General features: G+C 44.1%; 51 protein-coding genes, 1 other RNA gene and 1 pseudogene (1 of these 53 running past the window's edge). 32 read left to right on the forward strand and 21 right to left on the reverse strand.

Annotated elements, in window-relative coordinates; all coding sequences use genetic code 11:
- Positions 1-258 precede the first annotated feature (258 nt).
- The 5 genes from secG (at position 259) to BMW94_RS24480 (ending at position 6,554) form a co-directional block, all read left to right on the forward strand.
- Positions 259-492, forward strand: coding sequence for a preprotein translocase subunit SecG (gene secG / locus BMW94_RS24460; protein ID WP_024629498.1), 234 nt, complete (start codon positions 259-261; stop codon positions 490-492).
- Between the two features lie 449 nt (positions 493-941).
- On the forward strand, positions 942-3,707 hold the full coding sequence (gene rnr, locus BMW94_RS24465; protein ID WP_091001420.1) for a ribonuclease R: 2,766 nt from the start codon (positions 942-944) through the stop codon (positions 3,705-3,707).
- A gap of 178 nt (positions 3,708-3,885) precedes the next feature.
- Positions 3,886-4,368 (forward strand): SsrA-binding protein SmpB, encoded by a 483-nt coding sequence (gene smpB, locus BMW94_RS24470; RefSeq protein ID WP_024629496.1) that lies wholly within the window; start codon positions 3,886-3,888, stop codon positions 4,366-4,368.
- A 640-nt stretch (positions 4,369-5,008) separates the two neighbouring features.
- Positions 5,009-5,371: a transfer-messenger RNA gene (gene ssrA / locus BMW94_RS24475) on the forward strand.
- Positions 5,372-5,540: 169 nt separating this feature from the next.
- Positions 5,541-6,554: a hypothetical protein gene (locus tag BMW94_RS24480; RefSeq protein ID WP_175480837.1), complete on the forward strand. Its 1,014-nt coding sequence runs from the start codon at positions 5,541-5,543 to the stop codon at positions 6,552-6,554.
- Positions 6,555-6,608: 54 nt separating this feature from the next.
- Here BMW94_RS24480 and BMW94_RS24485 read toward each other — a convergent pair whose 3' ends face one another.
- From BMW94_RS24485 to BMW94_RS30660, 4 genes are all read right to left on the reverse strand, one after another.
- Positions 6,609-6,824: a hypothetical protein gene (locus BMW94_RS24485; protein ID WP_091001422.1), complete on the reverse strand. Its 216-nt coding sequence runs from the start codon at positions 6,822-6,824 to the stop codon at positions 6,609-6,611.
- A gap of 20 nt (positions 6,825-6,844) precedes the next feature.
- On the reverse strand, positions 6,845-7,222 hold the full coding sequence (locus BMW94_RS24490; RefSeq protein ID WP_175480838.1) for a recombinase zinc ribbon domain-containing protein: 378 nt from the start codon (positions 7,220-7,222) through the stop codon (positions 6,845-6,847).
- A gap of 38 nt (positions 7,223-7,260) precedes the next feature.
- Positions 7,261-8,034 carry a recombinase family protein gene (locus tag BMW94_RS24495; protein ID WP_091001424.1) on the reverse strand — a complete coding sequence of 258 codons (774 nt, stop codon included), beginning with the start codon at positions 8,032-8,034 and terminating at the stop codon, positions 7,261-7,263.
- 135 nt (positions 8,035-8,169) lie between these two features.
- Complete coding sequence (locus BMW94_RS30660) at positions 8,170-8,490, reverse strand: hypothetical protein (protein WP_175480839.1); 321 nt, start codon at positions 8,488-8,490, stop codon at positions 8,170-8,172.
- Positions 8,491-9,266: 776 nt separating this feature from the next.
- On the opposite strand from BMW94_RS30660, the gene BMW94_RS24505 reads away from it, so the two are divergent.
- The 3 genes from BMW94_RS24505 (at position 9,267) to BMW94_RS24515 (ending at position 11,254) form a co-directional block, all read left to right on the forward strand.
- Positions 9,267-9,527 (forward strand): hypothetical protein, encoded by a 261-nt coding sequence (locus BMW94_RS24505; protein ID WP_091001425.1) that lies wholly within the window; start codon positions 9,267-9,269, stop codon positions 9,525-9,527.
- Between the two features lie 453 nt (positions 9,528-9,980).
- Positions 9,981-10,394 carry a gas vesicle accessory protein GvpU gene (gene gvpU, locus BMW94_RS24510; RefSeq protein ID WP_091001426.1) on the forward strand — a complete coding sequence of 138 codons (414 nt, stop codon included), beginning with the start codon at positions 9,981-9,983 and terminating at the stop codon, positions 10,392-10,394.
- Positions 10,395-10,657: 263 nt separating this feature from the next.
- Positions 10,658-11,254: a hypothetical protein gene (locus tag BMW94_RS24515; RefSeq protein ID WP_091001427.1), complete on the forward strand. Its 597-nt coding sequence runs from the start codon at positions 10,658-10,660 to the stop codon at positions 11,252-11,254.
- 630 nt (positions 11,255-11,884) lie between these two features.
- On the opposite strand, the gene BMW94_RS30665 is transcribed toward BMW94_RS24515, so the two are convergent.
- On the reverse strand, positions 11,885-12,022 hold the full coding sequence (locus tag BMW94_RS30665) for a hypothetical protein (protein ID WP_175480840.1): 138 nt from the start codon (positions 12,020-12,022) through the stop codon (positions 11,885-11,887).
- A gap of 137 nt (positions 12,023-12,159) precedes the next feature.
- Between BMW94_RS30665 and BMW94_RS24530 the strand changes: the two genes are divergently transcribed.
- The 5 genes from BMW94_RS24530 to BMW94_RS24540 all read left to right on the forward strand — a co-directional run bounded on the left by BMW94_RS24530 (position 12,160) and on the right by BMW94_RS24540 (position 14,586).
- Complete coding sequence (locus BMW94_RS24530; RefSeq protein WP_254790357.1) at positions 12,160-12,552, forward strand: phage holin family protein; 393 nt, start codon at positions 12,160-12,162, stop codon at positions 12,550-12,552.
- Positions 12,545-12,943: an N-acetylmuramoyl-L-alanine amidase gene (locus BMW94_RS31385; RefSeq protein WP_368086943.1), complete on the forward strand. Its 399-nt coding sequence runs from the start codon at positions 12,545-12,547 to the stop codon at positions 12,941-12,943. The genes BMW94_RS24530 and BMW94_RS31385 overlap by 8 nt, the downstream gene beginning before the upstream one ends.
- Positions 12,944-12,949: 6 nt before the next feature.
- Positions 12,950-13,342: an N-acetylmuramoyl-L-alanine amidase CwlD gene (locus BMW94_RS31390; protein ID WP_368086944.1), complete on the forward strand. Its 393-nt coding sequence runs from the start codon at positions 12,950-12,952 to the stop codon at positions 13,340-13,342.
- A gap of 119 nt (positions 13,343-13,461) precedes the next feature.
- On the forward strand, positions 13,462-13,632 hold the full coding sequence (locus BMW94_RS30670; RefSeq protein WP_175480841.1) for a hypothetical protein: 171 nt from the start codon (positions 13,462-13,464) through the stop codon (positions 13,630-13,632).
- 78 nt (positions 13,633-13,710) lie between these two features.
- Entirely contained in the window at positions 13,711-14,586 is an 876-nt protein-coding gene (locus BMW94_RS24540) for a hypothetical protein (RefSeq protein ID WP_091001429.1), read from the forward strand.
- A gap of 51 nt (positions 14,587-14,637) precedes the next feature.
- On the opposite strand, the gene BMW94_RS31175 is transcribed toward BMW94_RS24540, so the two are convergent.
- The 3 genes from BMW94_RS31175 to BMW94_RS24555 all read right to left on the reverse strand — a co-directional run bounded on the left by BMW94_RS31175 (position 14,638) and on the right by BMW94_RS24555 (position 16,522).
- Entirely contained in the window at positions 14,638-14,811 is a 174-nt protein-coding gene (locus tag BMW94_RS31175) for a toxin-antitoxin system HicB family antitoxin (protein WP_091001498.1), read from the reverse strand.
- A gap of 128 nt (positions 14,812-14,939) precedes the next feature.
- A complete protein-coding gene (locus BMW94_RS24550; protein ID WP_175480842.1) occupies positions 14,940-15,383 on the reverse strand; it encodes a hypothetical protein in 444 nt (147 codons plus the stop codon).
- 23 nt (positions 15,384-15,406) lie between these two features.
- Complete coding sequence (locus BMW94_RS24555; protein ID WP_091001431.1) at positions 15,407-16,522, reverse strand: hypothetical protein; 1,116 nt, start codon at positions 16,520-16,522, stop codon at positions 15,407-15,409.
- Positions 16,523-17,074: 552 nt separating this feature from the next.
- On the opposite strand from BMW94_RS24555, the gene BMW94_RS24560 reads away from it, so the two are divergent.
- The 8 genes from BMW94_RS24560 to BMW94_RS24595 all read left to right on the forward strand — a co-directional run bounded on the left by BMW94_RS24560 (position 17,075) and on the right by BMW94_RS24595 (position 22,881).
- A complete protein-coding gene (locus tag BMW94_RS24560; protein ID WP_175480843.1) occupies positions 17,075-17,344 on the forward strand; it encodes a hypothetical protein in 270 nt (89 codons plus the stop codon).
- Positions 17,345-18,210: 866 nt separating this feature from the next.
- Positions 18,211-18,873, forward strand: a complete 663-nt coding sequence (locus BMW94_RS24570) for a hypothetical protein (protein WP_091001433.1) — start codon at positions 18,211-18,213, stop codon at positions 18,871-18,873.
- A gap of 26 nt (positions 18,874-18,899) precedes the next feature.
- Entirely contained in the window at positions 18,900-19,175 is a 276-nt protein-coding gene (locus tag BMW94_RS24575; RefSeq protein ID WP_091001434.1) for a hypothetical protein, read from the forward strand.
- Between the two features lie 234 nt (positions 19,176-19,409).
- The gene (locus BMW94_RS24580) at positions 19,410-19,607 is read left to right on the forward strand and encodes a hypothetical protein (protein ID WP_091001435.1); all 198 of its coding nucleotides are present in this window, start codon (positions 19,410-19,412) and stop codon (positions 19,605-19,607) included.
- A complete protein-coding gene (locus BMW94_RS31015; protein ID WP_254790351.1) occupies positions 19,600-19,914 on the forward strand; it encodes a hypothetical protein in 315 nt (104 codons plus the stop codon). Before BMW94_RS24580 ends, BMW94_RS31015 begins: the two co-directional genes overlap by 8 nt.
- Before the next feature lie 10 nt (positions 19,915-19,924).
- On the forward strand, positions 19,925-20,158 hold the full coding sequence (locus BMW94_RS31020) for a hypothetical protein (RefSeq protein WP_254790352.1): 234 nt from the start codon (positions 19,925-19,927) through the stop codon (positions 20,156-20,158).
- A 471-nt stretch (positions 20,159-20,629) separates the two neighbouring features.
- Positions 20,630-21,766, forward strand: a complete 1,137-nt coding sequence (locus BMW94_RS24590) for a potassium channel family protein (protein WP_091001436.1) — start codon at positions 20,630-20,632, stop codon at positions 21,764-21,766.
- Between the two features lie 494 nt (positions 21,767-22,260).
- Positions 22,261-22,881: a polysaccharide deacetylase family protein gene (locus BMW94_RS24595; RefSeq protein WP_091001437.1), complete on the forward strand. Its 621-nt coding sequence runs from the start codon at positions 22,261-22,263 to the stop codon at positions 22,879-22,881.
- An 89-nt stretch (positions 22,882-22,970) separates the two neighbouring features.
- Here the strand turns inward: BMW94_RS24595 and BMW94_RS24600 are convergent, their stop codons facing one another.
- Positions 22,971-23,693 (reverse strand): hypothetical protein, encoded by a 723-nt coding sequence (locus tag BMW94_RS24600; protein ID WP_091001438.1) that lies wholly within the window; start codon positions 23,691-23,693, stop codon positions 22,971-22,973.
- A gap of 391 nt (positions 23,694-24,084) precedes the next feature.
- Here BMW94_RS24600 and BMW94_RS24605 point away from each other — a divergent pair, with 391 nt between their 5' ends.
- The 3 genes from BMW94_RS24605 (at position 24,085) to BMW94_RS24615 (ending at position 27,839) form a co-directional block, all read left to right on the forward strand.
- Positions 24,085-25,338, forward strand: a complete 1,254-nt coding sequence (locus BMW94_RS24605) for a mechanosensitive ion channel family protein (RefSeq protein WP_091001439.1) — start codon at positions 24,085-24,087, stop codon at positions 25,336-25,338.
- 225 nt (positions 25,339-25,563) lie between these two features.
- On the forward strand, positions 25,564-26,814 hold the full coding sequence (locus BMW94_RS24610; protein ID WP_091001440.1) for a macrolide family glycosyltransferase: 1,251 nt from the start codon (positions 25,564-25,566) through the stop codon (positions 26,812-26,814).
- A gap of 170 nt (positions 26,815-26,984) precedes the next feature.
- Positions 26,985-27,839, forward strand: coding sequence for an aldo/keto reductase (locus BMW94_RS24615; RefSeq protein ID WP_091001441.1), 855 nt, complete (start codon positions 26,985-26,987; stop codon positions 27,837-27,839).
- A gap of 274 nt (positions 27,840-28,113) precedes the next feature.
- Here BMW94_RS24615 and BMW94_RS24620 read toward each other — a convergent pair whose 3' ends face one another.
- Together BMW94_RS24620 and BMW94_RS31025 are read right to left on the reverse strand one after the other, a co-directional pair.
- The gene (locus tag BMW94_RS24620) at positions 28,114-29,844 is read right to left on the reverse strand and encodes a sulfatase family protein (RefSeq protein ID WP_091001499.1); all 1,731 of its coding nucleotides are present in this window, start codon (positions 29,842-29,844) and stop codon (positions 28,114-28,116) included.
- Positions 29,845-29,889: 45 nt separating this feature from the next.
- A complete protein-coding gene (locus BMW94_RS31025) occupies positions 29,890-30,204 on the reverse strand; it encodes a four-carbon acid sugar kinase family protein (protein WP_091001442.1) in 315 nt (104 codons plus the stop codon).
- Between the two features lie 82 nt (positions 30,205-30,286).
- Between BMW94_RS31025 and BMW94_RS24630 the strand changes: the two genes are divergently transcribed.
- From BMW94_RS24630 to BMW94_RS24655, 6 genes are all read left to right on the forward strand, one after another.
- Complete coding sequence (locus BMW94_RS24630; protein ID WP_254790353.1) at positions 30,287-32,119, forward strand: cache domain-containing sensor histidine kinase; 1,833 nt, start codon at positions 30,287-30,289, stop codon at positions 32,117-32,119.
- Positions 32,107-33,693 carry a response regulator gene (locus BMW94_RS24635; protein WP_091001443.1) on the forward strand — a complete coding sequence of 529 codons (1,587 nt, stop codon included), beginning with the start codon at positions 32,107-32,109 and terminating at the stop codon, positions 33,691-33,693. The genes BMW94_RS24630 and BMW94_RS24635 overlap by 13 nt, the downstream gene beginning before the upstream one ends.
- 114 nt (positions 33,694-33,807) lie before the next feature.
- Positions 33,808-35,121, forward strand: a complete 1,314-nt coding sequence (locus BMW94_RS24640) for an extracellular solute-binding protein (protein WP_091001444.1) — start codon at positions 33,808-33,810, stop codon at positions 35,119-35,121.
- A gap of 141 nt (positions 35,122-35,262) precedes the next feature.
- Positions 35,263-36,132 carry a carbohydrate ABC transporter permease gene (locus tag BMW94_RS24645; protein ID WP_017691225.1) on the forward strand — a complete coding sequence of 290 codons (870 nt, stop codon included), beginning with the start codon at positions 35,263-35,265 and terminating at the stop codon, positions 36,130-36,132.
- Between the two features lie 15 nt (positions 36,133-36,147).
- A complete protein-coding gene (locus BMW94_RS24650) occupies positions 36,148-37,023 on the forward strand; it encodes a carbohydrate ABC transporter permease (RefSeq protein ID WP_175480844.1) in 876 nt (291 codons plus the stop codon).
- A gap of 180 nt (positions 37,024-37,203) precedes the next feature.
- Positions 37,204-37,824, forward strand: coding sequence for a polysaccharide deacetylase family protein (locus BMW94_RS24655; RefSeq protein WP_091001445.1), 621 nt, complete (start codon positions 37,204-37,206; stop codon positions 37,822-37,824).
- Positions 37,825-37,914: 90 nt separating this feature from the next.
- On the opposite strand, the gene BMW94_RS24660 is transcribed toward BMW94_RS24655, so the two are convergent.
- The 9 genes from BMW94_RS24660 to BMW94_RS24700 form a co-directional block, all read right to left on the reverse strand.
- Positions 37,915-39,213, reverse strand: a complete 1,299-nt coding sequence (locus BMW94_RS24660; protein WP_091001446.1) for an ABC transporter substrate-binding protein — start codon at positions 39,211-39,213, stop codon at positions 37,915-37,917.
- Positions 39,214-39,237: 24 nt separating this feature from the next.
- Entirely contained in the window at positions 39,238-40,734 is a 1,497-nt protein-coding gene (locus BMW94_RS24665) for a response regulator transcription factor (RefSeq protein WP_091001447.1), read from the reverse strand.
- On the reverse strand, positions 40,715-42,553 hold the full coding sequence (locus tag BMW94_RS24670) for a cache domain-containing sensor histidine kinase (RefSeq protein ID WP_175480845.1): 1,839 nt from the start codon (positions 42,551-42,553) through the stop codon (positions 40,715-40,717). The genes BMW94_RS24665 and BMW94_RS24670 overlap by 20 nt, the downstream gene beginning before the upstream one ends.
- 199 nt (positions 42,554-42,752) lie before the next feature.
- Positions 42,753-44,261 carry an RICIN domain-containing protein gene (locus tag BMW94_RS24675; RefSeq protein ID WP_175480846.1) on the reverse strand — a complete coding sequence of 503 codons (1,509 nt, stop codon included), beginning with the start codon at positions 44,259-44,261 and terminating at the stop codon, positions 42,753-42,755.
- A gap of 274 nt (positions 44,262-44,535) precedes the next feature.
- Complete coding sequence (locus tag BMW94_RS24680) at positions 44,536-46,452, reverse strand: right-handed parallel beta-helix repeat-containing protein (protein ID WP_091001450.1); 1,917 nt, start codon at positions 46,450-46,452, stop codon at positions 44,536-44,538.
- A gap of 126 nt (positions 46,453-46,578) precedes the next feature.
- Positions 46,579-49,242 (reverse strand): alpha-L-rhamnosidase, encoded by a 2,664-nt coding sequence (locus tag BMW94_RS24685; protein ID WP_091001451.1) that lies wholly within the window; start codon positions 49,240-49,242, stop codon positions 46,579-46,581.
- Between the two features lie 28 nt (positions 49,243-49,270).
- Positions 49,271-50,101, reverse strand: coding sequence for a carbohydrate ABC transporter permease (locus BMW94_RS24690; RefSeq protein ID WP_091001452.1), 831 nt, complete (start codon positions 50,099-50,101; stop codon positions 49,271-49,273).
- Positions 50,098-50,964, reverse strand: coding sequence for a carbohydrate ABC transporter permease (locus BMW94_RS24695; RefSeq protein ID WP_091001453.1), 867 nt, complete (start codon positions 50,962-50,964; stop codon positions 50,098-50,100). Before BMW94_RS24695 ends, BMW94_RS24690 begins: the two co-directional genes overlap by 4 nt.
- A gap of 82 nt (positions 50,965-51,046) precedes the next feature.
- Positions 51,047-52,399 carry an ABC transporter substrate-binding protein gene (locus tag BMW94_RS24700; protein ID WP_091001454.1) on the reverse strand — a complete coding sequence of 451 codons (1,353 nt, stop codon included), beginning with the start codon at positions 52,397-52,399 and terminating at the stop codon, positions 51,047-51,049.
- A gap of 377 nt (positions 52,400-52,776) precedes the next feature.
- Here BMW94_RS24700 and BMW94_RS24705 point away from each other — a divergent pair.
- Positions 52,777-53,812 (forward strand): annotated as a pseudogene (locus tag BMW94_RS24705) (mechanosensitive ion channel family protein).
- Positions 53,813-53,982: 170 nt separating this feature from the next.
- A complete protein-coding gene (locus tag BMW94_RS24710; protein ID WP_091001455.1) occupies positions 53,983-54,837 on the forward strand; it encodes an aldo/keto reductase in 855 nt (284 codons plus the stop codon).
- A 109-nt stretch (positions 54,838-54,946) separates the two neighbouring features.
- Here the strand turns inward: BMW94_RS24710 and BMW94_RS24715 are convergent, their stop codons facing one another.
- Positions 54,947-57,671: the 3' portion of an alpha-mannosidase gene (locus BMW94_RS24715; protein ID WP_091001456.1), read on the reverse strand. The gene runs 449 nt beyond the window's last position; only the last 2,725 of its 3,174 coding nucleotides appear in the window; its start codon lies beyond the right edge, outside the window; its stop codon occupies positions 54,947-54,949.

Genomic DNA, 57,671 nt, shown 5'->3' on the forward strand with positions numbered 1-57,671 from the left:
CAGCCCTGCTGTCAGGCTAGCGTCTTTAGGCGCAGTTTGGCAACAGGGGGTTATACCCCAAGAGCAAACCACCCGTTGGACGGGTGGTCCTGATTAAGTTCACTATAATTGCTTAAGATTAAAAGGGTTGAAAATATTGGCTGTATCTCAGTAATTGAGGAAATGCCACTACTTGTATCACGTTAATAGCTGTGTTACAATTAAAGTAACTGTTTTTATGGTGAGATGTTATGCCCACATGGGTAGGAGGTGGAAAGAATGGATATTGCTTTGAAATTGCTGCTCGTGGTGTTTTCGATCGGTCTAATCACTGTAGTATTGCTGCAGCACGGGAAAAGCGCTGGTTTGGCGGGTGCCATCTCCGGTGGTGCGGAACATCTTTTCGGTAAAACGAAAGCGCGCGGACTGGATCTTTTCCTGCAACGTGCAACAGTTGTACTGGGTGCAGGATTCTTCATTTTGTCTATCATCGTTACGGTTGTCTCCAAGTAAGCTGGGGTGCCTTATGTAACGCGATAGTTTAAAGCAGAAACGCTTGAATGATTAACCTTCGTTTCGAGAAGAAACGGAGGTTTTTTAATAAATTCATCCATGACCAGTCTTTTCCAATGAACCACATGATTCTGATCTTCGATTTCTTCTCACTTCCGTTCGGTTACCTTCCTACATATTCGCCCTGTTCTGGGCCGATTCTTTTCTGTCTTTTCGAGAGCAAAACACATGTAGCATAAATGCTGTTATGATGCATGAAAGCGCGGTTATGCAAGGGGCCATGTATGCTTGGTTTATTTTGCAGGGTACGGATGCGCCGGATTGAATTCGTGTATACTAGGGTATGAGATAGTGAGGCCTGATTTAATTGGTTTTTCTATTTGTAAGGTTTCCGATACATAGAGAGATGAGACAAGATTACACTTTTATGTTTCCCGAGGTGAATATTAATGATAACAGAACAACAATTGCTCGACTTTATGCGGGATACCGCTTATAAACCGATGACTTATCAGGAGCTGGAACAGCACTTCGAGATTGAAGACGCGGCTGATTTCAAAGCCTTTTTAATTATGCTTAATACGTTGGAGGAATCCGGCAAAGTCCTGCTGACTCGCAATAACCGCTACGGCATGCCAGAACGTATGGATTTGGTGCGCGGACGTTTGCAGGCTCATGCAAAGGGGTTTGCTTTCCTCATCCCTGAGGATCGGGAACACCCGGATGTGTACATCCACGCCAATGATATGAAAAGCGCGATGAACGGAGATACGGTATTTGTTAAAGTGACTTCTCAAGGTCCTTCCGGTGGGCGCTTGGAGGGTGAGATTGTCCGTATTGTTACCCGTGCGGTCACGCAGGTGGTCGGTGTGTTCCAAAGCCACGAGGTATATGGCTTCGTTATTCCAGACGACAAGCGAATTAACCGGGATATCTTCATCCCGCGTACGAACTTTAATGGAGCTGTTGATGGGCAAAAAGTTGTTGCAAAAATCGTCAGCTATCCAGAGGGCCGGGCAGCAGCAGAAGGTGAAGTGATCGAGATTCTCGGTCATAAGGATGAGCCGGGTATTGATATTTTGTCCGTGATCCGTAAACATCAGCTGCCTGAAGCCTTCCCCGATGAAGTGGTGGAAGAAGCGGAAAAAGCACCGGATGCCATTACGGAAGAAGAAATTATTCAGCAAGGTCGCCGTGATCTGCGTGGACTTAATATCGTTACGATTGATGGCGAGGACGCGAAGGATCTCGATGACGCTGTCAATGTGGAGAAACTGCCTAACGGTAACTACCGTCTGGGCGTTCATATTGCCGATGTAGGCTATTATGTGCAGGAGAACTCCAAGCTGGACCAGGAAGCGTACAACCGCGGATGCAGCGTGTATCTGGTGGACCGTGTTATTCCGATGCTTCCGCAACGGTTGTCCAACGGGATCTGTAGTTTGAACCCGCAGGTAGACCGCTTGACCCTGTCTTGTGAGATGGAGTTCAACGACCAGATGAAGGTTGTGAAACACGACATTTTCACAAGTGTGATCAAGACCAAAGAGCGGATGACGTATTCCAACGTTCGTAAAATTCTTGAAGGTGAAGAGCCTGAATTGCTCGAGCGTTACAAGGATCTGGTGGATGATTTCCACTTGATGAAAGAGATTGCCTTGAAGCTTCGTGCGATGCGTATGCGCCGCGGTGCGGTTGACTTTGATTTTGAAGAATCCAAAATCATTGTGGATGAAGAATGCAAACCAGTCGATATCGTGAAACGGGAGCGTTCGATTGCGGAGCAAATCATTGAGGAATTCATGCTGGCAGCCAATGAAACGGTAGCAGAGCATTTCCACTGGTTGAAGGTTCCGTTCATTTATCGTGTGCATGAAGATCCAGATCAGGAAAAACTGCAAAATTTTCTTGCCTTTGCGGCGAATTTCGGACACCACGTCAAGGGACGTGGCAACGCGATTCATCCACGGGCGCTTCAATCCCTTCTTGAGGATATCAAAGAAACGAAAGAACAAACCGTTATTAGTACAATGATGCTGCGTTCCATGAAACAGGCGAAGTATGATTCTGAGATGTCTGGTCACTTTGGTCTGGCGGCAGAGTTCTACAGTCACTTCACATCACCGATCCGTCGTTATCCCGACCTCGTCATTCACCGTGTTATTCGGGAAGTGATTGAGAACAATGGGGCTTTGCCTGAGAACCGTCAGGAGTATTTGGCTGGACGTATGGCCGATATTGCGCAACAGTCTTCGGAACGTGAGCGTGTGGCGGTTGAAGCTGAGCGGGATACAGAGAAAATGAAGAAAGCCGAGTATATGCTTGATAAGGTCGGCGAAGAGTTCGAAGGCATGATCAGCAGTGTTACCAGCTTCGGTATGTTCATTGAACTGGAAAATACGGTAGAAGGCCTGATTCGCCTGAGTGCGCTCACAGATGACTATTACCATTTTGACGATCAACATATGGCTTTGATTGGCGAACGTACCTCTAAAGTCTTCCGCATCGGTGATGAGGTGAAGATTCGTGTAGCGCGTGTGAGCATGGAAGAGTACACGATTGACTTTGAAATGGTTGACATGAAACCTCGCGGCGAACGTCCAGGTGGCTTCAGTGGTGGACGTGGCGGTAAAGGTGGACGTCCTGCTGGTGGCGGAGGACGCGGCGGCGCGAAGAGTGGTTCCGGTGGATTCAGTGGCTCGCGTGGTAGTAAAGGCGCCCCAACGGGTGCTGGAGGCAGCCGTGGTGGCAGATCTGCCGATGAGAGCAGCAAAGGCGGACGTGGCGGTCGTAGCGGAGCTTCGAACACAGTAGGAAGCGCGGGTGGCAAAGGTGGCGGCAAACCGAGAGGTGAGCGTCGTGCTGGAGATGCCGGCGGATCAGCAGGCCGGAGCAAGGGAGGGGTAAGCTTTGGCTTTGGCTCGGGCAAAGGCGGTTATAGCTCTACAGCGGGTGGCCAGGAAGGCACTTCAGCTAGTGGACAAGGGAATGCTCTGAACAGCGGCAGCAGTCGTGGTGAAGGTAGCTTCAAATCCGGTAAAGGTGGCAAAGGCGGTAGTGGACGCAAAAACACCTCACCTAGCGGTGTGTTTATCGGAGAAGGAGCTACACCGGGCGGTGTTCAGGAAGGCGGAGCACCACGCCGTAAGCGGAAGAAGAGTAAAGGCGCACCTGCCAACGGAACGGCGGCTTTTGTACGGAAGAAGAAAAAGTAATCGCGTTTCGCTGAGCATGAAATGAGTGTAATGGGAAGGGGCGGCGCAGACCGCCTCTTTCTTGATTTTAACAGCGGTCCTTGCTACAATTAAGGTCTGGCATGTGGTACCTAGGAAATGTGTGGTGCGCTGCTGTAGAGCATGGTACCGGCTTATTTTACGGAGAAGGAGTGAGGACATGGGCAAGAATGATGGACAGAGTAAAGTGCTTGCACAGAATAAAAAGGCTTCCCATGACTACTTCATTGAAGATACGTATGAAGCGGGCATGGTGCTTACCGGAACGGAGATTAAATCTCTTCGTAACGGCCGTGCGAATATTGGAGATGCATTTGCCACGATTCGGAACGGTGAGATTCATATTCACAATATGCATATTAGTCCTTTTGAACAAGGGAATCGTCATAATCCAATTGATCCAACACGTACACGCAAACTGCTGATGCATAAAGTGCAGATTCACAAGCTGCTTGGGCTGTCGAAGCAGGATGGATACAGCATTGTACCACTGAAGATCTATATTCGTAACGGGTATGCGAAGCTATTGCTCGGACTGGGTAAAGGTAAGAAGCAGTATGATAAACGGGAGTCTGCTGCAAAACGCGATGCACAACGTGATATTCAACGGGTACTGCGCGAGAAGCAGAAAGTTGCTCGTTGATTGGGATTTGCGGATTGCTATGTGTTGATTTGCACATAGTATTTTAGTTAGTGATAAGAGGTTATGTTAGAAATTAGGATCTCAGGTTTTACCCGTAGTTGGGTGGAGCTTGGGATTTTTTGTTTTGATTAGAGGTCCCTTTTTAAGAGGCTGTCAGATTTTTGTGCCAGTTCTGATATGAGATACACCAGTTGTTGCCGCGTTCCCTATTTAATAAGATGTTAGTAGTGGCACCGGTGTAAACTTGTGAGGATTGCTGGAAAGAATCGTTGTTGTAGTAAGTTTGCTGATGGCTGCGTAGTTTGTTGGGATGGTGGGTAAAATAGTTAAGAAAAGCTGTTCATGCTCATGAATTGTCTGCACTTCGGTACTCAACTTTACTTCCCTTGAGGGACGCGGTATAATATGTAGACGCTTGAGCCTCATATGTGTGTTGGTTTTAATCATGCACAGTTGCTCAGCCTGTTGGAACGTCTTCCAGCAATCTATACTATATCGGTGATTGTTCCTGTGTTATTATGTTCTTGTAGCAGACAGGAATGCCGAGTTTGAAAGAAGCATCTTTTTACCTTGGAGGAAAAAGATGTGCAGCACCTTTGCTCCGTATTCACGGATTAATCCTGGAGCCCTTCTTATATGAGGGGGCGTTTATGGATTCGACGGGGATAGTTCGAGCATGGGTAGCGGGTAGTGGGGACGCGTCCACTTCATCAACGCTAAAGCCTATTAAACGGCAAACAACAAACAAACTACGCTTTCGCAGCCTAAGAAACTGTGTGCGTGCTTCTAACCTGCATCGCCCATGTGACAGGATTAGGGGCTAACAAGTAGTGGGATACGCTGTCACATCTCCGCCTGGGGTGTGCTGAAGAAGACAATCAGGCTGACCCAACGTATAGCCGGTTACGGGGCGATACTCGGGTGACATCAAAACTGTAACTACACCCGTAGAAGCTTATGTGTCGTTATCTTCGGACAGGGGTTCGACTCCCCTCGCCTCCAAGATGGTACTTAGCGACTAAGTACTATGTTGAAGGCGTTTAGAGAAAATCTCCAAGAAAAAAAGAATCAGACGATGATCATCTTAATGATGCTTCAGAGCCTGATTCTTTTTTTGCAATGAACGCCTACTCCTTTCGAAACTAGGGAGGAGAATAATTGTTGGGAGGAAGATGATGAAGAAAGAATTTGGGGAATACCTCTTTAAGGAGTTTCTACTTGAGTTAAATCTGTATCAGAAGTTATCTGTTGATGTTGAGTCATTTACTTCAATAACAACTAAAGATTTTCACGATTATGATGAGGAAAGCTATCTTGACGTTTATAAGACAATTTATTCCGGTAACTTTCAACATTTGATAGGCTTTTTCGAATGGAACGAAAAATTCTTCGAATACTGTCCTTATTGTGAGAGAGAAGTTTCCTTAGAGCCATCTCCAATAGAATTAGATCAAAAGCTTTCGGACAGAGTTTTGTATTCTATACGTGAGGATCAAATTGATTATTATGATGAAGATAACAAATACGCCCTTATTTCTATGTTAAATAGAATTGATGTTCTTATGAAAAAAAGTCAAAATCAAATCTTTATAAAAATTGTGAGATGTACTCACAATTTGGAGCATGAGTTTATGTTCTTTTACCAAATCAAACTAAAAGTAAAACAAGATAAATATAAGCTTGAATTTCAGAAGATCGGCCAAACCCCCTCAATGAGTGATTTTGCTGAGAGAAATATAAACGAGTACGAGAAAATAATGAAAGATTATAATTGTTTCGATGATTTTGTTATGGCTACTCACATGAATGGGAGTGGGGCTGGTGTTGCCGCGTATACATATTTAAGAAGGGTATTTGAAAAAGTAATATACCAGGTTTTTGCTGATAAGCAAGCTGTCTTGGAAATGTCGGATAAAGAATTCCGAGATAAGCACATGAATGAAAAAATTAATTTGCTTAAAGATAAACTTCCTGAGTTCTTGACCGATAATAACTCAAAAATTTATAAATTACTCAGCACAGGGATTCACGGACTGAGCGAAAAGCAAGCATCAGCAATGTTTCCGGTGTTACAATCAGCTATTTTAATTATTTTTAGACAAAAAAAAGCTAAAATTGATGAAGATATCGAGGAAAAAGAAACAAAGAATGCTCTTAGTAATTTCATGACTAAAATAAAGTCGTAGTTTGTACAAGTCTCTTTAGACGAGAGTGTGAATTGAAAAATTAAGAAAAAAGAATCAGACGGTGAGCATTTGAAGGATGCTCCACTTGTCTGATTCTTTTTTTATTACAATCTGACGGAACATGGATTGCACACGCAGCTTTTGCGTCTCAGGCTCGATCAGTACCCAGTTATCTTTCAAGTTGGCCATCATGTCTTTTATTTCCTCGGTTGACAGCTCGTTGATGTAATAATCTTCTTTTTCTTCGTACTGAGAAGTGATGGTCTTCATTCTGTCTTCTTCTTTATCGATCAGGTTTGCATAATCGCAGGCGACAGCTTCCCATCACCGAGGGCAAGCATCCAGTTCTTCCGACGTCGATTGGAAACCTCAATTTCTTTTTGCAGCATACGTTGATCACTCTTAGCCTGAGCGATCATTTTTTTGTCCTGAAGTTTTTTGTTGGTGATCTGCAGTCGCTCGAAGACGAGCTGCTGAAGGTGATGTTCTGAAATCCCTGGAGCATCACAAGTTTTATTTGAATACTGATTCCGGCAACGGTAACTCCTATATACGCGTTCAGTTCCATCTACGAGTGTCTGTCTTGACGCATTTCCAATGTAAGTTGCCCCACATGCCCCGCATTTAACAATTCCTCCATACGGATAATCATAACTATGTTTGCTCATGTGATTCTCTCCACGCCGCTCCATCATCTTACGTACCTTCAGGAAATCCTCCATAGAAATAATTGCATGATCCTTTTGGATTCTTCCCACAGTACCGGCTTGAAGTGATTATGACCGGTGTAAGTATGGTTCTGCAATACGATCCTTACATACTTGCTGTCCCATACCCCACCTTCTTTTCCACGACTGTGCCCATTCATATGTTTCGCTATGGACACAACCCCTTTGCCAGCAAGGTACAGCTGGAATACTTCTTTAATCAGTTTAGCTTCGTATTCATTTACTATCAGCTTACGCTCTCCATTAATCACTTCGATATCGTACCCGAGAGGAGCCTTGGACATATGCAGCCCGCCGTTTTCCATCTTCTTGGTGAGACCCTTTAAAGTTTCCTCTCGAAGGTTGTCCGAATAGATTTCAGCGAAAATTCCGTTAAAGTAAAGAAAAGCCTTTCCCATTGGGGATTGTGTATCGATTTCCTCGCTTCCCAGAGACGCTACAACGAACCGCTTATTAAGCTTGTTGATCAAGGCGATGAATTCGTACAGATCGCCCAGGTTCCGACTTAAACGATCGAGCTTATGCACCAAGACAGCTTCAAATTTACCAGCTTTCATATCCTCAATCAGTCTTTGAATACCTGGCCGTTTTTTAATTGTTCTACCACTGATTCCTGGATCGGAATAGACACGGTATAGCTCCATTCCTTTCTTCTCCAGCAGCTCCATAAGTAAATCATGCTGTGCTTCCATAGAGAAGCCTTCTTCATTCTGTCTGTCTGTACTTACTCGGATGTATAGTGCTGCTTTCATCTAACTCACTCCTTTTGGGAGTATATGTTCGGTTGTTGGCGGTATTGAATTGATCCAATAAAAGAACGGGCACAACGTCTAATTAAAGACGAAGAAGCCCGCAAAGCAGTCGAATACAGATACATCCAAGGCTACTCACGCAAGGAAACGATACTCTTCTTCAGGCGTTCCTTCAGTGATAGTACCATCAAACGTAAGATCGATGAGGGTATTGAGAGTGTTGGCAATACTTTGAAGCTTATCGGCTTTTTTGAGCAAGATGATGCAGAATTTTAAACACGAAAGGAGCGGGGATTTCCCTCGCTCCTTCTTCCATACTCTATATCCGAATGTGACCAAAGAAATAGCCAGCGTCAAAGGTTCGCACCCTGACCTGGCTATATCAATTCCTAACTTCATTAATGCCACCTTATGAAACAATGTCTTTCTCCAAACCCATGACAATTTTTTCTTCATTTAAATCTCTCCTTATATTGTTGTTTTTTCGGGAGCTTGTCTGTTCCCTATACATAGGGCAGTCGACAGACCCTTTAACAAGCTCCTACAACAAGGAAAGTGATTACGGGCGCTGTATTTATGCTATTTTGGCAACAAGTGAATTAAATGGACTTAATTCTTGTTTTTGTTAGTAAAACGTAGTATCAGAAAATTTGAACCTATAATGACCCGAAAGTGGAGAATTTTGAGACCATGTTGAACCCCACATGACCATTTTTCCGTGATACATTAGGAGCATAGAAAAAGGCGCGAATGAAACGCACGGCTGCACAATGCGGCACATGACCGGGGCGTTCCTCTTCTCGCCTTTTCATTTTTAAAGGAAAACTGAGTAATTTAAAGATACACTATGGAGTTATGTAGTTTTTTATCTTAGAACTTCATATGCTAGTTCTAGTCTTAAGGAGAGCTAACGAAGTAAGTTCGTCTGTCGCTGTATAGTTGATTTAAACTTAATGTATAACCTGTTAGAGTGGAGGTGAACATTATGAATCAATTTAAATGCGATAAATGCGGAGGTAATACAACTCTGGTATCGTTAAAAACGACGGTGGTTTCTGGTATTAGCCAAAGACATGAATTAAGAGAATGTACTGATTGTTTACGAAGAAAAGTAGTTAGGTTTTGATCTTAATTCGTAAGTCATGATTCATTGAAGAGTATCCCTGAGATGCTCTTTTTTGTTGTGCTCTTCTTCTAAACTCAGCTATGATTATTCAGAAGGAGATGGTCACATGACATTAGTGAGTTGGATAATTAATATGTTGGGAATAATTATTTCAGGAATAGGTTCTTGGTATGCGTATAGGGGAGCACCGAGAGATACAATTGGTTTTGAAAATAATTATTCTTTCCCATATACCCGAGAAGAATCAAATGAAATGTTCGAAAAGTACAAAGATCGTCAGCAGTCCTCTCAATTTGGATTTAAACTTTTGATTATCGGATTTGCATTACTGGCAGTTGCACAGCTATTTGTTTTTCCATCTAATTGAAATTAACGAGTAAAACAGAGGATGAGGAAGAAAATGATAAAGATTGGCGCAGTGAGTTGGAGTTTTGAAGTTGACGGCTCTTTCACATGATCAGTAAAATTGTCTTGTCCTTTCTCTCTTGTAACTTAGAACGTATGCATTTAAAGCAAAGAGCGTAGCGTTTTTGCGGCGACCGTTTCGGGCGCATGTTTTTAGGACGTAACACTAACATCATACATATCACATTAAAGTCGTTCCTTCACTAGATCGGCTTTTTTTATTGGAGGCATTGAAGTGATCAGCAGAAGACGGAAGAAGATACACATTCGTCCCAATAAGCAGCCTGAGAAATGCAAAGGATGTGTATGGGGCAGATGGGATGGAGTTATGCAGTTCTGTAGTAGACCTGTTTGTTCCAAAGAGGTAAAATATCCCTAGCACGTTGTCATAGTGTTAGGGGAGGTGTAGAAGGGAATGAGCGAGTCAATTGAAACGGCTGTAGAGACTATATTGACACCGTTAGACAAGGATATGACTCTGGAGACTTTAGTAAGAATCGCTAATATAGGGTTGTCCATAGGAATAATATTAACCGTTGGTGGTAGTCTTGTTACAGGAATCTTGGCTTCAGGCAAGGAATACATGGAAGCAACAGCGGAGATGTTCCAAGGGAAAGGTGAAGGAAGCGAACATTTTGTTGGGTTATTTGGTGACTTTGCCAAAACGTATTCAAAAGAAGAGCTAGATGATTATTCAGTTGAGTTTATTCATCTTAAAGAGGCTATCCTTATTCAAGGAAATAGTGAATATAAGGTAGGTCTCTGGCGAGGGAAAATTAATTCTGTCGATGGATATTCAATAGGTCGTTTGGAGAAGTCGGAGAAATAGGAAGTCGCCTTTCGGGCGGCTTTTTCTTTTGCTCTCGTTAGACAAAATGAGAGCCAAGCTAAGCCCGTTTCAGTGAGAACGTCGTTTGCAGGGATCAGTCCATTCAAGAGCGGAGAACAGCATCTGAGTGAGCATACGCGTGCATATGAAGCTGACCCAATCATTGAAACCAACTCAACACAAAGAAAGGGTAAGGAATTGATCCACAACATCACTTTTCAAGCTCTTATGCCGACATAATAGTATGAAGGGAGATGTCCAAAATGATTGAACAAGATGCTGAAAAATATTTGCAATGCATGGAAGAAATCAAAGCTCGAATCGGAGTTATAGAAACGCTTGGAATCCAAAATAGGGTCACGATTTATGAAATTGAATTCATTTACCTGCAGTTTAGAAAGATAGTCGAGCTCATAATGTTTTCTTCAATATCAGCAAATAAAGTTGAGTATAAGAAACAACATCGAAGATTCAAAACTCATTGGAATGCTAAAAGGATTTTAGAGAGTATGCATGAAATTAATCCAAACTTCTATCCCCAACCAAGTAGACAGGGATATGACAGTGAAAATCAAAGGACGGTAGATCCGATTTTAGATGGTTATCTCACGAAAGTTGATTTAGTTAGGTTAAATGATCAGTGTGGAGAAATATTACACGCTACGAATCCTTACAGTAGAGAAAAGAATTATAGAGCGTACTACGATGAAGTACGTTCATGGGTACATAAAATAGTGAATCTACTAACTCATCACCAAGTACAGTTAATAGATAGTGATTATCAGCTGTGGGTGGGTATGCAAGAAGAAATGTCTGGAAGAGCGTTTTATTCAATAAAGAGATTAGAAGGAACTACTTAATTAAGTGCCTGTTCCCATTTCTTATCTTACAGAACACAAATAAGGGCAAACCGTAATGGTCTGCCCTCTTTGCTTTAATTAGATTTCATTGCTTGGACTACTGCAGTCTTATACTTGTATCGTTCAGCCAAGACCCAGCAAATCCACGGTGTAACGGTCAACAGTGCCGTCATCATATGCGTTCACTCCTTACGTAATTTGATCACACTAATCATCGTTCTATGGGTGGAAATAGTTGTTAAAATAATTGGAGGTAGAGACATGAACATCAGAATCGTGCCAATCGATCAGATTAATGCAGCAGCCTACAACCCTCGCGTTGACCTTCAGCCAGGGAATGTTGAATATGAGAAGCTTCCCCGCTCGTGATCCCTTCATCGCCCGCCGGCAGTCGGTACAGCACGGCGGGTTTCTTGTATTCTCTTGAGTTCAGTTTCACTATCCCGTTTCAGCGATTTGAACTCACATTTCGATATAAGATGCGGATTCTTACATTGACGTTCTAGTGACAACGTATGATCGATAGCCTGATCCATTGTCATTTTGCCAACATTAACTCGGGTGACTACAGCGGCAATGAAACATGCTCGTGGTGTGGATTTGATCCAATAAAAGCGCATTTGCTTCACCTCACTTGACTGATTTCTTGGAGCCGAGCTTTTCTTTATTAGCCTTGATTTCACGACACGCTCTTTCGACTAATTCGCGGTCAAACACGCCTGTATCAATAGTGACCTTAGTCGTTATTGGCTGTTTAGGTGTGTTCATTAAATCGCTCCTTTCTCAGAATTGTTGAGACATAGCGGAGCGTGTGTTTTTTTGTTGTGCCTGAAGTGGTCAGAGGATCTTATTTGAAAGAGATGGGGGATAGGAAATTGGAGAACGTGGGGAAATGGGCTTTGGCCATGGGTAGCTGGTTAGTGTCTTATTTATTTGGGGGTTGGTCTGGAGTGTTGGGAGTACTGCTGGTGTTCGTGGTGCTTGATTATCTTACAGGTGTCGTGGCAGCCGGTTCTAATGGAGGATTGAAAAGTAAAATTGGCCTTATCGGGATTGCCCGTAAGGTCTTTATTTTTGCCATGGTCGCGGTTGGCCACTTGGTGGATGGCATCCTTGGTGATGGCCACTTATTCAGGGATACGGTGGCGTTTTTCTATATAGCGAATGAATTACTGTCCATTACCGAAAATGGCGGGAAAATGGGTGCGCCTATCCCGTCTGTGATCAAGCAAGCTATTGAAGTCCTGAAAGGCAAAGGCGGCAACGATAATGACAAAGGAGCTGGTAAAAATGTTTAAAGTGTGGATCGACGCAGGGCACGGAGGTAAGGACCCAGGAGCAGTAGCAAATGGCATCCAGGAGAAAGACGTTGTTCTGAAGGTGTCGCTTGGTATCAAGAACCGATTGGAAGAGGATTATGAGAACGTGCATGTGCTACTCTCCCGATCCACGGACGTATTCTTGGAGCTGAAAGAACGGACAAACAAGGCTAACGCTGCCGGTGCTGACATCCTGGTATCCATTCATTGCAACGCTGGCGGTGGTAAAGGTGGCTTTGAGTCTTTCAGGTATACCTCTGCTTCTGGAAACAGCATCAAGCTGCAGGACAAGCTACACAAGGCTATTATGGGCAAGCTTGGCGGCATAGATCGTGGACAGAAGGCACAGAACTTGCACATGGTTCGCTAATCCAAAATGCCGGCAGTGCTGACGGAAAATTTGTTTATTGATGTTGCTTCCGATGCGGGTCGTCTGAAGCAGGACAATGTGATTGATGCAATCATTGACGGCCACGTGCAGGGTATTGCTACATACCTGGGGTTGAAGATTAAAACGGTGAAGGAGGACAAGCCAGTGACACAGGAGAGAGACGTTAACGTGCCCAGCAAGTGGGCAGAAGCAGCATGGACAGAGGTTACAGCCAATGGTTATTTTGACGGAACACGTCCAGGGGCGCAGATCACGAGGGAAGAAACAGCGGTAGTCCTTAATCGGCTCAGGAAAAATTTCCTTGCCTTGAATGGAACGGCAAATGGCAATGTCATCGACCTGGACAAGCGTTTAAAACAGATCGAAGCAGAGGGATAAAATAAGAATTAAAATGGAATAATTGTGTTTAATTACAAATAAATATGAGTACAAAGAAGGAGTTGGTCAAGCTTATGAAGAATAAGACCCATACAAACCATTTAGGAGGTAGTATGCAAATGGCAGTTAACGATAAAATTGAAATTATTTCTAACAGCAATCCCGAAATTTATGGCGCAGTTGGTACAATTGTAGATATTAAGGATACTGATGATAGAAGAGATATCCGAGTGAAAACTGAGAGCGGATTGGATATCTGGATTGACGCCGATGATGCTGTTATTTACTAAAAAAGATAAAATGTGACAAATGATGCAGTGTGATGATACAATAGGCCTATCTACCGATGAGAGGAGATAGGCCTATTAATGCATATGGATTTCAGAGTTTATCAAGTCATTTTTTCTGGTGATTTAATTGGTAATGGAGAGCTTTTATTCGAATATCTGAAGGGGTTGTCAAAAATCCCAGGAGAATTTGGGTTTGAGTACTGCATTACTAGCGAGATTGACTACCAATCTAACATTATTTGTGGTTGTTTGTCTGAGGAGTATTCGCCAGATATTAATTCTGTAGACGATGAAAAAAACGTCTATGTCCCTGATGTTGCCCCTTATCTTAACACCTACTTTGCACTGGATCTGCAAGAACAAAGATTACTTGTTCAACATAGAGAATATCCTGCAACCAATCTTAACTGGGAGCAGTCTATGGCGAGACTCGCTTTTATGATTAGAGGCGGATTTGAGCAATTCTATGGTGTGGATTTTGATTACGTTATAACTAACAGAGATGTAAGTGATGACGAATTCATTGACGTGTTCAATGAAAACAGAATTACTTCACTTAGAGTTAAAATATTCGATCAAGGAAGAATGCTCAGTAGGGATGCGGAAATTTTTAATGACAGCGCTCTAAATGATGCTTGGATTCAAGGGTGGAACTCTGATGAGAGTGAAACTTATGAAATTGTTCTCAAGGCTCCCGGAAGAGGTGGCACGGGAGATTTGAGAGAATCTCCTATTGCTATCAGTTTAATTAATCTTCCCGTAAAGGAGATTTTAGAATTGAACTATTGGACTGAGGATGATGGGGCGGGTACTATGTCAAGGACTGACCTGAAGAAACTTAGAGTTCAGGGGCTTGACAGAAGGACTCAACCTATCACTGGTGTCGATCGTCTTTTAAGCGATTTACGTAACCGAAGACTTGAAATTAGAAACTTCATTGCATTCAGACTTTAATTTAATTCATTGGTAGAGCCCCTCACAAGCATTCACTTGTGAGGGTTTTTCTTATCTACTCAATTTGTACAGGCAATACTGATTTAATGACACATCTTCCGCAGCGGCCCTCTCCACCAATTGCCGGTGCAGACTCCGGGGTACCCTAAGATTAAACTTCCCGCTGTACTTATCTTCTCCGATCGGTTCAGGAATGTCGTCACCGTATTCCAGCTTTACTTCCAGGTATCACATATGAAAATGTAAAAATTTATTAATGGTTTCTGAGCAAAATGTGAAAATCATAAAACAACACCCCGTTTAAAAAACGGAGTGTTGTTATTACTAACGAGATACACACCTACTCGAATTATCTAAAGTATAGGGGTGAATACCGAAATGGATTCGAAATATAAGTGTTTCATCTCATCTTGTTGGATTTCTGGTGACATTTCCAAAAACCAACTTTCTTTCATAGATGCTTCTGTTAAAACTACTGAACGCCACAAGGATAATCCTATTTCAGAAAATTTATAAGCATAACCTAACTCTGAATCTTCATCACGGTCGTACGGAGAAATAGAATCGAGTCTTTCAACCAGTGCATCAGCTTTAGTATTGAACAGATTAATTTCTCCGATTAGACAGTTAAAATTATCTGCAACATCATAACCGATTTCGATAAAGTTAACTCTCCCTTCGGTGTCATATTCTGCTCGATAATCAAACATGTGCGGGGTGTTCTCCAATTCATTAGGTGTCATCCCAATTTTTATACTACCGATAGATTCTCCAGGTACGATTGCTAGCTTATCCATGTGACGTATATCCCCTTAATAAATTAATTAATTCCAAAGTATTTCTCTGAAAGATCAAGAACGACCAAAACTTCTTGATAATACTTACGCTGCAAATTAGCAAAATACCCATCAGGATCTTTAATTTTTGCGAACTCATCAAGCTCAAATTGTAACAATTCTTTGAATTTCTTGGCTTTCATTAGTGCAACTTCTTTATCTCTGAAAACAACAGACTCAGCGCGACTTCCCCAGTTTGGAGTTAAATAGTGATCATCGTACATCATTCGAATAGCTGGGAAATTTGTCGATAGGAAACCTGCTTTAGTCAGGGAGTTTGCAGCCACGAAATGATGTCTTTCTCCACCAAGTGCTGCTATGGAGTTGTATGGACCAGCTGTAAACAAGAAACGTTGATATTTAGGTTTTGCATCACTTTTATTAGTATACTTGTAAGTCTTAGAACCTTCAACTACCGTAATGTCATAAACAAAGTAGTCTGAGACGGCAGTTTGTGGGCTAGCAAATGTATATACTACTCCAGCTTTAACTTGTTGTCTTCCAAATCCAGAAGAACCAGCAGGACTAAAAGTTTTCTTACTCAAGTTATATTTAGTTATGGTTCCATTGATAGAATCTAGAGGGTTATTTCCAACATTCACTGCGGTAACAGTGAATGAAGCACTTGTTGTAATATAGTTAAGCATCCACACATTTGTCTCAACATTTGCTTGAAGTTGTGGCTGTGCCGACTTCTCTACAAGAATATGCTGTTCATATTCTTTGATTTGAGGAGTGGGTTTCTCCAGATTGTATTTACTTACAAGCTCGTTTATCCTAGCTTCGTCTAATACAATTGGTTCACCATTCATGTCTTCGCTATAAATTATGTTTGTGGTTTCTTCTTCAATACCGTTAAGTTTAAGAATCTCTTCATCAGACTGGTCATCATTCTTTATGTAATCAGTCATACCTTTCTCTTCAATAAGCGCTTGAATATCCGGGTGTTGATCGAGTTCGTCTGAAGTAAATGATTCAAGAACCGTGTCAGATTGGGGAACTATTTCAAGATCATTAGCGAATACGTTGGTACTGAAGATTGATGAAGCAATTAATATTGTTGCAAAAATAGATGCTAAGAATTTTTTCTGGAATTTCATGTTGTCCTCCTGAATGTTGGTTATTAATTAATACTATGAAAAAGCGTTTTAATTACTTTTATTAATCACTCCTTCCGATATTATGGAAATGCAGATAAATAACGCCTTTAATATGCTACATCATTAGGAATTACATGGAAATAGTTCTTTTTTCTTATATTTACTCATAAAAAATAAAAAAAATGTCGAATTAGATATATTAATTATTAACTAACTATTAATATTTTGATTTTTTATAAGCAAATTTTTCTATTGTATAAAGAACATGCGTTCAAATATAATACAAACAAACGTTCTTATTCGAAGGGGTGAGCATGTGAAATATTTAGGTTGTTTGGTTGAGATTATCTATGAGGACCAAAATAGGAAGATCACGAAACGCCGAATCCAGGTCAAGAGCATACGGTCGGGAATGATTAAAGCTGATGATCTATTGTCGGGGCAGCCGCGGACATTTCGCGAATCCGGTTTACTGGCATGCTATCCGATCAGAACGACAGCGTAGGGGGCTATCAAATGTTATCTGATTACGAACGTAAGATATTGAGGATCTTGTACAACTATAGTAGTGGTCGGCGGCGGTTGCCCACGATTCACGAGTTGACGGTTAAAACAGGTAAGGATGAGCCGGACGTGATGGCTGCCCTTGACGCTCTCATAACGTCCGACTACATACATTGGGAAGGTAAGCCAGATACAGCTAACATAGTGATCCTAGAGGGCTGGGAGCGGGAAGGTGAACATCCAAAGGTCGAACATGTCCCAACATCAACCAACAATACGCCTAACAAAACAAACTTGGACTATTGGACTCAATATTAAGGAGGGTTTACCCTGAGCAAGGGTAGAGTTTATGAAGGTTCAATTAGAAGGTACTATTACAGATTTCGGATTGGTAATGAAATTCTCCGATAAAATGGTTAAATTCAAAAGAATTTTAAACCAAAAAAAGGGATTTTTATCAGGCTAAAGAATATCATATTAAGAGACACAACTTAGACTAAAGGAGAAGATTTATGATCAAAGACAGAATTCCAATTTGGTTTTGGTGTATCTGGATAGTTGCTGCCATTATGTTAGTAATAAATCTGTTCGACACAAGCTCTAGTATAAACATGCTTGCACTAACTATCCTTAACGTTGCTAATGCGATCAGGATATGGAAGAAATATCGAAATTCGGCTATTTTATTTTTAATCATAGGTGTTCTTTGTGCAGTATTATTTATCAACTATCAATTTTAAATATTATGTTGAAGCGTGACCGTCATTTTTATATGGCGGTCTTTTTCTTTTAGAAACCAAAAGTACTGGAAGGATTATGAGCTCAGGATATGTTATTAATGATAGTGTAAGCTCTTATTGTTGGTGTGCAAACATTATGCATATAAGCGACCTCTTGGGTAGCCATATGTAAGGCAGTTGTCATTTTATAAATCCGATAGAATCGGTAAAGACCTCACTGGGGTAGATCTGGTGAATTTGAATAAATAATGTTTAACGTACCTAATCTTTTAGTTGAATTATGATAAGCATACGTTATTTTGGTGTGGGGTTATATAATATTTCCAAATACTATTATTTTTGTTAACAAATCATTCACAAAATTTAACAAAAATCTATTTAAAAATTGATATTTATATTTTAAAATACAAAATGTAACATAAATTAACTTTAGGAGGAATAATCTTGAATAAAAAGGTAAAGGTGTTGTCCGCCGCTTTATGTACTGCTATTGCTATTACTTCTTTAGCTCCAGCTGCATCAGCTTCAGCAGTAACTTCATCGCCGTCGATTGAACTTCCACAAGGAGATTTTAGTGTTAACAAAAGAGTTCTTACCTTAGGAAAAGATGAGTTATCAAAAAAAGTTTTTGATTCTGTCGAAGCAATCTCGCCTTACATAAACAAAGGCTCAGATAACTTATATCACTTGGATCCAGCTGCAAAAGATGTTGTTGGTGACGAAGTCTACAATCAGTTCGTAATTGGTGTAAATAATTTAAATGCTGCTATAAATGGGGAAGTTACGAGTAATAGTGGTCAAATCGTAACACCCAATGCTTTTAGTAACTCTTACTGGTGGGGCGTCGCAATTACCTTTGATAATGCAGAGACCAAAAGATTTGCTGAATCTCTTCAGACTACTTCATCTGTAGGCTCTTTTCTAGCTGCGATTGCTATTTTTATACCTGTAGCTAGAGTTGGTGCTCTTGTTGCAGAGCTTGAATCAATTGGGGCGAATTATTTAGCGAATCAATTTTTCAGTAAAAATGCTGGTAAAGGGGTTACATTAAATATCCACTGGGCACCCGTACCTTTGTATACTACAGTAACAACAAATGGCGGTTAAAATTATTAAATGAAGGGGGGACTTACATGGATATAGGCATAGGAACGGCTCTGACGACGACCTTACTCTTCATCTTAATAGCTATAATTGTTCTGATGTTAGTGTTGAAATTTGTTTTTAAATTAAATTCTAAAGGAATTATTAATGTAGGTGCAGTTATTGCGCTTATTATCGTCCTTTTTGATTTAATTCGAGGTGCTGTTATTGGTGTTATGAATCCAAATAGTGCATTAATTTATACAGCATCTTTTATTGTAGTTACTGGTTTACTAGTAACCAATAACAAGAAAGCAAAAAACTAAAAAGTAGAAAAAGACACTGCTGGCAGTGTCTTTTTTTGTTTGTATCTGAAAATCCAGTCCGAATCTTGTTTACTTGCAATTTAAGCGTGAAATATAAGTTGAAATTTAAGTACCAAATGGGGGGCGACGCCCCTCGCCTCCATTAGAGTAAGCAAAAGCCACCACCCAGTGATCTGGATGGTGGCTTTTCAGTTTATGATATAATAAACATAAATTTAGATTGGGGGACTCAAGATGTTTGAAAATCGTGAACAGCTCCAAGAAATTTTAAAAAAGGCGAATCAACATGCACGGAAACAAGCTAAAGAATCAGGTGCCTCTATTTATTATATAAAGAATAACAAACGCGTTCGTGAGGACGCTGAAGGCAATAAATTCGAAATTATATTTGATGCTACTGGGAAACGCCGGGAGTTTGAATATCATGAGTGAAATCAGACCAGTCATGACTGTGTTTGCTGGGACCAATGGAGCAGGGAAAAGTACTCTCAGCATGCAAATGAGAGAGTGGCTTGGTGAACTGGTTGATCCGGATCAAATTGCAAGAGAGTTGAAGCCAGAGAACCCGCGCAGTGCTGACCTGTCTGCTGGCAGGGAAGCTGTGAAAAGAATCCGATCTCTCATTAAAAGTGGTATAAAGTTTGCTATTGAAACGACATTGTCCGGATCATTTGTTTTAAAACATATGGAAATTGCAAAAGAACAGTTACGAAATTGTCGTATACTATATCGGCCTTGAGGATGTTCAAATGCATATAGATCGTGTTGAGCAAGGTGGACATTGGATTGCAGAAGAAGACATTCGTTATCGATATGGTCAGTCATTGAAGAACCTTAAACCGGCTCTAGCCATCGCAGATCAGGTCATCATCATTGATAATACATACGAACCTTTAATTGTTGCGGAAATCATGCAGGGTAATTTGATCTATTGTGTTGAGTCCATACCTGCGTGGACTAATCCTGTTCTTGTGGGTTACTGATACTCGGGTGACATCAAAACTGTGACTACACCCGTAGAAGCTTATGTGTCGTTATATTCGGACAGGGGTTCGACTCCCCTCAGAAAATTGAACCCTTCTCCATTCAAAACCACAACGGTTAAGGAGGGACAGGGTTCAGCTAGGTTGATTTAACCACTATAAGAGTACCGTCAGTTGCGTATAGATGACGCAACTGACAGTACTTTCGCTTTTTTGTAGTTGGTTGTAAGAGGGGAAAGTAGCGGAAAGTCAAATGGCATGTTAGAAGTGAGGCGACCTTCCCGCACATAACAGCATCACGAGATGATGAATCGTTGCTTCCTTAGCAGAGAGTTCTACTGCTAGAACCTTTGTTAGTTCTTGACGAATATTTGACGAAAATCCATATAATATTCTTGAAAGACTATTTCTAAACTACTTTAGGTTTGGGGCATAGTCCCTACATAATTATAATAATAGGATGGGGAACGTATGGAGGATCAATTTCACTTTACACCACAACTTTTAAATTACTTGCAATTGAAAAAGCTAGAAACAAATAGGGAGTTCTTTTCATTTTTAGCTGGGGCTAATGAGGAGGAATTGCTTCCTTTTATAAAACTAACTAAAGATAATCTTCATCCAAGATATACGTTCGAATTGGGTGAAAATCGCTTCTTTGATGAAAAGGTCATTATTGAAAATAGTATAGTAGATTGCGATACGCTCCATTTTTCTAATAATAGAGAAGTTACTCTCGTTAATTGTATATTTACTGGGAATGTATTTTTTTCAGAAAGAGCAAGAGGTTTCCTTAATTCTGTTTATATAGATAACTGCATATTCATGGGGAAACTTCAAGTCAATGGATGTAACGACTTGGAGAAATTTATTATATGCAAAACAAATGTCTATCAATTGAATTGCATTAATTCTAAAATAAAAACCATTGATATAACTTTTAGTAGAGTTTTCTTTACAAATATAGAAGAAAATCGAATAAATGAATTTTATACGAATGTAAATGAATTTAGTTATATGGGGATATTAGGGAATAATTTCACTAAAGTTGACTTTGATTTTGAACAATTTCAAGTTGAAAATCTAAATCGCTCAAAACAAAAGTTAAAAGAACATGTAGATGACTACAACCTCTTTCAATTAAATAATAAAACATCCAGAGATATACTCAACAGTAATAATAACGAGGAGGTCGTAGGTACAATTAATTTTCTGAGAAATCATACTAAGATATCTTCGAATAGATTTCGTTATAATGTTTTATTGTATTTAGAATCTGTAATCTACCAACCTAATTCAATATCAAAAATACTTATGAGAATTTTTGGGGGATTTATTAAGCCGAGTAGGTTTATTTGGTTAGCATTAGGAACATATTTATTTTTTGCTTTGATTTATACTCTTCCTTTTATGCAATTTACTAATTATGAAGGAGGACTAGATTTTTCTGAGGCGTTGTATTTTTCTGGCGTCACCTTCACTACCATAGGTTATGGGGATATTACTCCTAAAAGTTTTACAAGAGTTGCAGTAATAATTGAAGGGATTTGTGGGATCATTACATTAAGTGCCTATGTTGTATCATTGGTAAGAAGGTATATTGATTAGTTAGTTTATTTCACTTTTGTATTGCCGTTCTACAAGTTATTGTCGAAGTCAGGATTCCAAAGCCACCTCTCCAAACATCCTAAGCATAGCATCACGCGGCGTCGAATTGTGGTTTTGAACAGCCACGGTTCGCCTCCATTAGAGTAAGCAAAAGTCACCACCCAGTGATCTGGATGGTGACTTTTCATTTTATGATATAATCACTTAAAAAAAGGAGTAAGGCGTTGTATGGTTCGCAGAACTGACAGCATCCATCGTATGGGGCAAAGTACTATCCAGTTCAAGGTGAAAGCCAACGGACTTCATATTTTGGAATAACTATCCCCTGCATCCTTCTCAATCTTCTGAAAACATGATGACGAATTGAAGCCGACTTTGGCGGTCGCATCCTATTCCAATTGCATAATCTGATCTCTGGACTAGACCGGAGCATATAGTCATGGAATAATAGGGGAGAATGTAGACAGGCAGTTGCAGAGAGGGGTCATTGCTTTATGGTTAGTATCGCGTTGGTAGAGCAGGTATCTGTTAGGGAAAAGGTTGTGGCGTTCACGTTTGATGATGGGCCCCATCCGGTGTATACACATCAAGTGCTTGAGATATTCCGCCGTGCGAGTGGGCGGGCGACGTTTTTTATGATTGGCAAAGAGATGGAGGCTCACCCGGAGATTGCGGCGGAGGTGCACCGTGAAGGACATGAGATCGGAAACCATACGTACACGCATCCGGACCTGACAAAGCTGACGCTGAAGGCAGCCGGAGAGGAACTGCAACGTGCAGAAAGGCTTGTTCAAGAAATTACGGGGCAACCTACCCGCTGCTTCCGCCCGCCGTATTTTGGCGTAAACGATGACATTCTGTCTCTGGCGGCGGAGCGCGGATATCAAACGATTGGTGCGGTAAACGGTGATGCGAAGGATTGGGACAATCCCGGCGTTGAGCACATTCTAGAGCATACCCGGTCTGCGGTGAAACCCGGGAGCGTGTTAATATTCCATGACGGGTACGGGGATCGTTCCGAGACAGTGGAGGCGGTTCGAGTGCTGGTGGATGAACTCGTCGCGGAAGGGTACCGATTGGTCACGGTAAGTGAATTGTTGAGATTTTCTTTGTAATCGTTAAACAGAGTATTGTAGATTGGGCCCATCATTCATTGGAATGATAGGGTCCTCTTTCTTGTCCAGTATCCACCAGCCCCAGAAGTTTAATTATTGAACAATGGCTCCGTGCGAAGCAAATAGTTACCCCTTACCTCTGCGGCCCAATAAGCAAATACTTCTCTCCATTGAACACTGTTAAAGAAATCGTCTACGGATTGATTGTCGGAATCCCAGTCTACAAATATGTTGAGAGGTGTGATTCCTCCAGCCCAAATTCCATTACTGACGTCCGTTCCCTTCTCCCTCACTAATAAGATTGGAATGCCGAATTGAAAGGCCATGGCAGGCTCGATTTGAGAAAAGGTCGATCCTTCCCAGAACGGAGTGGTCGTTGGTGGCTCCCCTACATTGGATTCAAGAATTTGAACATAAAATCTGCGGAAGTTGATCGCGAGTAATCCATAGCTTGAAAAAACCAGGCGTCGTATATTCGTTAGAATGTTTTCCGGGTATTGTTCACTAACGGGCAATGTGCGGGGAAAGAGCAATGCATCCTCAATTTCCCTAATCAGACGGTTCAGAAATTGCTCTTGCAGGTCATTTACCGTGTTGGTTGTACTCAAAAATATAGGAATACGAAAAGCGCGGTCTACACATGCATCGATAGCGGATGTTGTGTCCTTTTCATTATGAATGGCCTTAGTTGGATTTAAGGAAGAGGTTCTTAAATTACCGCGGACGGGAGGAAGCTCCGTTACCATGCTTACGGGGGAAAGCTTTTTCATGGCAATAGGCTGAGTCTTAACTTTATTTTTTGGATTACTCAAGGTTCACATCTCCAATGCATGAGTCTGGTTTATATTTAGCCCAGTCTATGCGCATTAGCCCATTTGTGTGACGTGATACTCATGAGGGGGCAAGCACCCTTTACCCCATCAACCGATTACTGTATTATTTTTTATTTTTACTTCGTACTATATAAATTGAACTAAACATTTACACGATAACGGAGAGGACAGAAATAACCTGAAGAAGCGGAGCGTTCGCCTTTATAATCGGATTTTCCCCTTTAAATAAGGGATTCATAAAATCTGGGGATAACAGCGATCGGAAGGTTGTTCTGTCATCGGAGTGGCAAGTGTAAATATTCTTTAGTTCAAATTATATAGAATGTAATTTATAATAATAAGTTAATATAAACCGCGTCAGGAGGATACAATGGACTTTATCAAAAATCAACTAGACGGAACTGGCATGAGTGAACAAACCATTGGATATCTTTCGAATTTGATCATGGTGGTATTTATAGCTGTGGTCTCCATACTGGCCAATTATATAGCCAAAAAAATCGTACTGAAGATTATTATCCAAATCATCAACAACAATCGGTACACGTGGGATAAAATCATTGTGGAGAAAAAAGTGTTCCACAAGCTCTCGCATCTCGTACCGGCCATTATCATCTATTATTCAGCGTATATCTTCCCGTCCTATCAGGCTTTGATTGAAAAAGCAGCTTTAACTTATATGATCGTCATAACCATCACGGTATTAAATGCGCTGCTTAATGCTTTTGATACCATATATCGTTCCTATGAAGTCTCCAAGATCAGACCCATTAAGGGATACATTCAGGTCGCCAAAATCATTCTTTTCATCATTGGAGGCATTATCGTCATCTCGAGCCTGATTGGTCAGAATCCGTTGATTATTCTCAGTGGACTTGGCGCTTTATCAGCCGTTCTGATGCTTGTCTTCAAGGATTCCATATTGGGACTGGTGGCAGGTGTGCAATTATCATCGAATGATATGGTGCGTGTTGGTGACTGGATTGAAATGCCCAAATATAATGCTGACGGCGACGTCATAGATATTACATTAAACACGGTAAAGGTTATGAATTTCGATAAAACGATCACCATGATTCCAAGCTACGCGCTCATCTCGGATTCTTTCAAAAATTGGAGAGGCATGCAGGTATCCGGTGGCAGAAGGATTAAGCGAAGCGTCTATATCGATACAAGCAGCATCAGCTTTTGCACCAAGGAAATGATTGGGGAATTTCAGAAGATCCACTATCTTACGGACTATCTCGAGACAAAATTAAATGAAATTAACGAATACAATATAGAACATCATATTAATACGGAAAGTATTGTGAATGGTAGACAGCTTACGAATGTGGGTGTATTCCGAGAATATATCCATCAATATCTGAGGAATCATCCGAAAATTCATAAGGACATGACGTTGATTGTGAGACAGTTGGCGCCTGGAGATAACGGACTACCTCTTGAAATCTATGCATTCAGCAATGATATCACCTGGGGTGTGTATGAATCCGTTCAAGCGGATATTTTTGACCACATCTTCGCCGTTGCGCCGACCTTTGGCCTTCGTGCTTTCCAAAATCCAACGGGTCATGATATCGTGCAACTAAAAGAAAGCCCCCAATATTCGAGAGGATATTGAGATATGTTATTTAGCTGATTCAAAATGAATATGAACAGAGGAAGCACCGTAAAGGTGCTTTTTTTTGTTCAAAAAGTGACATATACACTATTTACAAAATTGGAAATAATTAATAGTATATTCATATGGGTATGATTTCCAGATTTTATTTTACACGTATTATCTTGAAGCTAGAAATAAAATGTCCCGCTTTGAAGATTGGAAAATTTAATGGAGGTGAATTTCGTGGCACGTGTATTAGTTGTAATGATGCCTGCAGAAGGGCATATCAATCCGACGCTCGGAATAATCAAGGAACTGATCGAGAACGGAGATGAAGTCGTCTACTGTTGTACGGAAAAATATCGGACGAAGATTGAAGCGTTAGGTGCACAATTTAAAGCATACTCCTTCAACGAGGCAAGCCTGCTCAACAACCCAGATATGAAGCCATTTGAAATCAAGCATCCTTATCAATTTTTATATATGGTTTTGAAAAAAATTATTCAACGCTTTATTCCGGATGTTCTGAATCTGATCGAAAATGAAACCTACGATTATTTAATTTTTGACTCCATAATAGGCTGGGGAGGACAAATTTTAGGTGAAAAGCTGGGTATACCAGCGGTATGCTCAACCACCACTTTTGTTTTTGTGGAGCCTCTCGGATCAGGTAATCAAAATCAACTGAAGGATGACGATGAGGAGGTCAAGGAGCTGTATAACGGCATCATTGAGATGTCCCAGCAACTAGCTTCTCAGTTCAATGTAGCTGTTCCTTCTCTAGCGGATCTTTCAGGGCACCCAGGACAACTGAAAATTGTTTATACAAGCCGTTATTTTCAACCCATGGGGGACAAGCTGGATGACAGCTTTGTGTTCACTGGCCCATCAATTACACCCCGCAAGGATGCACCATCCTTTGCAAAGGAATCTCTGCATGCCGTTTATAAACAGGCGGTTTATATTTCGATGGGAACCATTTTAAATAAGGATCTTGATTTTTATAAGCTGTGCTTTACGGCTTTTCGTGATTTGCCTGTGCAGTTTATATTGTCTTCAGGGAAGGATACTGATTTGGAGCCCATTGCGGATCTCATTCCTGAAAATTTCATCATCAGCCCCTATCTCCCACAATTGGAAGTGCTGCAGGGTGTAGATGCTTTTCTGACACATGCGGGCATGAACAGTACAAGCGAAGCTTTGTATTATAATGTACCCCTGGTCATGCTCCCGTTAACCTCGGATCAGCCGCGTGTAGCAGGCCGGGTGCAGGAGCTCGGAGCAGGGGTCATCGTGGATAAAAATAACCTTACACCCGACGTACTGAGAAACGCGGTATTAGAAGTGCTCGGCAATGCCTCCTACAAGGAACATGCTGAGGTTATTGGGAAAACGTTACGTGACGCTGGCGGGTACAAGCAGGCTGCTATCGCCATTCAGAACTTTATGGGCGAACGGTCGTTATCCGCCACACCCATCTCTTCGCTTGAATAAAGAGACGACTTTCCTCTATTAATATTAGACGAGAAAGCCACTACTCCATAAAACGGATTAGTGGCTCTTTCATTTGATTCATCCGCGTATGGAGGGGGAGAATAAACGGAGAGGGCATATCACCTTTTCCATATCGTTTTAGTATATCTTTCGCAAAGGAGAGTTTACAGATGAATCATACAATCCCGGAATATACGTTAAATGATGGCTTAAAAGTACCTGCCATTGGCTGTGGTACCTATAGCTTAAAAGGAGAAAAAGGTGTTAAATCCATAGCGTCCGCGATGGATGCAGGTTACCGACTAATTGATACAGCGTATAACTATGAGAACGAGGCGACTGTTGGGAAGGCCATTAAACAGAGCTCCGTTTCCAGAGAAGACCTACTCATTTCATCTAAACTGCCAGGGCGTTACCATGCCTTTGAAAAGGCGATCGTAGCCATCCAAGAATCTCTATACAGAGCAGATCTTGATTATTATGATCTATATCTGATTCACTGGCCGAATCCCAAGCAGGATATGTATGTGGAAGCGTGGCAAGCACTCATTGAGGCGAAGAAACGCGGATATATCCGTTCCATAGGAGTTAGCAATTTCCTGCCGGAACACAATGAACGCCTGATTAAGGAGACCGGAGTAGCGCCAAGTCTGAATCAGATTGAGCTGCATCCATTCTTTGATCAAGCCGATCAGCGGGAGAAGGATTCGCAGCATGGCATTGTTAACGAATCGTGGAGTCCCATTGGGCGTGGCAATGATGCGGTACAGGATATCGTAAAAGATGAGCAGATCCTTCGTATTGCCGAGGCTCATGGCAAAACGGGTACGCAGGTTATTTTGCGCTGGCATACCCAGCTTGGATCAATTCCGATCCCTAAAGCAGGTTCTCTTCAACACCAGCAAGAGAATATCGATATTTTCGATTTCGAGCTGAGCGAGAAGGAGATGGAAGTTATTTCTTCTTATAATCGTAAAGATGGACGGTTGTGGAATCAGGACCCGAGTGAGTACGAAGAATTTTAAAAGGCTTATCATAAAAAAGTTCGGTTCACCTTACGGTGAGTTGAATTGATTGGTTATAAAATAAATATGGCCTCCTAACCTACAGGGATATACTTCATTTCAATATACAAAAAGAGGATGTCCCATAAGTCATGAACATGACGAGGACATCCTTTTTTAGCTTATTACTTAATTTTTAAAGAACCGAGCACATGTTATTGGCTGCATTTTCCATACGTCCACGATTTGGTTTAAAGAAATTGTTTAACGAATGATAGAGATGTGATTTCCCCGATCATCTTATCGTAGGTTGATGAGGATACAAACGTTTTTGATTCCGTTGTTCCTCCAGAAGTTGCATCATCCAGTGCTGAATGTTCATCGTCTGCGGAGTGGCATAGGCAGAATGGGCCAGATTGCAGGTCTCCAGTGGGTCGTCCGTTAAGTTGTACAATTCATATTCATCCTGTACCGGCTCTGTTTTCGTCAATGTTACACATTGTCCTGAAGCTGAAGCGGGATTCCCAACGGGCAGTGTGATGACATCTTTTACCCCAGGCTGACTCCAAAATTGAGCATTGTCAAAGTACCGGGAAAACTTCCAGATTTCCGGTTTGTTGTTTTTATAAAGGGTGGTAATTACGGTTTCGATGTGGTTGGGTTGTACAACAGACGAATAGGGTACGCCCAATGGATTGGTTTGGTGCTGACCACGTGTGACATCATCGTCCGTCATAAAATAGACCGGTTGCTGGGTCAGCGCCGGATTATTGTTTCCATAAACAAGAGGCGTGAGATCACGTCCTACCAAATGGCGGGCTTCACTGAAATTCTTTTGCAATCGTCCATGGATTTCGGAAACATTAATATTGGCCAGGCCTAGCATGGTTGGCAGCAGATCGACATGACTTGTCAGGCTGTGCACATGTTGTTGCTCGGGAAACAGATGTTTATTGTGAATCAGAAAAGGAACATGAAGGTATTCCTCATAGGCACAGTACCATTTTTGATGAAGATTGCCGTGAGCGCCCAACAGATCGCCATGATCCGATGTGAAAATAACAATGGTATTGTCATAGAAGGAGGAGCGCGTAAGAGCTTCATACACTTTGAACATTTGGCGATCCGCATTTTTTTGCAATTGGTAATATAGCTGGCGGTAGAAGCTCTGATCGGTGATCGGCTGTAAAGCTCTTGGATACAAGTCTCGGTAACTTGCCTGACAACGTGGTTTGGTACCCAGCCACTCGTGTATTGTCGGGGGAGCGTGGACTGCGGGCATCGGATCTACCTCGAATTTGAAATTGGGGAGGCGCGCGGCGAGATCACCATATAACGTAATATCATGCGGGTTCACAAAGGAAGAGACAATGAGCCAGGGCTCAACTTGTTGATTTTCGTTCTTTCTGCGATCAAGGGATTCAATGAGATGAACCGTTTCGGCGGCGTATACCTCATCCCGTCCACTTAAGCCAAAAGCGGCGGAGGAAGCCGAGTTTCGAGGGTTTCTGCCAATGGGATCAGGGCCGATCCAATCGGAGAATCCGAAGTCCTCCAAACGACTCGCGTGAAGGTACAGGCTTTCCAACTGGGGCTCCGGAACCCCGGTCAAGGGGTGATAACTGGGAACACTTTGGTGGGTGCCGGGAGAGATGATATCCGCATTGGATATATGCCATTTTCCCTTATAGTACGTCTGGTATCCTGCTGCTCGAAAGTAATTGCCCATGGTAGGCACTGTATTGGGATTCAACCAGAACATGTCAGAGTCATACGATTCTTTGGCAATGCCGACAGTCTGACTGACACCGTGCAGTGATGGATACTGACCTGTGAACATGGTAGCCCGGCTGGGACAGCAGGCGGTTGTTCCGATATAATGCCGATGGAATTCCATACTATGAGACTTTAAACGTTCCTGGGTAATCAGATTTTCTCTACGCCATGCCTGTATTTCTTTGCTCTCATATACAGCAGGATAACGCTCTTCATCTACAAGGATGACGAGAAAGTTGGGTTTCTCCATAGTAAAAGATGGCAGGGAAGTATTGTTCACGGAGTTCACACACCCTCAATCGTTTTTTACTTTAAGGTATGTGATGATGATTACGAAAAGTCCATATCCATTAACCACGCTTGTACGCAAAACGACCGTTTCCCAGTAGAAGAATGGGAAACGGTCGTTACCCGATTCAAGATCACTCACCGTAATCTGTCCCACTTCATACTTGGTCTGGAGCTTGAGCAAATCCGGAAGATATGAAAGGGTCACAGGTGTCTTCGGATCATTCGCAATCTCGGTATCGGCCAGTGGAACGCCGTTCAGATAATGAGTGCCATTAAGAATGGTGCGATTGTTCTTGGGATAGCCCGTGGCGATCGTTATAAGTTCATTGAGATAAAAACAGAGCTGCGGCTATAATGCATATGTGAGGAAAGAACATAGAGAAATAAGGCGGAGGTCTAAAGTGATCATAAATTGGATTGATGAATTGAAAGCATTCATTCGCAGCAAGCCGAAAAAACTAGCTTTTAAAATACCATTTGCTTATTTTCTAGTCATATTGCTCACAGTTGCGTTCAGTTATTTGGTACTGAACCAAATATCAGCGAGCTCTGCGCAGAAAAAAATCAATGAGACATCTTTGCAAACGATTACTTCCATCCAAACCAATGTGGAGCTGATGATTGAGAATGTAAACAACTATTCCAAAATGATTTTCTCGGATCATAATTTGCAAAACTTGTTAAGGCAAGGCGACGTGTATGCTAACCTGCAAACCCAGGCAAAGGTCAGTACATATTTGTACAATCTGATGCAAGCGGTTCCAATTATTGATTCTGTATATATTTATGACAATTCGGGTCACCGTTTTTCGGTCGGGACAGAAGAGTTGCCTTCGTTCATGGAAGCGAACGTTGAAGAAACCTCGTGGTATGAACAAGCCCTGCGTAACAAGGGAAGGTATATGCTGCTACGTAATGCCAGCGAGTCAGTTTCTCCGGGTTCGGAAAATAAACAGTTTATCTCCTTCATTCGGATGATTCGGGATCTCGACAACACCTCCCCCTTAGGGATGCTGGTCATCAATATCAAAGGAGAATCCTTTGCGCAGGCGTATGCCAACCTGTTAAACCAGGATTCGTTTCAGATTGCCGTCTTGGATGAACATAATCAGATCATTGTCGATAATTCGACCGTTGATCCAGGCAATATCGCTTTTCAAGAAATGCTGACTACTCACATCGATGAGCTGGAACAGCATTTTCAGCAGAGCAATTCGGGGTCTTTTACGCTGAATGGCGAATCGGAAAAATATGCGGTCACTTACAGATCGGATGGGAAGGAGCAATGGAAATTCATCAGTGTGAATTCATACGATAGCGTCGATACGAGAAATAAATCACTTGTCCTACTGGCACTCGCTCTGCTGAGCATCAACGGAACGGTCTTTTTTGTAAGCTCATTCATCATTTCGAACAGTATTATCAAACCCATTCATAAGCTTCTGCGATCCATGAACAAAGCACCGAGCGGCAACTTCAGAAAAGTGAATATGGAACTGAACAGTTATGAATTTAAACAGCTATTCAGAGGTTACAACCAGATGATTGAACAAATGGACCAGATGCTCAAACGCAAGTTGGAAGAACAGAAGACGATTCGAAGAGCTGAACTGAATACACTCCAGGCCCAGATCAAGCCGCATTTTTTGTATAACACACTGGATTCGATTACTTCGTTGGCGCTGTCCGGGCGCAATCATCAGGTATGCGAGCTGTTGGAAGCGCTGGGCACGTATTATCGCATGAGTGTCAGCAAAGGCCGCGACGTGATCACCCTTGGGGAGGAAATCGAGATTGTAAGAAACTATATGAAAATTCAGAAAACGCGTTATCAGGATACGTTCGAGATGGAATTCCGCGTGGATAAGGGCTGCTTGCAGACGCCTATACCTAAGCTTGTGCTGCAACCGTTGGCTGAAAATTCACTTTACCATGGTATTCGTCCCAAAGGATCAAAGGGCACCATCCGAATTCATGCGAGCAAAACAAAAGGCGGAGTGGAACTATCCATCTCCGATGATGGTGTTGGCATGTCCGAGCATGAGATCGATCAGATTCTTCATCAAACGGAGCAGAAAGGCGAAATTAGAAGCTTTGGCCTATGGGGCACGCTGGAACGTTTGCGAATGTTCTATGGAATAGAGGACGGCATCACGATCCACAGTGGAGCAGGAAAAGGAACGACTATTTTGATCAAAATACCGAATGGAGCAGATGCGTTATGGAACAATTGAACGTGCTGATTGTAGACGATGAGTATTTGATACGGAACTTGCTTCGTATGCGCATTGACTGGGAGGAGCAAGGCATGAGCATCATGGGAGAAGCCTCGAACGCGCAGGAAGCCCTGGACTTGGTGGACAAACAGCAGCCGGATATTATGTTTACGGATATTTATATGCCTAACATGGATGGGATTGAATTAAGCCGATTAATTCTGAAGAAGTACCCGGATATTAAAATCGTGGTCGTCACAGGTCATGACGAATTTGAGTATGCACGCCAGAGCATCCAAATAGGCATCGTGGATTATATATTAAAGCCTATTCGTGCTGCCGAGCTGCTTACAGTGACGGACAAGCTGAGGGTCATGATTGATGAGGAGCGAAAACGTGAACAGGAAATCCAGAGGCTCAGGGCAGATCTGGAACGTAATTTCCCTTACCTACGTGAAAAATTTGTGCTGCAATGGTTGAATGGCGTACTCACCACGCAGGCAGAAATTCGAGAGAAGGCGGCCTATTTTAACATTCCGATGCTTCTGACGACCCGTGAAATCCAGATCGCCGTCATCGAAGTTTCGACTGCATCGGCCAAGGAGACGGAGGAGCAGTTGATTTTGCTCAGCATGGAGTGCAGCAACGAAATAGACGCATTTTATGAAAAAGAACCGGGTGTAGTGCATTTGATGGATACTCGAAACCGGATTGTGATCATCAGCTTCAATTCCGGTGTGGATTTTATTGAAGATGGCGAAGCGCTCATTCCCCTTCTTACCACTTCCTATCCCTGTGCCGTAAGCATAGGCATCGGACGCAAGCATGGCCATGTAGAGGAGGGCCCAGCAGCTTATCAGGAAGCCTGCCGCGCTCTGGAATACCAAGCCTTTGTCGGAAAAAATCAAGTGGTCTGTTTCGAGGATATCGTGGATAACCGGGAGCAGTCATATCGGTCGAACACCGATCTTCTTCAGCGATTGCAATTTTATATTAGCGTTGGTTCTGCTGCGCGTGCGATTGAAGTGCTGCATCATATCTTTGATGTGTCCTTTTCGAGTGTGTCACAGTTTCGCCTTGCAGCTATGGACGTGATCACAGAATGCCAGCGAACGGCAATGGAGCAGCAGATCGAGAGTGATCAGGTGTTGAATACCGAAGCACTGGTGTCCATTCTTACAGCCGACCATCTGTCTGAACTGATAACCCGATTGGAAGACTACGTTCAATATGTTTCCGAAACGGTATATTCCAAAAACCAGACCAAGGAAGACAACCTGATCGGTCAGGTCAAGATGTACCTGGAAGATCATATGAGCGATCCGAATATCGGCCTGGCGAATACCGCTGCGGCTTTCTTTGTCAGTCCAGGTCATTTGGGAAGGCTGATGAAGAAGGAAACGGGGAAAACCTTTGTCGAGTATCTTACGAATTTGCGTATGAAAAGGGCAGAGGTATTGTTGAAGCAGACCCAAATGAAGGGGTATGAGATTGGCGAGCAGGTCGGCATCACGGACCCGCAGTATTTTAGTGTTTTATTCAAAAAAAGCACAGGCAGATCCATGAATGAGTACAGACAACGCAAATCGTGACCTGGAACATGTTTGAATTTTAAAAGCGAATGTGCGTTTTCTAAATGGTGATATTGGAAAGGACTCCCTAAAATAGTACGAGTAGAACAAAACCTGATTAGGGGAGGTCACAAGATGAAAGCGCTATTAAAAAGATCGCTGGGTATGGTGTTGGCGTTGGGTATTGCAGGCAGCCTGGTCGCCTGTTCTTCCGAGTCATCGGAGGGCAAAGGTTCAGGCGGAGATGGAAGCGTTACCTTGAAGCTGTGGGATCAGTCCGTAGGTAATACAGACCCCTCGGCGAAATTATTGCCGCAAATCATCGAGAAATGGAACAATGAACATCCAGACATCCAGATTGTACGGACAGGCACGACGGGCGAGCAGTACAAAACCAAAGTCAAAACATCCATTGCAGCAGGCGAGGCGCCTGATTTGTTTTACGGTATGGGTGGGGGAAGTTTTATGGAGCCTTATATCCAGTCAGGAAACGTGCTGGAAATCACCAAGTATATTACGGATGACCTGAAAAAACGTATGGCTCCAGGCATGGCAGAGGCGATTGAAAAGGATGGGAAAATCTACACCCTTCCGGTCTACACCCATATCGCTAACCTGTATGTGAATACTGAGCTGTTCGAGCAGGCTGGAGCCAAGCTGCCGACCACTTATACGGAATTGCTTGATGCGGTAGAGAAATTGAAGGCCGCTGGAATTACTCCGGCGCTGATGGGGGAAAAGGATCGCTGGCCGGGCATGTACTGGTATGACATCATTGCGATGCGTCAGGCAGGGAATGAAGCGGTCATTGAAGCGTTTAAAGATCCGGCAAAATGGAATTCGCCCGACTTTGTCGCAGCGGCAACCAAAATGCAGGAGCTGACCAAAGCAGGGGCATTTAACAGCAGCATGTTCAGCATGGGCTATGATGAAATGCTGGGTGCATTCAACGCAGGCAATGGAGCCATGATGTTTCAGGCCAACTGGGTGAATGCAGGAATTGAGGACCCGTCCTCGGCCACCAAGGGCAAGGTGAAGGTCATTCCCTTCCCTGTATTTGAAGACGGCAAAGGAAATAATACGGAAATATTCGGCGGAGCCGTGGATGGCTTTTATATTAGCAATAACACTAAGCATCCCGATGAAGCGGTTGAATTCCTCAAGTATCTGAGTGAGCAGCTTGGTACACAAGGTTTCCTGGCTGGAGCCGGCCTGCCAAGCTGGAAAACAGATGCACTCGACACATCCAGCCTGTCCTCCCTTGATCTGTCTGCGGCAGATATTATGAAAACGGCGACCTCATTCATCGCGTGGTGGGATAACATTCTGCCAGCGGAGTCTGCCGAAGCGCACAAAAACCTGATTGCCCAACTGCTTGCCGGAGATGTAACACCGGAGGAGTTCTGCAAACAGATGGCACAGCTCAAACCAACAGAGCTGAGTCTGTAATTCGCGCAGGCTAATATGCACGCAATCCTTACACGTGTATGCTCGTGAGCTTGCCAAGTTGAAGCCTGCTTACAATGAAGATGAACCCAAACAAGGCGTGGTCCGGTGTATCCCGGTCACGCCTTTGAGAGGAGAACAACAATGAACTCTGTATTTTCCAATAAAGGCACGATAGCCGTCTTTGTACTGCCGACCCTGCTTCTGTTCTGCGGAATTGTGCTTATTCCGATCTTTGTCTCCAGTTATTACAGTCTGCTGGACTGGAACGGCGTAGGCAGGGGTACATTTATCGGTCTGGACAACTATGTGGAGATGTTTAAGGATACCCGGGTGCTGAATTCGATCAAAAACTCCCTGTTATTCGCGGGTGCTTCGGTGTTCATTCAACTGCCGATCTCGCTGGTGCTCGCACTGATTCTGGCGTCCAACGTCAAGGGGGAAGGATTCTACCGGACCGTGTATTTCATCCCGGTATTGATCTCGACTGTGGTTATTGCCCAGTTGTGGTCAAAAATCTACAATGCCGATTATGGCCTGCTGAACGTGCTGCTGCAAAGTATCGGCTTATCCAGCCTGGCACAGGATTGGCTGGGGCAGAAGGACACCGCGCTGGCGGCATCGTTTATTCCGACCTTGTGGCAGTACGTGGGGTATCACATGCTGCTGATGTATGCAGGTGCGAAGTCCGTGTCTCAGGATGTGCTCGAAGCTGCTCGAATGGATGGTGCTTCCCGTATTCGCACGGCGTGGTCCATCATGATCCCGCTGATGAAGCCAATTCTGAAGGTAAGCCTTGTTTTTTCGGTCATCGGTGCGTTCAAGGTGTTTGACCTGATCTATGTGCTGACGGGTGGAGGGCCGTTCTACACCACTGAAGTGCCAAGCACGCTGATGTACGCTACCATTTTTGATACGTTCCGGTATGGATATGGCAGTGCAATCTCGGTCTTTATCATTGTGGAGTGTCTGGTGTGTACGATCCTCATTAATTCATTGTTCAAAACGGAGTAGAGGGAGGCAAAAGGCATGAGTACCGTAGAAGTCATGTTGCAAAAAAAGCCCAAGCCGAGGTCCATCTCCGGACCGATCGGGAAAGTGTTCCTGCAAGCGTTTCTGATCCTCGTTGCGATTGTGCAGATCTACCCGCTCATCTGGCTGGCGCTGTTTTCCCTGAAGGATAACAGTGAAATCTTCAGCGGTGATGTGGCCGGGTTGCCCAAAGCGTTTCTGTGGAGCAACTACACCAAAGCCATGTCCGACGGCCATGTGCTGACCTATTTTATGAATAGTGTGTTGGTTACTGCGGCCTCCATTGTCTTGGTACTGATCCTGTCCTCCATGACGGGATACGCAATCACAAGGATGAACTGGAAGCTCAGCGGGTTGACGATGACGCTCATTTTGTTGGGCATGATGGTACCGATTCATGCGGCGCTGCTGCCATTGTTTATTATTTTGAAGAATCTGAGCCTGCTCAACAGTTACTGGTCTCTGATCATTCCCTATGTGGCATTTGGCATTCCGATGGCGGTATTCATTCTGGGCAGTTTTTTCAAAGGTATCCCAAGAGAGATGGAGGAGTCGGCGGTTATCGACGGCTGTGGCATATACCGGACGTTTTTCTCCATTATCCTGCCGCTTGTGCGTCCGGCCATATCAACTGTAGCGATCTTCACATTTCTGTCCTGCTGGAATGAGCTGATGTTTGCGGTCACGTTTATCAATAACACGGCTTACCAGACATTGACGGTGGGCATGATGTCGATGGTGGGAACGTACATTACGCAATGGGGTATCATTGGTGCGGGACTTATGATTACGACGGTGCCAACGGTGGTCATCTATCTGCTGCTGAACAAACAGGTGCAGAAGAGTATGATCGCAGGTGCGATCAAGGGTTAGCTGGAGGCTGGACTGGAGGGCGTGGCGGTAGTAGGGGATTGCTGCTTGCTCTCTTTCTGGTAGATATCGGCTTGATTCGGGATTTCGCAAGGTGTGATCTCTGGACTGGACCGCGGCCTATGGACATGGAATAATAAGGGAGTGTGTAGCCAGATAGTTGCAGAGAAGGGTCATTATAGTATGGTCAATATTGCGATGGTAGAGCAGGAGTCTGTTCGGGAAAAGGTTGTGGCGTTCACGTTTGATGATGGGCCGCATCCGGTGTATACACCTCAATTGCTTGAGATATTCCGCCGTGCGGGTGGGCAGGCAACGTTTTTCATGATTGGCCAAGAGATGGAGACTCACCCGGAGATTGCGGCGGAGGTGCACCGGGAAGGGCATGAGATCGCAAATCATACGTATACGCATCCGGACCTGACCAAGTTGACACTGGAGGAAGCCGAGGAGGAGCTGCAACGCGCAGAACGTCTTGTTCAAAAAGTTACGGGGCAACCTGCCCGCAGCTTCCGACCACCATACTTTGGCGTAAACGATGATATACTGTCTCTGGCAGCTGAGCGTGGATATCGTACGATTGGTGCGGTCAACGGGGATGCGAAGGATTGGGACAATCCGGGTGTTGAGCACATTCTGGAGCATACCCGGTCTGCGGTGAAACCTGGCAGCGTGCTCATATTCCATGATGGGTACGGGGATCGTTCCCAGACGGTGGAGGCGGTTCGTGTGCTGGTGGATGAACTGGCCACGGAAGGGTACCGTTTGGTGACTGTAAGTGAGTTGTTGAAGTTATCTTGTTGATTTATCAACACAAAATAATAGAGCGGGCCCATCATTCATTGGAACGACTGGGCCCGTTTCTTTGTCCAGAGTCCACCAACCCAGGTTTCATTAGTTCTTCTTTTCTTTAAATACTTGATCCATTTCCTTCAGCATTTTCTCAATCGGATAGGTTTGTCCACCGTCGACCAACACACTTCGAATACCTGCAAACATCGTATCCTGAACGCCTTGAGGCCATCTTTGATCCAGAAAATGATATGTTCCTATGTTCATATAAGGCGTGAGTTCTTTCAACGTTGAGTTAAGCTCGGGGTGGACGTCCGTAAACACAGGGAATGCCTGTGCTTGTTTAAGCAGCATCTCATTGTTTTCGGGCTCTGCCCAAAAGTCGATGTATTTCTTGACCTCTTCGGGATGTTCCGTTGTCGCCGAAGCGCCTAACCCGAGAGAAAGTCCCACGGCGACGTATGTTTTTTCTCCAGGCTTGACATAAGGAAGCGGAAACATTCCCATATCCGCTTCAGGATTAAATGCAGATATGGTTGGTAAAGCCCAGTTTCCCATGACCATCATTCCAGCCTTGCCTGTCGCTAGTAATTGAACCATCTGATCAAAACTTGTGCTCAACACACCGTCGTTGAAGTATCCTCTCTCTACCAGATCCACATAATCGGTCATCATTTGGTTCCATGGAGATTTTGCAAAGGTAACTTTGCCATCATACATATCCTGATCAAATGACGGATAATCGCGGTATATAGCCGACGGGGCCATTGCAAAAGGAATAATTTGCGTTACCCAAAGATCTCTGTTGCCAATTGCAAGAGGCGTGATATGAGCAGCTTTCATTGTTTCACATACGGCTAAAAATTCGTTCCAGTCCTTCGGAATCGTTAGTCCAAGGTCTGAAAAAATTTTTCGGTTATAGATCACGCCTATAGCGTTCTGATTAATGGGCAGCCCGTACACTTTACCATTGATGCTTTCCATATCCTTTGCCCCGGCTTGAAGACGGGAAACCCAGGGGCGGTCAGAGAGGTCCATCAAATATCCCGCTTTGACAAAAGGATCTTTCCATGTGCCTGGAAAAACGTGAAATAAATCCGGTGCATCACCTGATGCAATTCGCGTCTTGATTAAAGACTGATATTGGTCAACCGGAGCATATTCATAATCAATCTTGATGTTAGGATATTTTTTTTGGAAACGTTGATTCATTTCATCAAGAACAGGCCCGACTTCTGCTTCCCAATAGGCCAGCATTTTAAGCGTCACTGGTTTTTCATTAATGATTGCTTCTGATGTACCTTTGTTAACGTTTTTCGACCACCACCATCCAGCCAATGTACATGTTAGTAGCAAGGCAATCGTCGTGGTTCTCATCACTCTCTGTTTTCTGGACATCATCAGCCTTCCTTCTGAGAAAAAAATTTATTTTTCCTTTCGTTTATATTCTTGTGGTGTTACGCCCGTAAACCGTTTGAACGTTTGACTGAAGAATTTCGGATCTTCATAACCTACAAGTCTGCTTATTTCCGTAATTCTCTTATAACCGCTGTCCAGCAATTCGATTGCTTTGTTCAATCGCATATGAATGAGGTAATCTGAGAAATTATAGCCTGTTTCCGCTTTAAATAATTTGGACAAATAACTAATGCTGACATGGTAACGCAAAGCAAAGTCCTGGAGATGCACCGTTTCAGCGTAATGTTTGTTTAGATAATCCAATATTGCAGGGATGATCTGTTTGGGCTGTGGTGTGGCATGGTGGACACCAGCCATCAATCGGGTCAGTCTATCTTTTAACCACTCAAGCAGCGCATCGTCCGTTCGGCATGTTATCAGGAAATCATATATCAAATCTTCGCTTATGGCTTCCCAATCCGGCTCCGTGATTTTATACTTCAGAGCATATAAAAAATCGGAGAGCAACACAGACGTTTGTTTTAATGTGATTCCGTCCCGGCGCAAGTCGTCCAGCATTCTTCGCAACTCAGTGAAAAGTTTACCTGATTCCCCATCTCGAATATACGCCTCGATTCGCCGTGCACTGTCCCAGAACATCTGTCCAGAGACATGATGATTAACAAACATAAAGGTTGAAACGCCTAGGCGAATTTGATTTTCCAATCGTTGCAGACTACGCCGGTAGACTTCTTCCATCGTTTCGCATTCTTTTTTCAATTCATAAACGGTGTGAATGACAGCCACCTGTTCTACCTGTTCAAGGAGAAACGTGTTAATACGGCTAGACATGCGCCGCAAGCTTTCTTCCCGTGCGTTTTCTTGTACAGGAAGCAGCATGATCCTCGAATGACCATCCATGTCCACACATGTGGCGGAGGGATGAATATTTAGGCGAAGCCACTCCAGGAGTGGGCCTATATCTACTCCACTGTTTGACCAGGTAAATGAGCTTTTCCAATTTTCAAGTAGAACGGTAGTCATAAGCCAATGCCCGGTAAATGCTTTTTCGCCATTACGGTCAGCTGGTAATGTGATCCCTCTGAACATTTGAGAAAGCGACCACTGTAACTCATGCTGATTCCTGGCTTCCAGCTTGAAAATGGCTTCCCGTGCACGTTTCATGGCCAGGTCCAATTCTCCTGCCATTACCGGCTTTAGCAGGTATTCCTTCGCACCTAGCTTCAGGGCAGCTCGTACGTATTCAAAATCATTATATCCGCTTAACAGGATAATTTGAGATTGCGGGTGGAATGAAAGAATGTCATGAACGACTTCCAGCCCGTTCCTGCCAGGCATACGTATATCTGAAATTACAATATCCGGAGCGAACTTTCTGGCATAAGCAATGGCATCTTCGCCGTTGTCAAAGCCGACCACGGTATGGTCCGATTCATACGGTTTCATTAGATGACGGAGTTCGTCCATCGCCAGCATTTCATCTTCAATCAGCATGATGATCATGTTGTCTTTCCCTTCCTTCGTATACCAAAGGTAAAGTGAGTATAAATGTGATCCCTTCTTCACAGGTCTGCTCGAAGGTTAAACCGGAACAGTCCCCGTAGACTAGACGCATACGGCTCTGAAGGTTAATCAGAGCAATGCCCATATGTTCTGATTGTTCCGATTGTGAGGTAATCGAATCAGCCATTTCCAGTTTTTGTTTTAATGTGGCTTGCTTGTCCTCATCGATCCCCGATCCATTATCCTCAACTCGAATTTCCAGCCGTTCTCCGTTAATTCTCGCTTTCACGGACACCCAGCCCCCCGATTTACGGCGTTCCAAACCATGTACGACAGCATTTTCGACCAAGGGCTGAATCATCAGGCGCAATACCCTTGCCTGCTGAATGTGTTCAGGAATGTCAATATGAAAGGTGATCCGTTCCTGAAACCGGTATTTTTGAATGCGAATATAACTGCCTACAAGCTCCATTTCTTCTCGCAGCTCGACAGTTCTATCCCAGTTGTATAAGCTGTAACGAAACAAATGGGCGAGTGATTCGGTTACGTTGACGACATCTTCCGATGCGCCCTTTCTGCCCAAAGACTTTAGGATGGTTAAGGTGTTAAACAGAAAGTGAGGATTGATCTGCGCCTGCAAAGCCACAAGTCTTGCATCTCGTTCACGAATCTCTGCCATGTAAACTTTCGTGATCATCGTCTGGAGACTATCGAGCATTTGATTAAATACTTTGCCCATTAATCCAATTTCATTCTGATTTCCCGTTTGCTCAGCACGTACAGAAAAGTCGCCGCGTTCTACATGCTTCATTGTAATGATCATGTGGCGCAGAGGCCTTGTAATACTTCGTGCAATGAGAGAGCCGATCACCATGACCAGCAATAATACAACGAATTCAATACCCATTACTGTATTTCGAATTATTTGCAATTTCCCCGTGATATCACTCATGGGGGTAAGTATTAACGTTGTCCAGCCTGTATAGTCGGATCGTCCAATTCCATAGAGGTAACTTTGACCCTGCCAATCCGTTTGGCCAGCAGTGTTGTCTTGATTCAAGGAACGGATAGAGAGGTTAGTTATTTTTTTTCCTGTCAACACATCATTTTTGTCGTATACTACCTGATTTTGGTCGTTTATTACGAACAGTAAGGTGCCCGGTGTATTCCTGTTCTCCTGGAATGAAACCAAATCTTTAAAGACATCGGAATGAATGTCAATCTTCATATAGCCGATTCGTTTGCCTGTCGGGATTTGATTCATTGCCCGAACCAGAGAAAAGACCTGTTCGCCCGTAAAATTAGTAATGGTATTTTCCTTCATCGTAGGCCATAACAAAAATGGCTTGTGCTTACTGTATTGGTCATAAGGATACCAGGGTTCCTGTGTAACTGAATATCCGACCGGAGGGCTCCGCTTGGACCAGTAATAAGTCAGCTCGGCCTGGCGATTGGAGAATAGATATATCCCTTGTACGGCAGGCCAAGAGATAGATAAATTCAGAAGATGCGAAGAAACTTGCTGGGTAAGATTCGCCTGTTCCAAGGCACTCAGGTCATTGTCCTGACCCATCGCCTTTTGAACGATGGGATCATTAAATACGGACAAAGAAAGCTTCTCAAGATTTTCCGAGTAAAGGTCCAGCGACCGTGTAATCTGATCTGTGTTCGCCACAAGCAACTGCATGGATTGTCGCTTTAATTCGTTGACGCTGCTGTAATAATAGAAGATCCCGCTCAGTATAAAAGAGGTCGCAAACAGGACGGTAAAGCTAACGACGAGCTTCGTAATAAGTTTCCAGGAACGCCAGTGTTTCATCGTTTCCCCCATATAAGCTGGTATGTGACGGTATGCCCTTTCATTATATATGTCTGCTTTTCATGTGCCTAGTGTGAACTCTGCGGAAAGGTTGGTTCTACCACAAAGCTCTGATGATGCTTGTTACATCATCAGAGCTTCCTTTAGTCATTCTGGCATTTCCCCATGTACACGAACGGATTCCATGGAAATTACCTCATCACGGTGTAACCAGGGTCCATTGCTGACTACTGCTGTCATTGCCCAAGCTTTGCCCAAGATTAGCTCCATTCGTGGTTGAATCCAATCCGTCTAAATATAACCCTGTTGCTGCGTTTTTAATTTTATAATAGCTCCCAGCGTTCTCCAGAATCCATTGCTGATTGGGGTGATGGGATAAAGTATGCTGAGCAACTTTGGATCCGTCTGTGGTCCGGCCATATCCGTCCAGATATAATGCTGTGCCATTATTCTGAATTAAATAGTTATTTCCATAGGGGATGAACGTCCATTGTTCATTGTAGCTATTGTTGCTGGCATTCTGTTTGGTATCGGCTCCAGCATTGAAAGATCCCCAACCATCAACAGAAAGAGATGTAGCGCGGTTCTGAATTCGTTTCGCTGCAGTTGAAGTGCCAGGAACGGCCATGTCGGCATAATAAACGGGATGTGTGCCTGATTCCCAGAATCCTTGGCTGGATGTAAAGAATAGTCTTCCATTGGCCAGTGGCACCATCTGTCTGCTGTATCCTCCTGCGATTGGAGTCGAGGTTGTAATCCAACTTCCGGTCAGGTCCGGCTTGGAGTTAATATACATTACACCGCCACCGGAATAACAGCCAGCAGCAATTCGTCCGTCATTAAGCGTTACCACATAAGGACTTCCCCCAGTTGCAAAGGTTGTACCATAATCGGTCACATTCCAACTTTCAGGATTGGAGGATATTTTATAATTGCAGGGTGTACCGCTTATTCCAACCACTTCATAAGTCATAATGTAACGTCCGCTTCCGTCTTGCAGCTTCGTTACGACCGGCATTCCCGGACGAAGCTTGCTATCCGTCATAGCACTATCATCCACCGGAGAACTCCAGGTCGTACCGTCGGTTGTTGTCTGATGAACCAGCTTCTGGCTGTAGGCCGGATCTCGCTCATCGGAATAATACACGATCAGTTTATCATTGGCTACCATTAAAAAAGGCTCCCAGACCGGATCGCCATGTTCGCCTATTCCAGCATTCGGTGCTTCAGTGATATTGCTTACAAAGGTCCATGATCTGCCCAGATCAGTGCTTTTGTACAGATCAAGGTACTGAACAGAGTTGTCAGCCGGACTGGATATTCCTGCGACCAGCATGGTGCCGGCTGTAAGACTTCCAATGGTCTGAGGCATTTCATACAAGTGAGGGTTGGTATTCATGCCGAGTCCGTTTTGGGTATCCTGCACCTCGCCCACTTGAGCCCAATTTTCGCCGTTATCTGTACTTTCATAAATCGGATAAACCTGCTGTGTAGAAGTATTGCGTTGAAAAGTTGCATACATTTTACCGTTATTTGCTCCATTATGGGCAAGCTGGATGGCCCTTGGATACATGGCACCCACAGATATAGAATTCGGATTGGTGGCTGGATCATACATAATTGAAGGACCATAAGCACTTGCTGATGCTGAAACGACTAACAGAATGGCATAGAAAATCAACATGATGGTCGACGTTTTCCTAAGCATTGTAACGCTCTCCCCTTTGCGTATGAAATGATAGCTTGCATGAAGTATTGCTGGATAGACTGTAATCGTGTTGCCTCTTTCGTTGTATCCCACGCCTTTCATACGATGTGCTAAGTTCACCTCCTTTAAAAATTTGTAAGCGCTTACTACTCTTTTATCTTAAAGGGTCGTCATAGCAAGCACCGTAGGATGGTTTTCCAAATAAGGGGGGTTCGTTTTCTATCTAATAAAAATGCTCCGCAGCAAGTTCTACGGAGCATTCTCGGTAGGTTAGTTACCACACTTTAATGTAGTTCTTCCCATTTTTCAATGTGGAGAAAGGACCTAATCCATCCTTCCGGGCTCTTGGCTGATCTAAAAAGTCGGTATCCAGCAGTACTGCACTTCCATCCGGGTTCTCAAATTCTGCGTCGACGATTCTCACACGGGGAAGGGTTGACGTGGAATGTACTGCGCCGTATAAATGCTCCGCCACCTCTGGCAGTTCAATGGAAAGATATCCAGCTTCACCTTGATCGATAATGGACAGGTTGGGGGAAAATTGCTCCTCCACCCAATGGTCGATTTCTCTTTCGAATGGCTCTGCCCCATTGAAGTAGGCATTATTATTAATGTAGACCGGCTGTTCAACAAGTTCATACTCTTCCACATCGCCATGGAGCTTATGAACAGTATCAATATACTCCGTCAAGGAGGTTGTATAATTTTTGAAATGCGATGTTCCTGCGCCCTGAAGTCCTTCTTTACCTACAAAAATGTTGTTATAAAATCGATCATCTCCTCCATAAGTAAGCGAGAAACCTGCGATTTTTGTGCTATGAGGAAGATGGTAAGGTGTGGAACGGTTTAGCACTTTGCGGTGTATCATCTTTCCGGCAATCAGGTTATTGACGTAAGCCCCTCCTTGGGCAACGTTCTCCAGCGCGTAATCTGAGGTCAAAATATTATTATCGACTATACAGGGACCGTGACTGACTTCCAGAAACAAGTCACGGTAATTGTTATAAAAAAGGTTTTTGCTAATTCTGGTCCCCTGAATCTGCCAATCAAGCCAGAGTCCAAGTGTACAATCATGAATACGGTTATGATGAATATGAACATCAATGGGGGCATGCAGCTTGATCCCGGCGATTTCATGTCCCCAGAACTCCCGTTTGATGGCAATGTTATAGATGTGGTTATGATGAATTTCGCTAAAGATACAACCTAAATGGCCAACGATTGCGTTCTGGCCGCAGTCATATATGGTATTATGACGAATGATATGCGACCCGATGGTTTCCTTGTTCCATCCCTTGCGCTCAGCATCAAAGACAGATTCCAGCTGGTACTGGTACCCCGGCTTGTCTTTTCGAAGGGTACGATAGTTATTACCTGTGGATGCCTCCTTGCCAATACTGATTGCGCTGCATTTGGCGTCGTGTATGATATTATTTTCGATAATCCAGCCCTTGCTCCAATTGGGACCAATGAGGCCAGGCTGATCGGCAGTGGGAGGTGTCCATGGTGTTGCCGCATGAGCCATCTCAAATCCACTTACGGTTATATAATCGATTCCCGTCTCCTCTGGATAGAAACAGGATCTTCGCACGTTGATTTCAACAAATTCCTTATTTGGATCAGCGCCTTGAAAGTTGGCATATAACGTCGTTTGTTCCGTGTCAACTTCTGCAAACCAGACATATTTCGTTCGTTCCGGGTAGTGGAGAGGAATGACTTCTTGGGTCCAGAGGTCTTCTACGTTGGTTCTCATCTCTGGATTAACAAGCTGATCGAAGGAAGTCACCTCGCAGAAGGACATGCCATTGAGATAAATTTCTCCTAAATGTTTTGTTTCCTCAACCGTGACGAGCCAGTCGCCAAACACTTCTTCTTTATAAGGATTAAAGTAGCCGAATAGCGTATTGGGCAGCTCCACTTTCCAAATATGATGATCAACAGGCTGCCAATGCTGTATATGCTCTGAGCCTTTAATCACTACTTTTTCGCCTTCGGCGGCTTGATAGACAATTCTTCTATTTTCGCTCAATCCCTTATATTTGGGCTTTACCCACTCACGATAAACACCTTCATGAACAATAACTTTATCTCCAGCGACAGCAACAGAGGCAGCTTTATTTATAGTTAAGAACGGGTCTTGGTGCGTACCTTGTCCAAGGTCTGAACCATGCTTGGATACATGATATTCCATAGCATAAACATCCTCTCTCACTTCAAGTTTTCTCTCCAGCACCACGTTGAATTACTAAGTAAGTTCAGTATAGAATGCACGGTACAGAAGGTAAATGAAATCGCTTTACCAAATGATAGAATACGATTACGCATGGCGTTGAGGATAAACAAAACGATAGGTCCCGGAGCCCAATACTAATCGAACTCCCTGCTCCACAGCCTCAATCCGTTTAACACCATCAGCCTGCTCTGCAGGAATGACGCCTTCCAGCAGTAAAATTCGTTCAGCTCCTGGTAAAATTACAACACCTTCTGTATTGGCAGGAACAGTAATGGTAACGGTCATTTTATGGTCCGTGGTTCTACGCCAGGAGGAGAGAATGGTACCATACATCGATTCAATACTTGCCTCCGCCCAATCTAATCCTGGTCCGGGGTGGGGATGAATATGAACCACCTTAAACCCGGGATTGTTTTCGTCCGGTCCGATGCCTGCTACGTAGCCATACAGCCAATCTCCTATAGCACCGTAAGCATAATGGTTGAAAGAGTTCATATCTGCACTCCAAAAGCTTCCGTCCTCTTTGATGCCGTCCCAGTGCTCCCATACGGTTGTGGCACCTTTCGTCACCTGATAGAGCCATGAAGGGTAGTCTTTTTGGAAGAGCAGCTTGTAAGCAAGATTATTGTTGCCACACTCGCTAAGCACCGGATTCAGGTATGGAGTTCCAACAAAACCAGTTTTCAGATGGTCACCTGCGTCGTGAAGCAGTTGTTCCAGCTTCCGAATTGCCCGTTCTCTTGCCGATCCTTGTATCAGACCAAAACGAAGCGCAAGCACTTGCGCTGTTTGTGTCGAAATGGATATATCTCCAGAGGCTGTGACATATTCGTTTTGAAATGCTTCGACGACCTTCGTATGAAGGGTGTGGTATTGTTCACTATCTTCTGTCTTGCCTAAAGCATCTGCTGCCTTCTGGGTAAGTGAGACCGAGTATGCATAGAAAGCGGTGGCGATGTAAGCAATGTCGGTTGAGCCGATGTAACTGCCTGGCTCTGAATCCAGTGCAAGCCAATCTCCGAAATGGAAGCCTGTATTCCACAGATAGGGGTTGTCGCCCTGTCCCTGAATATAAGACACCCATTTCTTCATACTCTCGTACTGTTCCTGCAACAGTAGCGTATCACCGTACATCTCATAGATCGTCCAGGGGCAAATCGTGGCTGCATCTCCCCAAGCGGCTGAGGAATGGTCGGTTTCACCCCATCCCGAGGAGAAGGATTCCTTCAAGTTTGGAATGAAGAACGGAACGCCACCCTCTGCCGTCTGATCGGCTTTAAGGTCACGTAGCCATTTTGTGAAAAATGGAGCTGTATTCATTAAATAGGATGCGGTTTTGACAAACATCTGTGCATCTCCGGTCCAGCCCAACCGCTCATCCCTCTGAGGGCAGTCTGTAGGCACATCAAGGAAGTTCCCTTTTTGTCCCCATAAGATATTGTGGTGCAACTGATTTACCAGTGGGCTTGAACATTCAAAATGACCGGTTCGTTCCATGTTGGAATGCAGCACGACACCGATGAAATGATCAAGTTGAACCTTGCCGGAAAAACCGGTCAATTTCACATACCTAAACCCTTGGAAGGTAAAATGAGGTTTAAACTCTTCCAGACAGTCGCCTCTTAAGGTGTATACGATACGTTGTGCAGCACTTCGGATGTTATGGCGATAGAAGTTTCCCTCGGCATCAAGGATTTCAGCATGTTCCAATTCGACTTTTTGCCCGGGGCTCCCATGTATAGCAAATCGCAACCAGCCCACCATGTTCTGCCCCATGTCGAGCACCGTGTCTCCTTGAGGTGTTTGGAACAATGCCATCGGCTTTAACTGCTCCTGCTGTAATACCGGTACGTTTTCCTGCGCAACAATAATATCTTTACGGCAATGAATAATATCCGCGGGTATCCAGCCATCGGAATCGGTCCATTCCCGCTCCAATCGGGCATCGTATGTTTCGCCCATGTAAATATCCGACGAAACAATAGCACTTATCGAAGACTCCCATCCTGGACCAGACATGATCTGGTCTTCGGTTCCGTCCTCATATTGGATATGGAGCTCTAACAAGAGAGCTGTTCTTGTGCCAAACATCTCCTTGTCGTTCTTCCAACCGAGATAGCCTTTGTACCAGCCGTCACCGAGGAGGGCCCCGAGCACGTTTGTCCCTTTATGCAGCATGTCTGTGACTTCATACGTCTGATACTGCAGGCGTTTGCCATAACTTGTCCAGCCAGGTGTGAAATACTGGTCGCCTACTCGCTGATTGTTCAGGTGAAGCTCGTATAAGCCTAAGGCAGTAGCATAGATCCGCGCGCTTCGGACTGCTTTATCAATATTCACAATCTGACGCAATCTGGGGCAATGCCCCGAATCCTGCACACTCGGAGCACTAATCCATTGTGCGGGCCACAGTTGCGGATCTTCCAGTCCGGTTTCGAAGAAGGCTCTGCTTGACCAAGCTGACTCTGCACCGGTTTGGTCCCATACTTTTACCCGATAGTAATACCGAAGCTTGGGTTGAAGATGCAAACCCGTTAACTGAACATGAATGGATTGAGATGAAATACTCGTGCCTGTATCCCATAAGATAGTATGGAAGTCTGCGTTCTTGCTCACCTGAATACGATATGCCATTTGTACGCAATTTCGGATATCGGACAGTAATTGCCAGCTAATCCTAGGTGCAACCAGACTAATACCGATTGGATTTTCTTTGTATTCGCAGCGAACCTTTGTTACAATCAGCATCTTATTAGCTCCATTCTTGTAATATTGATTAGCCTTTGACAGATCCTGCGGTCATACCAGCTACAATCTTTTTGTTAAAGAAGATGAACAGAATCAGCGGCGGAATGGTGATTAACAGGATGTCTGTAAACAGCAGGTTCCATTGCGAAAGAAATTGGCTTGTAAAATTGTAAAGTGTTAACTGAACTGTTGCATTCTTGGATCCTGGAAAAAAATATAGCGGATTGGTGAAATCATTGAAGATAAACACCGATTGCGTGACGATAACTGTGGCGGTCACTGGTTTCAAGAGTGGGAATATAATTGTAAAGAACAGCCTGTACCCGCCGTATCCATCCACTACCGCAGCTTCGTCAATTTCGCGGGGAATGGCTGCCACAAAGCCCTGGTACAGTAATACACAGAATGGGAAACCTAACGCAACCTCAACCAATACAAGACCTGCCATCGTTTTAAAAAGATGAAGTTCGTCCAGAACCCAAATCGTTGGCACAATGGCTGGAGGAATAATCAATCCGGCGAGAACAAAGAAGCTGATCCAGGATGAAGCTTTATCCCTTCTTCGCTGCATGACAAAAGCCGCCATGGAGCAGAAAAGGACCAGCCCGATCAGCGACAGCAGTGTCAATACAAAACTGTTCCAAAAAGCGCGAAGCAACATGTAGTCCCTTACCACAATGACATCCTTGATATTTTGCCAAAGCTGAATTTTGGAGGGCCATGCCAGATTCATGAGCGAAGCTTCTGGTGCACTTTTCATTGCAGTTAGGATAACAAAATATAAAGGGATCCAAAATACAATGATACTGATGAGAACAGCGACCGCTTCAATACAGAATTTACGGAGGCTCCGGCTCATAGGTCCACCTCTTTTCGGTTGAGATAGCGAGATAGAGGGAACACCAGAGCAGTAACGAAAATGAACAGGATTACGTTGCCTGCCGTAGCTAATCCGTAGAATCCGCCTTGGTACTGCTTATAGATAATTGAGGCAATAACGTCGGTTGCAAAGCCCGGACCGCCCCGGGTCATTGCCCAAATCAAATCGAAGGAGCGCAATCCGCCGATAAAGGCGAGAATAATTACTGAATTCGTTGCCGGACGGCTTAGGGGTACGATGATACTCCAGAATTTGTTCCAACTGTTTCCCCCGTCAATTTGGAGCGCCTCATAATATTCTTCCGGAATGGATAAAATGCCTGCGATATATATGATCGTTGCGAAGCCAACGCCCTTCCATACATCTACTGAAGCGACGGATAACAAGGCTATGTTTGTGTTTCCGAGCCAATCAGGTCCTTCAATACCGAACTGTGCGAGTGTTGTATTGATTAATCCTGTCGTTGGATGCATCATCGTGCTGAAAACGACCCCTACCGCAATCGTACTTAGCAAAGTGGGGAAGAAGACCATGGAACGCAAATAACTTTTGGTCCGAATCTTGCCTGTCAGAAATACACCCAGCAGCATTCCGCCAACAACCTTGAGCAAGCAGGTCACAGTAGCGTAGATTATCGTATTTTTGAAACCTATGCTAAGGGATGGCTCCTGAAAAAATTGGATGAAATTCTGTAATCCAATGAATGTCCAGTCCGTTAATGTCCATCTTGTCATGCTAAAGAAAAAGGACATAAGGGTTGGGATAATAAAGATAACGGTATAAATGATGGCCGCGGGCACTAAAAAATTATACGTATAAATTCGTTTAAATACTTTACTCATTTTGTTCCCTCCTGTTTGGAAAGCAGTCAGACCTGCTCAGGTTCGGCAGGGCTGACTCGAATTCCCGCAGACTACTCTGCAATTACCAGCCTTCAAGTCCCAGTTGTTGGGCTTGTTTTTCGACATCCTTGTCGTACAGTGCAGCAGCATCTGCTGCACTGCGTTTGCCCGCTCCAACTTCAACGGTGATTTGTTCAAGGTTTGGCCCCTTAACCGGAGACAAAAACTCCAGCGCCGGTGCTGTTTTGCCCTCGTCGAAATAAGGAAGCATATCTTTAACGACTTGTGGAGTGTCGCTAGGGAGGGCAGCTCCTTTAATAGCGTAAGGACCTGATGGCTTGGACACCTTGGAGATAGCCTCCACACCTTCAACAGAGGCAATGAAATTGACAAACTTTTTAGCTGCTTCAGCATGCTCTGTATTTTTATAAACATAAGCGGCGAAAGGCATCCAAACCGTTGCCCCATTTTGATCAGGCTGATCCCCCGGCTGTGCGAAGAAACCGATGTCATCAATCAGTTCCGGATTATTCTGAATAATAGCTGGTACAGCAAAGCTCACCATAGGGTACTGAGCGCCTTTGCCTTCGGCAAGCATCTTTAATCCGGAATCATACGTTGTTGCCAGGAAATCCTTGTTGTAGTACCCCACAGTATCCGCGAGCTTCTGGAAACTGCGAAGGGCCGCTGGCGTCGAAGCAAATTTCGCCTTATTCGCTGTATAGTTTGCGGCAAAATTTGGAACCTGTGCCTGGACATTATAATAATCAGCCAGAACGATCATCTGGGAAGACCAGGCGTCTTTGAAGGTACCGATAATAGGTGTGATGCCTGCCGCTTTGATTTTGTCGTTGTTTGCCTTCAGATCCTCCCAGGTTTTGGGAACGGACAGGCCAAGCTTGGCGTAAACCTTTTTGTTATAAAACCATCCGCCCGCCATGGTAGAGCCTACAGGCGCTCCGTATATTTTTTGATTGAAGCTGACAGTAGGTTTGAACGAATCGATCACATTTGCCTGGAAAGGCTCATTCGTCAGATCGAGCAAATTTTGTTCTGGATTAAGTGCATGCAGCAGGGAGCCGGAATTATAAATGAAAATATCGTTCATGTCCTCAGTGGCAAGCCTTGTTTTGATGAAATTATCACCTTCACTGCCGCCGGGACGGGTCTCTGTCTCAATCGTAATGTTCGGGTATTTGGCCTCGAATGCTTCGACTAATGCATTCGCCGTATTCACCGTGTCCTGTCCGCTATCAATCAACAACGAAAGGATGATCTTCTCTTGTGACGCTTCTCCGCTCCCCCCATTGCTGTTAGACGAGGAGACACTGCCGCTCTCTGAAGTCCCCCCGCCACAACCAGCAAGCAGTAGTCCGCATAACGTGACACAGGACAGCAAAGCTGAGAATTTTCTCATCGTTCTCTTTTTTGACATTTCATGACCTCCATTTGATTTGTAGAGCTTACAAGGTAATCTTATAGGGAAGTCAGAGGAAGAAATGCAGAATCGTTTTCCAAAATAGGTAGGTTCATTTTCTGAATAGCGTATAGGCCTGCTGATTTGAAGCTGCTGTATTAACACCTTGTGCCGAAGGAGAACGTGTTTATACCACTAATGCAATCTTCTTAATTGATGTGATAATTATTGGATAGCGGTTCGTCCGCAGCATCGGTGAGAATTAATCCTTTTCATGACAAATGTCCTTAGGATCGGAAGGGGATATTTGAATTTTAGAGACTCGTGAAATTTTACTTCATCATGGAATCTGTTCTATAACGATAAGTTCATATACTTTGCGTTGGGAGGTAACCATGGACTTTATCCGAAATCAACTAGAAGAACTGGGCATGAGCGAACCCGCCATTGGATATCTTGCGAATGTCATTATGATTGGTTTTATTGCACTAATTTCGGTGTTTGCGAATGTTATTGCCAAGCAAGTCGTGCTGAAGACGGTTCATCGTATCGTGAGTAATAACCGTTTCAAGTGGGGCCACATCGTGGTTCGGAAAAAATTATTCCAGAAGCTTTCACACCTGGTGCCGGCGATTATTATCTATTATTCAGCCTATATTTTCCCGCCTTATCAGGCCTTGATTGAAAAAGCGGCTATGACCTACATGATTGTCATCATGATTACGGTGCTGAATGTTTTGCTCAATGTCTTCGATGATATCTATCGTACTTATGAGGTATCGAAGATTCGCCCAATCAAGAGTTACATTCAGGTAGCCAAGATTGTTTTGTTCATTATTGAACACGGTAAAGGTTATGAATTTTGATAAAACGATTACGATGATTCCCAGCTACGCCCTCATTTCGGACTTGTTCCGTAACTGGAGAGGCATGCAGGTGTCCGGCGGCAGAAGGATTAAGCGGAGTATCTATATTGATATCAGCAGTATCCGTTTTTGTACGGAAGAGATGGTGGCTGAATTTGAGAAAATCCACTACCTGACTGATTATGTCACGGCAAAATTGAAAGAAATTCAAGCGTACAACATGGAGCACCAGGTCAACACTGAAAGCAACGTGAACGGCAGACAGCTCACAAACGTCGGTGTGTTCCGGGAATATATCCATCAATATTTGAGGAATCATCCAAAAATCAATAAAGATATGACGATGATTGTGCGACAATTAGCACCGGAAGATCGCGGGCTGCCTTTGGAAATCTATGCATTCAGCAATGATATCAACTGGGGAGTATATGAGAACGTTCAGGCGGATATCTTTGACCATATCTTCGCGGTGGCGTCAACATTTGGACTGCGGGTCTTCCAGAATCCAACCGGACATGACATTGTGCAACTGAAAGAGGATAAGCAATATGCGCGAGAGTACTAGAGACTTTTTCGAAAATGGATGCGATCCAACTATTTCATAGTGATAGCGAATTCTCTTATGCCAAATTGATTCAAGCCCCCTGGGAGGGGTAGAATAACGAGAGAACGGTCAATTTTTAACAGTCTATCTCGGAACGATAATCTAACCTTTTGGCAAAGGAGAGTTCTCACATGAATCATCATATTCCGGTAAATACATTGAACGATGGCTTGAAAGTACCTGCAATTGGATTTGGTACCTATAGTTTAAAAGGTGAAGAAGGCGTTAAATCGATCGCGTCTGCAATGGATGCCGGTTATCGATTAATTGATACGGCGTATAACTATGAGAATGAGGCAACGGTGGGCAGAGCGATCAAGCAAAGCTCCATCGCCAGAGAAGAACTGCTCATTTCCTCGAAGCTGCCGGGGCGTTATCACGCTCATGATAAAGCACTCGTGGCGATCCAGGAATCCCTGTACAGAGCGGATCTGGATTATTACGATCTGTATCTGATTCACTGGCCCAATCCGAAGAAGGACATGTATGTCGAGGCATGGCAAGCCCTGATCGAAGCCAAAAAACGCGGATATATCCGATCCATTGGAGTGAGTAATTTCCTGCCTGAGCACAATGAACGCCTGATCAAGGAAACGGGGATAGCGCCGAGTCTGAATCAGATTGAGCTGCATCCGTTCTTTGACCAAGCCGATCAGCGGGAACAGGATACGAAGCATGGCATCGTGAACGAATCCTGGAGTCCGATTGGACGTGGCAATGATGCCGTACAGGATATTCTGAAGGATGAGAACATTCTTCGAATCGCGGAAACCCATGGCAAAACGCCAACCCAGATCATTCTGCGCTGGCATGTTCAGCTAGGTTCCATTCCAATTCCGAAAGCCGGCTCCTTGCAGCATCAGCAGGAAAATATTGATATATTTGATTTTGAGTTGAGCACAGAAGAGATGCAGATCATTTCTGCATTTAATCGTCCGGATGGACGGTTGTGGGATCAGGACCCAAGCGAGTATGAAGAATTCTAAAGAATCACAAATGAAGGGCTGCCCCCATGTCAGATATGACAGGAGGCAGCCCTTCATTATTGAAGCATAGTAAGCATTGTTGCAGTTTTTCATGTTGCGTACGTTCTATTTACTGTCCCGCAGGGATACGGAAGGTGAGAATTTCGTACGGTTTGATATCAAAAGAAATCCGCCCATTTTCCACGGCACATTCCGTTTCGTTGTTCTCGAGCAAATCACACGCGTACGCCGTTGTACCTGCTCCCTCAGGCAATTGCAGGGAAGCACGGCTGCGGCGGCCGTGTGCTTCATAGAGACGGATGATCATATCATCATTGTTCTCGGCTTTTTTGATAACCTCCAGCACGACATTATCCTGATCGACCGATGCCAGTGACCATGTTCCCGGCAACGTACCGGTTTGCGATGCAATCTCACGAGCAACCAGAGGACGGTTGAGATCATAAGCGGCGTGGATGACACGTCCTTCACGGAAGTCGCCCTGATGCGGATAGAGTGCGTAGGTGAATACGTGTTGCTCTTTGTCGGCATTTTCATTCGGGTACGTTGCGCTCTTGATCAGTGACAGTCGCATCACCGAGTTATGAATGTCATATCCGTATTTGCAGTCGTTCATCAGAGCAGCACCGTACCCGTTCTCCGCCAGATCGGCCCACTTCTGCCCGCATACTTCAAACCGGGCTTGATCCCAGCTCGTATTACGGTGGGTAGCACGCTCAACATTGCCATACTGGATTTCGTAGACCGCTTTCTCACTCCAGATATCCAGCGGGAAGGCGGCTTTCAGCAGCAGATGCTCCTGCTTCCAGTCCACAAACGTACGGAAATCAATCCGGCGCGTGTGCGCATAGAAGATGATCGTTTGCTCAATGACCGAGTCCAGGAACTGTCGCTTCACTTGAAGCACGGAACGTACGGGCCCACTTTCAACCCACTCCAGCGATTGCAGGTCATTAATCTCCCACATATGCTGTTCGTAATAATCGTCAATGTTCCATGCTTCGTATTCCGCAGGTCGATCCTCAAACACTTGCAGCACGTTACCACGCTTGCCAGACTGAAGCAACTCGCGGCCCTCCAACTTGTCCCATACGGATGTGAACTCGGCACCTTCATTCAGGTGAATATCGTACCAAGGTGTATGGATGTGGCGCCGATCTGCTTCCCACTGTGCAACCGAAACTCCCGCGACAAGCTCGCCTGTCAGATCCGGTGTGATTCGGAAAGATTTATACCCGGATGCAGGCACGTTCTCTGCAAGGAATACAAGTCCACCTTCGGGAGTCCGCTGGCTTGGTACAGGGCGATCTCCATCATAGACGGTCACTTTTCTCGCAAAAGCAGGCAGTTCAACCACATCCGTCCGTACAAATCCGGTCGTGTTGAATACTACAATGGCTTCGCCATCAGATGTAATTTGGCTTGCAATGCCGTTCAGTGCGCTGTCTTTCAGTTCATCCGTGACACGCAGAACTTCTTCATATTGCTCCTGGGAATCCACATATACCTGCTCAATGGAGCTGCCCGGGAGAATATCATGGAACTGGTTCAGCATCGTCAGCTTCCATGCATGCTCGAGTGCATCGGTTGGATAGATCGCCTGTGCATTCGCCTGACGATGAATCATGGCATACAGCTCGGCATCGGCCAGCGCAAATTCGCTATGACGGTTATACCGTTTGTTGCGCGCCATGGACGTGTAGGTACCCCGGTGATACTCCAGATAAAGCTCACCCGACCAGCGGGGCACGGAAGGAACATCCGCCAGGTTATGCTCCAGCTTCTCAAAAAACTCGCGTACAAAGGTACGTTTCACCGCAGGTACACCCGGCAATCCAACATCAAGTCGTCTGCCATGCTCCAGCATCTCCTCGGTTGGTCCGCCGCCGCCATCTCCGAATCCGAAACATTGCAGGACATCTGCATTGATGTTTTTGTTCTGGTATCGCTGCCACGTGCCTTTTACTTGCGAAGCATTAAATCGTCCATTATAGGTTGTTTCGAAGCGGCGCTGCCTGAAATCGGGATGTTTGTCATAGTCTGTTGCTGTGATGAAATGGGTCAGGACCTCTGATCCGTCGATTCCTCGCCAGTACATCGTGTCGTTTGGAATCTGGTTGGTATCATTCCAGGCAATTTTGGTTGTCATAAAATAGTCAATACCGCTCTTGCGCATAATCTGCGGCATCGCTGCACTATAACCAAATACATCCGGCAACCAGAGCACACGGTTCTCCACCCCGAATTCTTCCTTGAAGAAACGTTTGCCGTAGATAATCTGACGGATCATGGATTCACCCGAAATCAGGTTACAATCGGCTTCCAGCCACATGGAACCTTCCGCTTCCCAGCGGCCTTCGGCCACCTTTTCTTTGATTTTCTCATATAGGGACGGGTAGTCTGCTTTCAAGTATGCATACAGCTGGGGCTGAGAGGACATGAAGGTATACTCCGGGAACTTGTCCATCAAGTAGAGTACACTCGCGAAGCTGCGAATGACCTTCTCCCGAGTCTGATCCAGCGTCCACAGCCATGCCACATCGATATGCGTGTGTCCGATACAGTGCACGGTAGGGATGTGATCACCGGCAGGGCGGATGTCACCATAGACATGATCTTGCAGATATTGGCGCGCTTCCGGTACCGACGCATGGAATTCTGCGCTGTTCTCCTGACGCAAATCCAGCAGATTCACGGCTTTATTCAGATGTTCGACCAACTTCAGCCGCTCCAGATCATCCTCACGCAGCAGATCCGCAGCATCCAGCGCAGCCTTGAGATCGTAATATAAATCGGAGACTTGTTGATGATGTTCGGCGATATATACATTTAGA

Origin of the sequence: Paenibacillus sp. OK003, from assembly GCF_900109515.1 — a bacterium.
Lineage (GTDB): Bacteria > Bacillota > Bacilli > Paenibacillales > Paenibacillaceae > Paenibacillus > Paenibacillus marchantiae.

Coding starts and splice junctions, on each gene's coding strand:
- BMW94_RS24615 (WP_091001441.1), top strand. CDS start 26,985: ATGAATCATACAATCCCGGAATATACGTTAAATGATGGCTTAAAAGTA.
- BMW94_RS24700 (WP_091001454.1), bottom strand. CDS start 52,399: ATGTCAAAAAAGAGAACGATGAGAAAATTCTCAGCTTTGCTGTCCTGT.
- BMW94_RS24540 (WP_091001429.1), top strand. CDS start 13,711: ATGCATATGGATTTCAGAGTTTATCAAGTCATTTTTTCTGGTGATTTA.
- BMW94_RS31390 (WP_368086944.1), top strand. CDS start 12,950: ATGCCGGCAGTGCTGACGGAAAATTTGTTTATTGATGTTGCTTCCGAT.
- BMW94_RS24680 (WP_091001450.1), bottom strand. CDS start 46,452: ATGGAATATCATGTATCCAAGCATGGTTCAGACCTTGGACAAGGTACG.
- BMW94_RS24530 (WP_254790357.1), top strand. CDS start 12,160: ATGGGTAGCTGGTTAGTGTCTTATTTATTTGGGGGTTGGTCTGGAGTG.
- BMW94_RS24695 (WP_091001453.1), bottom strand. CDS start 50,964: ATGAGTAAAGTATTTAAACGAATTTATACGTATAATTTTTTAGTGCCC.
- BMW94_RS24665 (WP_091001447.1), bottom strand. CDS start 40,734: ATGATCATCATGCTGATTGAAGATGAAATGCTGGCGATGGACGAACTC.
- BMW94_RS24635 (WP_091001443.1), top strand. CDS start 32,107: ATGGAACAATTGAACGTGCTGATTGTAGACGATGAGTATTTGATACGG.
- BMW94_RS30670 (WP_175480841.1), top strand. CDS start 13,462: ATGGCAGTTAACGATAAAATTGAAATTATTTCTAACAGCAATCCCGAA.
- BMW94_RS24660 (WP_091001446.1), bottom strand. CDS start 39,213: ATGATGTCCAGAAAACAGAGAGTGATGAGAACCACGACGATTGCCTTG.
- BMW94_RS24655 (WP_091001445.1), top strand. CDS start 37,204: ATGGTCAATATTGCGATGGTAGAGCAGGAGTCTGTTCGGGAAAAGGTT.
- BMW94_RS24575 (WP_091001434.1), top strand. CDS start 18,900: ATGGATATAGGCATAGGAACGGCTCTGACGACGACCTTACTCTTCATC.
- BMW94_RS31015 (WP_254790351.1), top strand. CDS start 19,600: ATGAGTGAAATCAGACCAGTCATGACTGTGTTTGCTGGGACCAATGGA.
- BMW94_RS24550 (WP_175480842.1), bottom strand. CDS start 15,383: ATGGATAAGCTAGCAATCGTACCTGGAGAATCTATCGGTAGTATAAAA.
- BMW94_RS24605 (WP_091001439.1), top strand. CDS start 24,085: ATGGACTTTATCAAAAATCAACTAGACGGAACTGGCATGAGTGAACAA.
- BMW94_RS24650 (WP_175480844.1), top strand. CDS start 36,148: ATGAGTACCGTAGAAGTCATGTTGCAAAAAAAGCCCAAGCCGAGGTCC.
- secG (WP_024629498.1), top strand. CDS start 259: ATGGATATTGCTTTGAAATTGCTGCTCGTGGTGTTTTCGATCGGTCTA.
- BMW94_RS24675 (WP_175480846.1), bottom strand. CDS start 44,261: ATGCTTAGGAAAACGTCGACCATCATGTTGATTTTCTATGCCATTCTG.
- BMW94_RS30660 (WP_175480839.1), bottom strand. CDS start 8,490: ATGAAGAAAAAATTGTCATGGGTTTGGAGAAAGACATTGTTTCATAAG.
- BMW94_RS24580 (WP_091001435.1), top strand. CDS start 19,410: ATGTTTGAAAATCGTGAACAGCTCCAAGAAATTTTAAAAAAGGCGAAT.
- smpB (WP_024629496.1), top strand. CDS start 3,886: ATGGGCAAGAATGATGGACAGAGTAAAGTGCTTGCACAGAATAAAAAG.
- BMW94_RS24645 (WP_017691225.1), top strand. CDS start 35,263: ATGAACTCTGTATTTTCCAATAAAGGCACGATAGCCGTCTTTGTACTG.
- BMW94_RS24620 (WP_091001499.1), bottom strand. CDS start 29,844: ATGGAGAAACCCAACTTTCTCGTCATCCTTGTAGATGAAGAGCGTTAT.
- rnr (WP_091001420.1), top strand. CDS start 942: ATGATAACAGAACAACAATTGCTCGACTTTATGCGGGATACCGCTTAT.
- BMW94_RS24505 (WP_091001425.1), top strand. CDS start 9,267: ATGACATTAGTGAGTTGGATAATTAATATGTTGGGAATAATTATTTCA.
- BMW94_RS24710 (WP_091001455.1), top strand. CDS start 53,983: ATGAATCATCATATTCCGGTAAATACATTGAACGATGGCTTGAAAGTA.
- BMW94_RS24480 (WP_175480837.1), top strand. CDS start 5,541: ATGATGAAGAAAGAATTTGGGGAATACCTCTTTAAGGAGTTTCTACTT.
- BMW94_RS24495 (WP_091001424.1), bottom strand. CDS start 8,034: ATGAAAGCAGCACTATACATCCGAGTAAGTACAGACAGACAGAATGAA.
- BMW94_RS31385 (WP_368086943.1), top strand. CDS start 12,545: ATGTTTAAAGTGTGGATCGACGCAGGGCACGGAGGTAAGGACCCAGGA.
- BMW94_RS24555 (WP_091001431.1), bottom strand. CDS start 16,522: ATGAAATTCCAGAAAAAATTCTTAGCATCTATTTTTGCAACAATATTA.
- BMW94_RS24640 (WP_091001444.1), top strand. CDS start 33,808: ATGAAAGCGCTATTAAAAAGATCGCTGGGTATGGTGTTGGCGTTGGGT.
- BMW94_RS24490 (WP_175480838.1), bottom strand. CDS start 7,222: ATGAGCAAACATAGTTATGATTATCCGTATGGAGGAATTGTTAAATGC.
- BMW94_RS24515 (WP_091001427.1), top strand. CDS start 10,658: ATGATTGAACAAGATGCTGAAAAATATTTGCAATGCATGGAAGAAATC.
- BMW94_RS24595 (WP_091001437.1), top strand. CDS start 22,261: ATGGTTAGTATCGCGTTGGTAGAGCAGGTATCTGTTAGGGAAAAGGTT.
- BMW94_RS24690 (WP_091001452.1), bottom strand. CDS start 50,101: ATGAGCCGGAGCCTCCGTAAATTCTGTATTGAAGCGGTCGCTGTTCTC.
- BMW94_RS24485 (WP_091001422.1), bottom strand. CDS start 6,824: ATGAAGACCATCACTTCTCAGTACGAAGAAAAAGAAGATTATTACATC.
- BMW94_RS24670 (WP_175480845.1), bottom strand. CDS start 42,553: ATGAAACACTGGCGTTCCTGGAAACTTATTACGAAGCTCGTCGTTAGC.
- BMW94_RS30665 (WP_175480840.1), bottom strand. CDS start 12,022: ATGAACACACCTAAACAGCCAATAACGACTAAGGTCACTATTGATACA.
- BMW94_RS24590 (WP_091001436.1), top strand. CDS start 20,630: ATGGAGGATCAATTTCACTTTACACCACAACTTTTAAATTACTTGCAA.
- gvpU (WP_091001426.1), top strand. CDS start 9,981: ATGAGCGAGTCAATTGAAACGGCTGTAGAGACTATATTGACACCGTTA.
- BMW94_RS24685 (WP_091001451.1), bottom strand. CDS start 49,242: ATGCTGATTGTAACAAAGGTTCGCTGCGAATACAAAGAAAATCCAATC.
- BMW94_RS31020 (WP_254790352.1), top strand. CDS start 19,925: ATGCATATAGATCGTGTTGAGCAAGGTGGACATTGGATTGCAGAAGAA.